This window comes from Legionella quateirensis, from assembly GCF_001467955.1.
In the GTDB taxonomy this organism is placed as follows: domain Bacteria; phylum Pseudomonadota; class Gammaproteobacteria; order Legionellales; family Legionellaceae; genus Legionella; species Legionella quateirensis.
Genome location: NZ_LNYR01000006.1, coordinates 378,076 through 435,746, shown reverse-complemented (window position 1 = coordinate 435,746; position 57,671 = coordinate 378,076). Strand labels below are relative to the sequence as shown.

Sequence of the window (57,671 nt, the reverse complement as noted above, 5' to 3'; positions counted from 1 at the left end):
AGTAAAGAATAGGAAGCGCGGGGGGTGTTGTAGAAATTTCATCGGTTTGCCTCCCTGTTTCAATAACCACTGCTGGAGCAGCCACTGAATGATTTCAATATTTGATTAGAGCGCTTACTTAATAGTTGTTCATAAAAACCAGCGCTTTCGTAACCAAAATGCAACATTCACAAGTAAAATAAGAACTGGTACTTCAACAAGTGGCCCAATGACCGTTGTAAAAGCAATGGCAGAATTAAGTCCAAAAGTGGCAATTGCAACAGCAATAGCCAATTCAAAATTATTACTGGCTGCAGTAAAGGACGCTGCTGTTGTCTTTTCATAACTGGCACCAATGAGCTTCCCCATCGCAAAACTGACAAAAAACATCACCACAAAATAAATGACCAATGGAATGGCAATACGTAGGACATCGAGTGGAAGTTGCAACACCATAGCGCCTTTCAAAGAAAACATCGCAAGAATTGTAAAAAGCAGAGCAATCAGGGTAATGGGAGAAATTTTTGGTAAAAAAATAGTTTCATACCAGGTTAACCCTTTTCTTTTTATCAATACAAAACGAGTAAGAAATCCTGCAAAAAATGGAATGCCCAGATAAATAAAGACGCTTTGGGCAATCGTCATAAAATTGATGTGAACTATTTGCCCACTCATTCCAACATTAGGTGGCAAGACTGTTAGAAAAAACCAGGCATAGACACTGAAGAACAGCAGTTGAAAAATACTGTTAAATGCCACTAAGGCTGCAACGTACTGATTGTCTCCTTCTGCCAACTGATTCCAGACAATTACCATGGCAATACAGCGAGCTAGCCCAATAAGAATAAGCCCAGTCATGTATTCAGGATACCCATGTAAAAACAAAATGGCGAGACCAAACATGAGAAATGGTCCGATGAGCCAGTTTTGAATCAATGACAACAGGAGAATTCGCCAGTCTTTGAATATCAGTGGTAGTTCTTCATATTTTACCCGGGCTAATGGTGGATACATCATTAAAATCAGACCAATCGCAATTGGAATATTGGTAGAGCCAATTGACAGGGAGTTTAAAAATTGTGGTGCGCTGGTAAAGAGTGAGCCGATAACGACACCAGAAGCCATCGTCATGAAAATCCATAAGGTTAAATATCTATCTAAAAATGAAAGGCGACGAGTGCTACATGTGGTCATGATAACAACTCCTGTTCTATTCGTAGCTTAAGTTGATTAAATACCGCCTCAAATGCTGCGTTGATTTCAATTTCGGATCCTTTTATTTTAGCAGGATCAGGGATACTCCAGTGGAGTTTCTTGGGTTGTCCTGGAAAAATGGGGCAGCTCTCGCTAGCTGCCTGATCACAGACTGTAATAACTAAGTCAATTGATTGTGATTCAAATTCATTCCATGATTTACTGCGTCCTGCGTTACATTTGATTTCATGACGTGCAAGAGTTTCAATCGCTTTTGGATGCACGTTTCCAGTCGGAGCGCTACCTGCGCTAAAAGCCAGATAACGCTCATTGGAATAATGGTTGGTTATCGCCTCTGCCATAATTGACCGACATGAGTTTCCGGTGCAAAGAAATAGTAACTTAATAGGCTTAGTATTCATTACCCACAACAGTCAGTTTTTTTTGGTTTCGTATCACAACAAGCAGTCGAGGTATTTTGACTGGGTATTGAGCAAGAACCCTCTGATATCTTTTCGCCAGAAAAAAACTGAGCGTCCTCCATAGTATGATAAGCTTCCCATGCAATTCCTGAAGGATCATTTACCCAAGACTTCTCCGATTTGGCATAACAACAAGTCGTCTCGCCATCACTATGAGTTGAAATATTGGCTTGAGAAAACTGCTTTCTCAAGGCATCTAATTCAGTAGCATCATCTACTTGTATACCTAAGTGTTCCACACCATTTTTGGCTGTGCGAGTTGAAATAGCAAAGTTAATACGAGGATCTTCCAGCATCCATTTAGCATAATCTGATTTCACTTTTACCGGTTCGGCTCCAAACAGGGCATTATAGAAACGAATGCTATCAGCAAGATTGTTAACACCAATGTGAATATGAAAACGTTTCATGATTTACTCCATTTTAGAATTACAGCAATCAGTTAATTCAATAACCAGACAATCACTTGTCCCTGGTTGTTGAATTTGAACTTGTTGTTTACTGCAACAGTCTTGAACCATGAATGCGATAAAATCACGCATTAACTCAAAATTTGCAGAATAAAATACATAACGCCCTTGGCGATAGGACGTGACAATTCCGGCATTGGATAAATGGCTTAAGTGAAATGATAAGGTATTATGTAAAATACCTAACTCATCGCCAATTGCGCCTGCAGATAACCCTTTCGGTCCCGCTTGAACAAGTAGTCGGAACACTTGTAAACGAGTTTCTTGAGAAAGGGTATCAAAGATTTTTAGTGAATTTTTTATGTCCATATGTCTAGAGTAGTAGACCTATATGCTTTAGTCAAATAGGCCTAGTGCTCCGGAACTTGCACCCTGATGCAAAACTCAAAAATATTGTTTAACCCATCGAACAATATCTTGAGCACTCATCACACCGGAGTGTCGAGCCTGTTCTTGTCCATGAGAAAAAATCATTAGAGTAGGAATACTTTGAATCTGGTAGCGAGCAGCTAATGCTTGTTGTGATTCCGTATTGATTTTAATAAACCTAACTCCGGGCTCAAGGAGCTTTGCAGCTGCTTCAAAATAAGGTGCCATCATTTTACAAGGACCACACCATTCGGCCCAAAAATCAACCAACAAGGGTATATCGTTCTTTTGGAGATGAAGATCGAACTGCGCTGCGTCTAAAGCAACAGGCTTTCCACCGAAGAGTGCTTTTTGACACTTCCCACATTTTGGGTTCTCGGCCAATCGCGTTGAAAACAAACGATTTGTTGTATGGCAGTGAGGACATACAACATGGATTGAATCACTCATAACATTAGTTCCTATTTATTTTACTTCATTAGTTTTTTATATACGAATGCTAACTCTCACCAATAAACTTCTTTAAAATCATCTCAAGAGGACTAAACCCTGTAAGAAAAAGATTGGCCCCCACAAATACAGTAAACCATAAAAAATTAAAGTTGATAAATTTTGGGCTCGTCGATACGCCTAGAGCAAGTGATATCAGAACAAAGCCACCCGCCACAATACGAATATTCCGTTCAATAGTCATCTTCTATTCTCCTAATACTGATTTAATGGGTACGCTTCCACCAAATTAAATAGCTTATTGGAATTAAAAACAAGGTAAGTACTGTTGAAGCAAAGGAGCCAAATATCAAAGAAATGGCTAGGCCGCCAAAGACAGGATCAGATAACATCACAGCGGTTCCCAGAATAATAGCAAGCGCCGTTAAAACAATTGATAGAATTCTCTCTCCACCGGACTCAATAAAGGCTTCTGTTATAGAAGAACCTCGGTGTTGGTGCTCTAAGATAAAATCAATGAGTAGCAGTGAGTTTCGAACAACGATTCCTGCTAAAGCAATTAGCTTAAATTTAAAGTTTCCATCAGAAGATTTAAGAGGTGGAGTTACAAAAACATCATGATAAAAGGAAATAAATGAGGAGGCTTAAAAATATCAAGAAGGACGTCGAAATCGGAATTGTCAACACAATATGTTCATATTTTTAACAAAACCCAATTGCATTGTGTTATAATATGCGCCAAATGGATAAATTAAACACAAAAAGAGTCCTCGATAATTAGGGAATATCATCGTTTAAAGGATATATAACAAATTCATAAAGAGATTAACCTAATCGTTGAGTATGCATAATGAATACATTAATTGACTTTTACAAGAAAAAAATTCAAGAACTTATAAATAAAAATTACTCTCTAACTCCCTTTGAACTTCTTATAAAATTTCTTAATTATATTAATGAGCATGATGTGTCACCTGGCTTCTTTAAATCAAGTCTAAGTGCGGAAAGTAAAAATTTAATTCAACGAATGTCAAATGCTCAGTTTAGTCCTGAAGACGTTATTCCCGTCCTAGAGCAATTTTTTTGTGATACTACACAAGTTAGATCTCATTGTATGATATATCCCTTGGCAGCCTATTTTTATTATTTTGAAGCCAGTTATCCTCGAGCTCGAGTTGAAGGTGTACAGCAATTTACTTTTATCTATACAAGCGAAGAAACTCTTCATCAAGCCACCCATTTGAGTAGAAAAGTACTCTTAACATTACGCAGATATACCTGCGAAATTGAGTACCAATATGAGGCACAGGCGAAGACATGCCGTAATTGGAGAGCACTTTCACAAATGGTTTTACATGACAAAACCAAATATGAAATGGGAGCCCTCTTAATAAACATTTTTAGCAGTGAAGTTGAAGTGAAGAAACTTGGAATGGGTTTATATATGAAGGAGCCGGACTATCCACTGTACTTACTTAATATAAACTATAATGATGAAACCAAGATTGCGATCATTAGAAAAATTCTGACCATGTTGTCTACCCCAGATGTGGATGAGAGTGCTAAATCTATGGCATTCAAGACCCTTCAGCACATTGATATACCATTAGAAATGCAAGGTAACGTAAATGACCTATTAGTATCAGAGTTTTTTAGATCCGGTCGATACAGCGCAGAGATTACCTTCCGATCACCACTATCAGACAAGACATGGGATTTTGTTCTGGAGAAAGTACGCCGTAACCCAGACATACGGACTCTACTAAAAGTGCTAGTTCTTTGCAAAAAGGCAATGTCTACTCCCAAAAGCGTGCTTAATGAGGCCTTAAATCAATTCTATAGGCAGAGGCAAATAACTGATTTACTGGCTTTGGCCAATATTGCTCTCTTACTCGATCCTGAAATGGCAGATAATCGGCATAAAAAACTCTTATTCGGGAATAAACTTATAAGTTTAATAGAAACAGACAGCAGAGATCCTACCAAAGCAGGTGATTTGCTCATTCGTATCATGCATCCACTACCATTAACTCAAGAACAATGCAAACAACTTGAACAATTATTACTTCTTAAAACCAGTGAACAAGACAAACTCGCAATATTATCTATATTATGTAAAGCATTAGAAAAAAAATTACTTCCCTCTGTATTTAAAGAAGCACTTCTAAAACACATCCAAAAATTCTGCTTTGAAGAATACCCCTCTAGTTTTAGTCCGCTCCTCTACAGTACTTTAGACAGTCTACTTTCACCTCAGCAACGTTGCGATTTATTTTCGCGCTTAACATTCTCTGGTCACCCACCCTTAGCCAGGGTATGCCTGTACATACTTCCCCCGCCCGAAATGTTTGATGTCTATCAGACTATGTTAGCAAAGCCTTGGGATTTAAATTTTTTAAATTCGACTATTAGAGATTTAGACCATCGACCAAATACAAAAATCCTGTCTATTATAGCATTGCCCCTACTTGAAATAGGTCGGGAAATGTTCACAAATAAAGCATTGCCATCGACCACAAGACAACACGCACAATCTTTAATACAGAAAATAAAACAAATGGTTAAGACACCAGAAGTACATGAATATTGTTTTACTCTCTTTATGGATTTACTTCGCTCAGGAAAGGAACATCATGGATTTCAAGAACAAATTATACACCTTGCTCATCAAATATGGCCAACAAATGAAAATGTTCAGCACGATGCGGTTCACGCTTATTTTTCTTTTTTAAATCAAAACATTAACCGTTTTGATCATAATGATTTCAGAACAATAGTAGCCTCTTTGAACCGAATACTTATCAAAATTGAACAACCCGAAGTGCGGTCTATCATCCTGGTCAATCTGGATAATATATTACTTAACATACATGATAACTTTACATCGACAGCGCTACAACAAGGCATCGAACAGTTAAGAAGTACTCATGAATTAAAGAGTATTGTTGATAATCTTATCTCTGAAGACCTAAAAACATATGTTTATGATGATTCTGATGCATCACAAGATATTGATTTATATAAAATTTAAAACTGGAGCATCAGGCTTCGAACCAAGGCGTCAGGGGTTCGAGACCCTCCGCGCGCACCATTTCATTATTTATTTTGAGATTTAAACAGCTGCTTGGGAACTCATTTGATGCTCCCGAGCGGTAACATTTCTATTTTAATATGTGAAAAATATCAATTTATTACCGATCGGGAATATTTTATGGAATTTTCTTCAAATAGGGTATAAAATTACCGTACGGGAATATTGGAAGAAAAATGATGATTCAATCTCCGGAAAATATAGGACAATATATTCGCAAAGTTCGTAAAGAACTTACAGTTACCCAAAAAGATTTGGCTTTAACTGCCGGCACAGGATTGCGTTTTATTATTGATTTGGAAAATGGAAAGCCCACTTGCCAAATTGGAAAAATGCTGCAAGTACTGCAAGTACTTGGGATTCAACTCAACCTATCTCATACTGAATTCGATAATGAAAAATCATAAATTAGATGTCTATCTTAACCAAGTACTAACAGGCCAATTAAGTATAGATGCACATGGTGACATGTCTTTTGTATATGATAACTATTATCTCGAAAACAAGAACAATTCCCCCCTGTCACACTCACTTCCTCTTCAAAACACCATTTACTCGATGAAGCAATGCCGACCATTTTTTAGTGGACTCTTGCCTGAAGCCCATATGCGCAGTGCTATTGCTCGTCAATTAAGTATCAGTGAAAAAAATGATTTTGCCTTATTAGCTGCTATTGGTGGTGAGTGCGCCGGAGCTGTGATGATATTACCTCAAAATACATCCTTAGCTCAGCTAAAGCCGGACTATAAAATTATCAAAAAAAAGGATGTATTAGAAATCCTGCAAACCATGCATCAAAGACCGATGATAGTCGGTGAGGATGGAATCCGTTTATCCCTTGCTGGAGCTCAGGATAAACTCCCAGTTGCCATTATTGAAGGAAATCTGGCAATACCAATGAATGGTGCACCCAGTACTCACATTTTAAAACCAATCAATCGAGACTTTCCCACCCTAATTGAAAATGAGTGTTTCTGCCTTAACCTGGCTCAAAGAGTTGGATTAAATGCTGTGGATGCAGCTATCCATTACGCTGATGATACTCCTTATCTGTTGGTTAAACGTTATGATCGGATTGAAACAGAGCAAGGAATCCAGCGCCTTCATCAAGAAGATTTTTGTCAGGCAATGGGCATAAGCCCTGAGATGAAATATCAGCGAGAAGGTGGCCCCCAAATGAGTGAATGCTTTGATTTGGTAAGAGAGATATCAAGTCTCCCTGTCTTTGACATAAAAGAATTATTGCACGGGATTCTGTTTAACGTAATTATTGGCAATAATGATGCACATAGTAAAAACTTCTCTTTGCTCTATCATGGTTCAAAAACGCGTTTAGCACCTTTCTACGATATGATTTCAACCGTGTATTATCCTAATCTTGCTACTAAAATGGCGATGAAAGTTGGTAGTAAATATGATTTTGATGGCCTATTCCCTCGTCACTTTACACAAATGGCAGAAGAGGCTCTTTTATCTAGTGCTCTGGTACGAAAAGAAGTCTTGAATTTAGTGAGCAAAATTCAAAAAAATATAACGCCTAGCCCCTTTACTAGCATCATTTTGCAACGTGCTGACACATTATTTCAAAGGTTTCAGAAGTCTTCAGGAGGATAATACCTCATCAGCTGAAGCTAAAATATCTTGCGAGAGATTGAAGTGTTTGAGTATGGGACTTAGATAATTTATACGAGATTTGTAGTGATATCTCTCTGAAAAATATAATATTACTAAGCAACCAGATTTATCAGATCTTGTCCAAAAATAATGGTGGTTACATTATAATTTCCAGTTTCCAATTTGGAAATCGAAAACTAGCATGCTTTAACCCCATTAAAATATACCGGGCACTTCCGGCTCTTCCCTAAATCAGGGAACACTTAACTCATCCACAACGCACTCTATCTCTTAAACTATAATTTTTTTAAAATTAAATACCCCCCTTATTTGGGGTAGAAGCGTATTTTTCTTCTTTCGTTTCATTGGAGTGCTTTGTACTCAGGGGCGTCGTGTTATTAGACACAAAAAAAGAATGCCGCGTGACCAGGTTAGCATTATTGGAGCTATTTTCCTTATCAGATAGTGCTGCTGCCGACGCATGGGTATTTAACTGTAAATCAACATCAAACCCCAACTTCAAATTTAATGTACGTATGCGTTCAATAAAATATAAACCACGCTCATTGTCAGGCGCCATCTTGATAAAAGTCAGCATATTTCTTTTGTAAGTATCGGAACACTTGAGAGAAGGAAGTTCGTCAAGTGCTGCAATAAAAGACTCATGAGTATCATAAGCAGGAACTATATAAAAGTCAGGATTAGTATGCAGGCTATCTAATAATTTTTGACTTAATTGAGTCAAAATATCGCTCAATTGATGTTTTTTAATATAAATTTGGCTATGTTTAAGTGAGTTTAAAATGTCTATCAGCTCTCTTAGAGAATTAATGCGAGTACAACATAACAAATCAGAAATCTTCTTTATGACATTTTTTCCCTGAAATGAAACTCCAGCCATTACTTGGCAAAACTCAGCTCCACTAACAGTCTTCTTTGCCTCCATCATTTTATCTATAAAGAAAGCAACACCTTGCACTATATGCTGCTCAGAAAGACCATTTTTTTTCGCTTCAGTCAAATAGCTAACAACATCAAAATTTCCATTAATGTATGGGAGGTTAGCTATTAATTGATGAACATGTACCACAACTTTGGGATGATCGAGCGATACATACAATTTTAAATGATTGAATGCTGGAAGATTATTACTAAATAATACTACCAGGTCAGCTAGTAAATCAGGATCTATTTTATTATGAAGTGACAGCAAATCGACAATTTTTTTAATGCGAAAACAAAGAGTTATTTTGCTTCCAAACCCAAGCTTCATAATTTTATCAATATTATTCTTTACATAACTATTTAATAGAGCAACAGTCATTTGCTCAAAATTCTCAAGTTTCTTGTTGTTCTTAATGATCTCAGAATAGTTTTTAAGATAATTGAGTATATTAAATAGTTCGTCAGCCTGGTTTGTTATTTTCTTTGCCAGGATTTGATCAAACAGATTGGTAAATTGATCTTTATAGAACACCTCTTGAGTCACATGCGACTCGATAGCGTTGACGATCATGCCGCGTAGATCTTTCGGTATTCTTTTCATTAATTTTAAAACATTCAATGCCATAGGAGAAAACAAAGACAAGGATTTATTTCTTAATTGTTCAACTACCCTATCTTTAGCCTTTTGAAGTTCCGTTTCAATTTCTGTATTAATGGATTCTCTTAGTTCATCAGGTAAATAAGTATCTGCAGCTTGTAGGAATTTTTTTTCACGACCAACCACAGCATATAGATCGCCATACATGCTGAATATTTTTATCTGCTCAACAGTCATCGTAAGAAATTCAGGAGAAGACGATGCCACTTGAGCATGAATAAAATCCCTGCACATAGTCCTAAATAAGGCTGCACTATCTGAGTTATTTATATCGGCTTGTTCTTTAGTAAAACGATGTATTCCTGAATACTCAAATAAAGTAAGTTTAATACCCGTTTGCTTTTCATATTCCTTTTGTAAATAGATTGCTTGTAATAATGGAGCATGTTTATGAAATGCTTCAGCAATGCCATCTGTAGTTCCTCTCAATTGTTTATTCGCAAATACAGCATCTTGAGTGAAATAGATTGCATCAAATTGATCAACATTATAAATAATTTCTGAGTGGGCTGATTTATTATTACCTCCACCTATTTGTAAGGAAGCGATCAAATCCAGCAATGCAGTTTCTTTTAGTTTTACATCATCTCTTGCACCGTCAACGCCAGCTATAGTCTTCTTTTTACCAAAGCCTGAAACAATATTAGTTTTTGCGATCGATTTAATATGTTGATGTTTTGGATCATTATCTACAATTAAAAATCCGGCCGCTGCAAAAGGTACAGCACCAAAGCCAACTAAAGCAACAGACCGATTAGGGTTTCCATGTTTCATTAAGCGATCCGCTTTTTGTGTTCTGGTTGGTTTCCCTTTTCGGCGTAGGGTTTTTCTTATTTCTAATTCAGCCTGAGTTTCTATATTTTTATTGTTTTTGTTCACCGTCGCGGATGGGTCTGCTATTCCACGTGCAAATACAATCCCTTGTTCCATTGCCGCATGCATATTGACTTCATCCAGGACGTGTTCAGGATCATATGCAACAGGTTTATTAATCAATTTCATCTGCTGCAATTGTTTTAAGGGTAAACTGTCAATGTCAGGAGTATATAAAGTTCTTAACACGTGATATTTGGATTGTTTTGCAGTAGAAGCAGCGATTTGAGTAACCGTTCTTTGATAACCTTTGACATGTTCATAATATTTTTTTACATTACTTTTTTGACGCAGAAACCCGTCGCCCTGATTTTCAATTAAGCTCCTGGCCTCATATATCAGCTCCGTCATTTCATCTTTCGCTTGTGTATTTTCCTTGGCAATATCCTGATAAAAATCCAGATATTGAGCGTTGTAACTGTTGGTTGATCTTGCCCGTAGAACGTCTATTGAATCCGAATCATGCAGAACTTTTTGATATATATTTTTTTTTCTTTGCTTAATTAATTTCCAACTTAACTCGCCGTGTTCATTACTCACAAGCTGATAATATTTACCCTCTTTCATATCTTTATTGGCAATAGCCTCAGCTAATAATTTTGCTTTAGCATCAGATACTTGCAAGACTTTGCTATAATAATAAAAGGCTAACAAGGCACTATCCTGATCCCAATAATCTATACCCTCACCTCGTTCTCTACCTGCATCATGAAATAGTGCTGCAATCTGAATGAGTTTTATGTCTTCGCTTGTCAATGCTTCCGCGTCTACATCCCCATATCTTCGATAAAGATTGACTAATACAGGTATGTAATAAGCAACACGATTAACATGCTGAAGACCATGGAGATCCCTGTTAATTTCAGTTACTTCAGTTACATCCAATATATGCGGTCTGGAGTATACCTTTTTGAATAGCAGTTTAGAGTGAACCGAAATATCGTCAGATAATCGAATGGTATCTTTTTGCGGATCAAATGGTTCTATGCCTTTCCTTTTTAAAATATCGGACACATCATCACAGGTGATTAACTGTTGATGTAACTCGCCTAATCTTTTATAGAATTTATTCAGAATTTTGTTGGTTTTTATTGAAGGTTTATGAAGATTCAATTGATCGGACAGAAACTCAGCTAAAGCAAATTGAGTGCTATTTTGATGTTGTTCTAATTCATTGAGTATGTTCCTGCAATGTATTATTTGTTTGATTTTTCCTTCTAAATTAAATACAACACCTTTAAAAGAAACCTTCTTTTCCAATGCTTTTAGAAGAGTTGTTAACTGGTTATGTATCTCAATATAGGTCAAAGCCATGAGCTGTCTCTGTAAAGCAAACTACATGCCCTTAATATACACATTATAGCGAATAAAAGCACACGGATAAGACGTGATGATCTTCATGCGATGTATATAAAATCCGCTATAATGAATAACAATGACATGAGTTCAAAGAAGTCAGACTCGAGTGTTTAAGGATTATCGTCAAAGGACAAATAACAAAATGAAATTGTTTCCCTTATACGACTAACTGTTATGAGATCCGACCTTAGCTTGATTGGTTCGCGACCCCGCAATTAATTACTCTCTTCATGAACATTCATAAAATCATGCCGATAAGCCCAATTTTCATGAACAGTACCTGTTCTTATCGAACAATAAATTCATGGTAAGTACAATCAACTTGCTCAACTAGAGCAGAAGCGCACTCCTGACCATCGTCATCAAAATCATCTAAAATTCTCACTAATTGTTCATGTAAGAGAGAGCCTCTTATAAACTCTCTCCAAATCTCTTTTTGAATTTTTTTACATTCTTCTCTAAATAGTAGAATGACGTCTTTTCTGGTCAAATCAGTTTTTTTTTCTAAAATTTTTATCATCGCCACAGCTGCATTACGGTGTCTTATAGAAATATCTGAATAACCACATGAAGTACATAAATATTCTCTCAACTTATCGATAGATCTTTTTAATAGGTCTGGAAACTCACTAGGCTTAGTATGCATCGCTTCAATTTCTGCTTCCCCGCAAGGCAAATCATTTTTATCTAACCTTCTGATAATGAGGGTTTGCTCTTCATATGTATGACATATCGCAAGCCATGCCTGTAAATCTGCGTGAGTGGCGATTTTTATATTCATTCGTTTCAAGCAAATTCTTCTTTCTCTATCCGGCATCAATGCAAGCGCTCTCCCACATTCTTCCGGTTGTGTAATTAAGTGAGCAACTGAGTCAAAATATTTCAATCGAATCGTGAAGGGAACCATTTCTAGAAAAGCTAATGCGTTTATGCTATCGGTAAGTAACTGAGGTAGTTGAGGCTTAATAATAGCTATTATATTTTCAAGGATACCCTCTTTGGCTTTCCAGAAATGTAGTGTGCTAAATAATGTTTCCTGATTGACTATTTTCTTAGCTATTAGTGAGGAAAAATATTTTGTTGCGAATGGTAGACAGTTGAGATTCCAAGAGTCTATGTGTTCTGCATTCGTCCATAATATGAGGTTGTCAAAACAAGCATCGATCACTAACTTTTGACTGTCGTGAGGAAGACTTACTAAAATGGCCAAAGTAGAATCCAAATTGATGAGCAATTTAGGCAATTTAGGGGAAAGAATACTCATCAGGTGTACTATGACAGGATGATAAACAGAATATTGCCTCGTAGAACGGAGCGGATTTATACAATAATGACTTTTGAGCGCATTTAAACAGACAACACAATCTTCTGGAGTATTAATGGTGTCAGCCAAGGCTTGTGCATACCTCTGAGTAAACTCTTGCTCTGCCTCACCCTTAAGAGATTGTATAGTCCGTGAGTAATCGAAGACATGATCGAGCGACGAAAGCAGCGCGAGCGGAGACAATAAGCTCATCACTGAGAGTTGTTGCTTCTCTGATAAATACCTTGAAATTCTTTGAAATACAAACCAGTCGCCTTCCGTTATAAACAGACCGAAGTGAGGTTGTATTAGCGCAATCATTTGAGCTATAAAAGCAACGATTTCCTCTTGAATGTCATATTTTTCAGCTGTAATAATCAGTTTTTTTAAATCACTATAAGAACTCACACAGTGTCTGAACGCATTAAAATTCTCTGGGCTGTAGGCATCAAGTTGCATTAAATGCTGACAAAAGATATTGAAATCAATCTCATCAGAAAATTGGTGATTCGCTAGCGCCTCTTTAATTGTCACTTTTATTTCATCTAACAGATACATAATAAATCACCACATCGCATAAAATGATAGAGCATATCATTTTATGCGCACAGAGAATATATATTATCCAAATGCATCATCAAAAATAACACTCAATTGTTTCGCTATAACTCCAATTTTTTATAAGCTACCGTAGTTGCTATGGTTCAATTAAATTAGAAGAGTTTACGAAGGAACACATGAGGACAATCCAGGCTAAAGCCTTTGAGCAACAATCATTTTGTATCATTTTGAATAATTTCAGTCCCGGACAGCCTCTTGTAATGGGACTATTTTGGGTACCATTTATTATAGGTAACTCGCTCAAGCGCAGTGATATTACACGAGCACTTTTACTTGCTATAATGTGTAGATAAGGATTATTTTAAAGAATGATCTCAGACGGCCATTTCAGCGATGTCATATTCTTATTATTCGTTTTATTCATTCGCACATTCGCCTCTTTGGTAGTCTCTGTCTAAACTGTATTGGGATTTTTTATACAACTACCAACAGGAGTTGATGCCGTGAGTCTCAAGCAATTCAATTGTCGCTATTTATTAAACGAAGATCGCATTATTTTTCGCTTTAACACGTTAGATCATAGTGAATATATCTTCTGGCTAACGCGTAGAATCACTCACTGTATTTTAATGTCAGCCAGTCAATTTATTCAAACTGAATATGAAAAACTCACACCTACGGTTGCTAATTTTATAACAGAAATAAATCAATCTGATAAACAGAAAGCAAACTATGCAACAGCCTATGAGCCGGGCAACAATTATCCACTGGGTGCTGATCCTGTATTGGTGATGGATGCTAAATGCAAAATGATGAAAATTGAAGAACAAGAAGTCTTCTCACTTGATTTTGTTCTTCCTGGCGGGGCGAATTTAAATCTCAAATTAGCGATACCCATAATGAAACCGTTGATCCTATTATTAGAAGAATTAAATGTTCAAGCGAATTGGGGTAGTCCGATGTGTTAGCATGCTTTGGTTGGGCAAACTATTACCCGACCAAAGCACCCTAAATTAAGGGGTAGTTTAGCAAGCGTAACTCGTATTTGACGAATGTGTAATCCAGTATCAACTTCATCCGATAATCACCTGTTCTATTTGAGTTGATCCACATCGTCCAACTCAAAGAAATTAGGTATTGAAAAAGTTTCAGTGCATTTGGAGTTGAGTCCTAAAGTCACGTTCTTCCTGTTGCGGCATATGATCTAATGTCGTTTGTGTTGTATTAATACGCTCCTTCAGGCTTTTTATTTCCTGACCGATTGATTCTTTTTTATCGTTTATTTCTTGATCACTATAGAGCTCCTCACCTAAATCCCATTCATCCTCGTCGGATTGATCAAAAGTTGAAAGTTCATGATCCAAGTCGCTCAATTTAACCTTCATGGTATTAAGACTATTCTGAAGAGTTTGAATCTGCTTCTTCATGTGCAAGTCACTCTTTCTAACACTGCCATTACATGTGGGGGCTGTTCATGAAATTTGTTTTTAATATCCGTCACATCAGAATTAACGCCTGGAATGCAGCCAAAAAACGTAATCGCATCACGAACACCAAACTCTGAAGTATCACATTTTTTACGCATTACTTCACAAATTTCATGTTTCATCGCTTCATTTAATGATTTACTCATAATACACCTCGAATAAACTGTATATTCATTTCTAAAGGCTGAAGATCAACAGAATGCCCTTGTATGATTTTTATTCTAAATGTTCTGAGTTAATGATTTATGATGAGTTAATATCAATTGCCGTATTATATATATGCAATTCGTGTATCAAACGAGCTAAAATAAAACTGGAATATTCTTTATAGAGACCCATCCCACTTTTTCATAATTTTTTCTTTAGGATTCTCCAAATGATTCGCCCATGCTTTTAATAGTAAAAATACAATTTACACTTACGTCATCGATCCATTGACCCTTTTGTAACTAGTTAAAACCAAGTGTGTACAACGCATATGATGCCGTAACAAATAAATCATAGCCCTGATAAATATATAATTATGTTTAAGATGCTGTATAAAAATTATATGATGGGATGCAGGATTTACCCTTAAAAGGATATAAAATGGATAAAAGATGTATCTTGATTAGTGCACTCTTGAGCTCAATGGTAGTTTATGCGGATCATTGTCCAGCACCCAATACACTTTTTATGAAGCAAGGTAATAAGTACATTACCCTAACACCACCTGGTTGGCGTTGGGCAGGATCCTGGGGTGGAAAACCCGAATTTAAATCGGATAATGTACGATTAAATTATGCTATGTGGGATTCTAAAAGAATAAATCCAGATGATGCAAATCGTGTTCACTGTGTGTATGGAAATCCAGTTTTTGATGGCAGTAAATCTGGTGGACTCTTACAAACTGAACGCATCATTGCTCGATCCAATATTGAAAATAAACCCAATTGGCGTCAATTTGGTGAGACTTATTTTAGATGCGATGGTCCAGACGTGTTTCAATGCCTGTTTGGCTAGATTGACTATTCCTGCCTCAGTATGTTGGCTTGAGCTTAGCCAAGCACAACTGAGGTTTGTTGAGGTAAAGGAGTCTTTGCCTGTTATTACCAGACTCTCAAATAATAACAACAAGAGTGTCCCTTCTCAAAATAAAGGCTAATACGTCCGCATTGCATCGTTACTAATGAAGTAGTCGGAGCCAGGTATGTGGTAGTTTGGTGGGTAAAAATTGCCTATAATAGACTCTATCTGTATAATTTTAATATTCTACGTCAGTTCACTATTATCAAGTTCAGGAATAAACACATGACACAATTTTATATTCCGCCATTGTTTGAGTTGATTCGTTCTAAAGATCTGAATGACCACGAATTAATTGCATCGATGCAATCAGCTTTGGATGAAGAAGTAGAAATATTTGATTTACAAGATTCTGATTATAATAATGCCTTACATTATTGTATCTATTACAATCGCAGTTTAGATGTTATCAAATGGTTGATTAACCTATCCCCATTCTCTGTATATGATCGCAATAATATGGGCAATCATGTTCTATTTGCTGCTGTAAGCTTTAGTAGTCTCGATGTTATTTCCTATTTATTACATCATTTTTCTGATTTGGTTCATCAAGTGAACAACAATGGAGGTACTATCGCACATGCTGCAGCAGTTGGACATTTTATACAGGAGGAACCTTTAGCAACGCAGTGTATTCCCTATATTAATCAGCCTGATTATTTTGGTGACTTGCCAATTCATGCAGCGGCACAAGCTGGAAATATAACTGCAATAAAATGGCTGGTAGCTCATGGAGCTGATTTGCATGCACGAACCGTAAAAGATGATCTTAGCGTATTAGAAATGGCAACAGTACGCGGCAATATTGAATTATTAGACTATCTGAATGATTACTTTAACTTGAGTACACCCACTAATAATGGCTTTTATCCTATTCAGTTTGCTGCTATGAATCATCCAAATTCGTTGCAGTGGTTTTTAGACCAAGGCTTTCCGGCGAATTGGAAAAATGATCTGAATATAAATTTGGTCCATAATGCAGCCAGCTACAACATTGTTGAGAATCTGGAATTATTAAAGTCAAAACAAGTCGATATTAACCTACCTACAGCAAATGGTTGGTATCCAATCCATTTTGCAGCCCAATCAGGTGCAGTTGAGGCAATTGATTGGTTTGTAAAAAATGGCGTTGACCTTCAATTAAAGTGCAAATCTGAGTTTGATAATACCCCTCTGGAAATTGCTGTGCTTAATAATCAAGTCGATGTTCTGGATTATTTGCTCGATAAAGATGTACCTATAAGTCAACCAGGAACTAATAATTGGTATCCCATACATTTAAGTATTCGTCAGGAGAGTTACAAAGCCTTTGTTTGGTTAATTGATAATGGTGCTGATATTAATGCAGAACAAGAGGATGAGGCGGGTGAAACTCCGGTTATCTGCGCCGTATACTCAGATGATTTAAGTTTCTTACGTACACTAGCTTTATGTGGCGCGGAGATTGATAAACCAAATCGTCTGGGTATTTATCCTATCCATATGGCTGCTTATACCAATACCAAAAGTCTGAAATGGTTATTGGATAAAGGGGTTTCTCCCAACAGAAAGCAAGCAACTAACGAGGAATATCAGCCCATTCACTTGACTGCTATTTATGGAAGCCCAATATTTCTAGACATTCTCCATAGCTATGGTGCCAATATCAACGATGAAGACCAAACTGGCCTACAACCTATTCACTATGCTGCAAAAAGAACAGATCTTGATGGTGTCGTTTTACAATGGTTTGTGGATCATGGTGCAGATGTTAATGCAGTTGCTCAAAAAGATTTTGGCAACAGGCCGGTGCATTATGCAGCCATTAGAGATTCAGTTGTAAATTTGGAAGTATTATTCGCAGCTAAAGCGGATATACATAAAGCTACAGGTGGAGGGCTGTATCCTCTGCATTTAGCGGCCTATCACAACAATCTGCGCACCGTTAAATGGTTACTGGCACATGGTGCTGTTGGTGATCAATGGGAAGATAACGAGAACGGAGAAACCCCGGCGCATTATGCAGTACAACGAGGCCACGTAGAAGTACTGGAATTATTATTTGAGCATGGTTTTGATGTCAATAAAATCAATAAGTACCAAGTTACCCCTTTTGAGCAAGCAGTGCATTTAGGTAACCAACACGTTATTGATTGGTATTTTAATAAAAAGATAATTTCCAAAAATTAGGTTGTGTTAACAATTCCGATTTCGACGTCCCGCGAACACGTCGCGGAACGTTGGGAATAAATTGATGAATTGTCACCATATCCGAGTTAAATACTGCTCGAACAGCTTCATACAAACTGTAAGAAAATTCGGTACAATCTGACTTTTCTCTACAAGAAGATAAACAATCTTCGTTTTGAAAAAAAGATTGAAACAAAACGTTCACAACCAGGTCTTGCCTTTTACTTCATAATCTTGCTTCCTTCACAGAAGAAGCGGATAATTCAGATGTTGTATCATGAGTCTCATCTGATCGTGCTTTTTGTAGTTGCTCTTTAAAGTGCTGCACGACTGATCTTGTCTGATACGCTTTTTCTTGTAATTCTGGCATAAGAATTTTGGGATTCATCCCATGAAAATCAGTTCCATCTAACTCGTCCACAGTACGTGCAAAGCCATAGGTTGGAAAAAAATAATTAAGTGCAGGTGCTAAGGTCTTGGGTAAAACATGTTCAGCGAGTATATGTCCATTATGTGAGTTGGCACAATAAACGGTAGTTGATATACAACGTCTCGTTTCTGGATCTATTTGTGCGCCAAATCCTGCCCTCCATTCATTCATATCCCCTGTATGATAAGCTCCAATGACCTCTCCTTGATCATTCGTTACAAGTCCGATGCCCAACCCCCAACTTACGTGCTCGCTATCACTGGCTATAACCCGTACCTCGTCAACGAGCTTATCCTTTGACTGCGGGAAATAGTCTTCTTTCATCGAATACACTGGCTTAACCAGTTTGAACGCATCATTCAACTTATCGTCATTGATCCAGGATGTAATAAACCGGGCATAATCTGAGGCTGTTGTCTTCAAACTATTCGCGGCTACTGGCTCAGGACCATAAGTAGTGTGGGGCATATTTAATGCATGAGGTCCAAATACATTGGCCCAGGCTAATGTTTCCAAATCAGAATCGGTTACGGTCTTGATGGCCCCTTGCAAGCAATCAATGCCAGGCCCAGAATAGGCATAATGTGTACCCGGATCGAACTGAAATGAATACGGTTCTCGAGCCACAATATGCAAGCCAGTTCTATGAGACAGAACCATTTCAGCATTTAACTTTTTTGCCCATTCACGATACTCAGGAACAAATTTTTTAAGAAAAGGATTTTCATCATCAGGTACTGTTGCTCCATTACCATCTCGATACACTTGATATAAAGGCGTTTTTAAATTAAACCCACTGTTGAATTTAGTGAATTTTCCAAACCCCGGTATGGCTTCATCCGCTTTATTGGATGCCATCAATTTTAAGACCAGATAAGCAAAGATCGGTTTACTGAGTGAGGCAGCGCCAAACACTGTCTCTGCGTCAACAGGACTTGAAGTAGTATCTTTACCACTTTGAGTCGTTCCAATGGACATAGTCGAAATTGCCTCATTTCCATATGAAGCAATAGTCACTCCTGGAATTTTGGCTGAGGTCATTAATTGTTGTGTTGATTCTCGAGTTACCCCATTCAGTTCATCAACTTCAGTAGCTTCAAGCGGGTCATCCTTCAAAAATGATGGTCCAGGATGTATTTGCGGTAAAAATTCGGCAAGACCGGTTGACCAAGGTTCTGCAGCATGCCCTCCATTATGAAGTTTGCATCCAATACCTGACTTTTTGGCTAATAGCATGGTGGCTTGAACCAAAGGTTCATCACCTAATCCACGATCACCTGTTTCTAGAATTCCGGCCTGTAGTTTAACATTGACCTCACCTTTCGGCACTTCCCTTTTGGAAAGCTCATCATAACCAGTCTCTAGCATGTGTAATAAATAGTTTTGCTCCTCTTTACTTGCCAGAGGCGCACGCCAGGTTCTATCTTCCTCATAACGCACAGGCTCCTCAACTGCCTCACCATTTAATCTTGAAGCGGATGGTCCCCACCAAACAGCAGGAGATTGAGCAATCACTTGCCCATAAATATCGGGATGCATTTTAGCAGTGTACAGTGCTTGAAGACCGCCCATACTTTGTCCACATAACCCTATTTTCTGAGGATCACTTGTGACAGGTATACCTGCTTGTCTTAACGCATCTGGAATACGGGCAAGTATCGCATCGGTTTGTAAATCACAACTGTATTCTTTAAGCCTTGGCATTGATACCCATTTCCCCTGCTCCATAGTAGGTTGTGCAGGTGTTACAAATACCGCGATGATTGGTTCCATTGTTCCTTCAGCAATTAAATTATCCAGAATAATTTTTGTATCCATACTATTTCCAAAGGCATCCTGCCCTAAGTGCATGTCACCATCCAACATGACTTGCATAGGGTATTTTTTCGGTTCTAAAGACTTATAACCTGCTGGAAAATAGACTTCAACCAACTGCTCCTCCGTTGCCAATTGATAGTGCTCATCCACCAGTTCGCTTAAATTACCGTCCGCATTAAGCACACGTCGTTCTATATGGCCTTTGTGTTCCACAGCCAATTCTGGATTTTCATATACGGAAGTGACAAGTGTTCCATTAGATAAGGCTATTTTGTTGATAATATTAGGTTTTTGAGCCAACTCTCTGGGCTTCACATCGGGATGCATAAAAAAATCACTGCTCTCATTAGATGCCATAGACCGGCTTAAAATCCATTGACCATTGTTCTCTTTGGTCATGGAAAGCATATGCTCTGCTCCAGATGCATCATGATAGCCAAATAACATTTCTTTGGGGGTTGGAGTCGCAGGATTAGGTGTATAAATAAATGTTGCTGTAATCTCTGATGAAACCGTATCAATAACTACTTCAACGATCCCTGCACTTTCACCAGTTACAGCTAATTTAATAGATTCTGACATCTGAATTTAATCTCAGTAAATTCATAGTATAGTTTAAAGCACTAAAGGCGTTGTGTTCTTGTGGATTTAATTTACGCATTATTTTCAGTAAATTTTCCATAAATCCTGGAACGCCGTCTGTTTTTAGTTTTTAAAATGATGCAATTAGATATAAATTAGAATCAATGCTAGTCAAATTGAATAAAAACCCAAAAATAGCCCAAAAAAACCATTTTAATCTAAAATTAAATTATCCTGGATGTTTATATAAAAAAAGAAGTTCGATAATCCTATTAAGAGGAACTAGCTATGAAAAAATTATTATTAGTTACACTGATGATATTTTGTGGTGTTGCCTTTTCTGCTAATGAAAGCTTTTTGTTTTTCCAAACAGCTACAGAAGGAAACCTTAAAAAAGTGAATAATAATCATTACCTTTTAACGATACAACATGCGCCCAAATATGTGAATTATTTTTCAGATCGGCCAGTTAGAAAATCAGGCATAATGAAACTTGCAAAATTTAATTCATTCTGGACGAACGATGAAATAAAAAATAATTTTAAAACAAATCCACCGAATGTGGCCATTGTTTTAGTTGATGCACAAGGTAAACGCCAAGACCTGGTAGCCATAGCGTCAAACCCCAAACTATCTAAAGAACAATTAACTTACGAGCTTCAACCCATAAAGACACAAAACGTATACATCGGACCATTCAAATATATGCTTATGATTACTGATGATATTAGCTGGAATCCAGGAGGATTTTAAATCGTCTTAGGGAGTTCAATCACTATCGATAGCACGAGAAAGACCGTGATTTTTACTGGATCTTCGCGCGCGTCGCTTTTTTTGACGTTTAATCTGTTCCATGCGTTGTTGTTTTTTTGTTTTTTCATTACTGAAGGCAGCTTGAAATTGTTCACAAAGCCTCACTCTTGCAAAATATCGGTTATCCTCTCGACTTCTGGATTCCTGACATTTTATTTCCAAGCCAGTTGGGAGATGCTTTAAATAAACGGTTGATGCAGTTTTCTGGAGTTTTTGTCCACCACTGCCGCTACCCAGTATAAATTTTTCAATAAGATCCTTTTCATCAATATGCAAGGCACTCATTTGTTCCGTCAATTTATCTTTTTTTTCTTTGTTAATCATGGAATTCTGTATAATTTAAATGATTTTGAGTGGTTCGGAGAACTAAAGTGCTGATCCAGGTGGGTATTTGAGCACCAACTCAGGAGCTTTTGATCGCCTCAACACCTAACTCATTGAGTTATCATTAAACCTGTTAGTCTGGAAAAACGTTCTCTTTATTACATGACCACCATCGTCAGTTTATGCACTCGGTGAAACGCTATTTGATTGTTCCAGTTTAACATAAAGAGCATGTTCATATAGACGTTGATAGCATTTTTCAAAATCTTTTATAGGAACGTGTGTCTCAAAATCCAGAATTTTCAGAAAGTTTATTTCTAATAGATTCAGTTCTGATAATGAGACTCCCGCAACCCTTGAGACAAAAAGATTATCAAATCTTAAGTCCATAAGTTGTTTATAAGCCAAAAGTAACGAACAGGCAGTTAATCGGTGTACATTCATTTCGTTTAATGACGCATCAGGAACCTTCTCTAAATATTTATTTAAATAAATCACTAATAGTATATAGATACTCGGCTCATTAATAAGATAGGTACAAAACCGGAGTAGATAGTGCTCAATAGTAATTGGAGGTTTGCTTTTACCCGTATATTCATCTTCTCTATACGATTCAGCATGATGTGTAATAACACTGTTCATTAATAAAGAAGCAATTGTTTCAATAAGAAATGAGGTACTGATATCACTTATTTTTGGGATCTCAGTGGCTGGTACTGTTTGAATCTTCTTGTCTTTTGAAAAGAAGAATTTCATGGTTACTCCTTTATAAACCAAAACAAGCCTTTATCGTGTATAAAGTCTCAAAGCAATTCGTATACTCTTTTAGATCATGATTAATGCAGAGATTTATTAAGTAGCAAACTAACCGAGATGCTATTCAATGAAGTACTTGCTGCATGCATTTGACTGTTCACCAATACTTTAAAAAGTGATCGGTGTATTTCGGAACAATTTCAGGCGCAAGTTTAAAATATTTTATTCGTTGTGTCGATAATTTGAGATGTTGGACTAAAAAACAGGCTCACGCAGTTCATCCATCATTCATTGAATTTTAAGAGTTGATGATGCTTAAGAAACTCAAAAGTGTTTTCAATGTTCTGATACGATTCATCCCAAAAAACCACACTACAGGAGCTGTCTAAAAGACTATTGGCTTGTTTCAAGGTTTCTCCGGATGTAACAAAGTAAGTGGTATTATTTTTAATATTAATCTGTGGTTTATTGATATCTACCAGTGTTCCTTTAATCTGAGGAAACGTTATCCAACCCGCGTGATATGGTGTTGGATGAATACCTAAAACACGTATTGAATTCATTTGAGCAACATAATGCAGTTTCTCAAGATTTTGATCGAACATCATTTCATACATTTCAGGAACTAAAGCGCCAGGAGTTCGGGCTGCGGCCTCAAGAAAGATTAACTCACCCGTTTTTTTGTCCTGAAAAATTTCAATATGAAAGGCCGATGAAAACATCCCTAAACATTTTAAAATGCTGTGGCTAAACGCTTTTAGATCTTCAAACAATGATTCGTCCTTAACAGGAATACTTCCCATTGGACTTCCTTTAGAAAATTTAGCTAAAGGATTTGCGTATCGCCCTGCCATAAAAAACTCAATGTCATTATCATGCACCACTGCATCACAATGAAATAAATCACCATCAATAAACTGATCGATTTCAAAAGTCCAAGGTTCTTGATGTATGCATTCCAAAACCTTACGAAAGGTCAGTTCATCAGGGATATAATAAGTTCCTATGCTACTCACTAAATCCACGGGTTTAATGAACATGGGAAAGCCAATTTGATCTATGACGCTTTGAATATAACGCTCATTATTCTCTTGATATGCTTGTTTATCGAATAAGACAAATTCTGGCGATTTAATATGCCCTAGCAATTTATTTTTTGAAACCGCTTTATTAACATAGGGTAGAACCTGCTCTGTAGTGCTACCTGGTATCCGGTATTTTTCTCTTAACTGAGCGCAAACAAGTTGAGTGCTGTCCTCATTTGTTAACAATCGAATTGAGCCAGCTTCATGATCTTTAAGATAACTCAGTAGAATTGTTTCAACTTCATGAAAATCAATTTGATGAAAATTTCGCGTTACCTGATGAGTTTTATGAAAAAAAGATTTATTGGTTTCTGAGAGTTTATCAAGACAATATTCACTGCCAATTAATATAAATTGTGAATCTGCATCATATGCAATTTGAGACAGGGTGGCTTTAATGGCTACAACATTATACAAAAATAGATACACAGTCATCTTTACACACCTCCCTATCACTGAAGGCCGATACTATACCATAGTTTTTCTATTTTGAACATAATGTATTTTTTATGATCCAATATCACTCTGCTCCAATCCTAAAAAAGGCATTCGCTCACTGGCAAGTCACCCGTTTAAAGCAAGGTAACACGATTCCCTCAATGCGAAAGAGGGATAAATTAAAGTTGATTTGCAGTGTTGCCAGTGTAGAATGATGCCTCCAGGACTTATGAAAAACACCAATCTATTCGTTAAACTCAATTTTTGATTCAGTCATTTAGTTAATCTACACTCCCTCATCAAAAATTGAGTTTTGCTTTGACCTTAGGGTTTTTCATAAGTCCTGTTTACTTCTTATCACTCTCTTTAAATTGAGTAGAAAGTAAGGTTATATCAATAAAAAAAATATGGATTTTTCATCATGAGACTTATCAACTTATTAATTGTAATGCTATTTTGTTTGAATGCAGCACGCGCAGACGGAATAGAAGGGATTCAATCAAAGCAGAGGTTTTCATTTGATGTCAGTTGGTTGTATTGGCGCCCATCAGGGGCTACCAGTGATTATGCATCCATCACCGCGCTACAAGGAACACATGCCAGTGTTACTCCACTTTCAGTTCAATCGGACTATTCGTCAGGTTTTAGTATCGATACGTCCTATCTATTCACTAATGATACAAATGATATTGCGTTCTCATATGTAAATTTTAATCAAAATTATACCGATGGGCCTCATCATGCGGTTGGTAGAATTACCACTGTCGAAGTAGCGCAGCCTATATTAAAAGCCAATATTTACGATCAGACACATGCAACCCTTAATTATAATTATGATGCATATGAATTAAACACAGGTTATTTAATTCAATGGCAGCAGTTATCATTAAAGTTACTGGCGGGGTTACGTTACGCCGAACTCGCATCGGAGATCAAATCCTTCTATGGCATGAATAATGGAACTAGCCTCACACATTTAATTGAATCTGATACCAAGGCCCTTGGTCCAACCATTGGGATAAAAGTTACTTACCCTCTTTTCAAAGATATTAAACTCAATGCTATGGGTGAAACCGGGTTATTAGTTGGTACAACAGATGTACAAGCTTCAGCAATTAATACCTCTGGTTTTCCTTTTTTAACTGCTGTAGACGGAACAAATAATCGACATACAACGATTCCTTTCTATGATATAAAATTTGCTTTAGAAAAAGCTTTTACCATGAATAGAGACAAGCAGTTTGTATTACGAGCCGGATTTTTTGGCACCTATTATGAAAACGCATACATCCGCCGAGATTTGACCAGCTCTGCACAAGAAAAATCTATTTCTTTTTATGGACCATTTGCAAGCATAGGCTTAACTGTTTAATCGTATTAGAACTTATAGCGAAGCAGCATTCTTCGTGACACACAAGCATGATACAGAGCACTCAGAGAGCCTGGTGGATCGTTTCTCCAGGCACTCATTACCATTCATACGCCTAGAGAGGCCATACCCTTCCTCCATGACTTCTAGTCACAGTGCTTCTGTGTCACGAGAAATCCCATTTAAAAGCGTGCCTGGAGATCATCAATCAGGCACGTTCAAACAGTAAGGGACGATATTAAAGAATTTACTCAAAGAATTTTTTTATCCCAATCATTACTGGAACAGATATGATTCCACCCGAGTTACTGATACTTGCTCTTTGAATAGGACGAATGGCCACCATCTTTTCAATTAGGTTGTTTCCTAATAAACCATCACTGGCCATGATACCCACTTTTACAAAAGCAGAAAGACTGTCCTGAATATTCATCAATAAGCCCATATACAATCCACCGGAGATACTGGAACTGGTTTTATAAAATATAGTGGTGGTTTCACTACCGAAGGTAACTGGCACACCATTTAAGCGATCATTCGAGGCAATTATTTCTGGTCGATAGCTGCCGCCAACTTTAGCCCCTACAAACGGGTAAATGGTCTTATTGGCCAACGTAAAGTTAGAATCAAAGTAAAAGGTGCTTAGTAAATACCCGGAAAATGATTGATATTTACTATAAGTTTGGTCCAAAAATCCAACAGCAGTATTACGTTGATATCGTTGGCTTCCTGCAAAGCTTCCTTCAAACTCTAAACCCCACTCCAAATTATTAGTGTACGCATAATTGATACTAGCACCATAGAAATAGTGGGTATCAAATAACCTATTAAAATAATAATCATTGCCTACACCTAGAACTCCAGAGATATTGGGATTCCCTTGGAGATTGATACCACCAAGTCGAAGGACTTTTGAGGGGTCAGAAAATCGCGTATAGCCAGCACCACCATCTAAAGACAAATTCCATTTCCCAGCAGTTAAGGGATGATGAGTCTCCCCCATAGTTCCGGCGTAAAGAGAATGAATAAAACACATACCCAGGGATAATAAGAAATGTTGTAACTTGAGAAATCTCATAAAAGTCCTTGTAAATAAGTAAATACAAACGGTGATAAATTAATCTGAACGCCATAACCATTTTGGACTAACCAGGTCGAGGATAATAATCGTGAATGGTTGGATCAAAAGCAAAAAGATACAACATACTGACACCTAAATCTATGACTTTTATATAGCATCAATCAGCATGTTGCCAATACCATTTTTCTGGTATGCCTGGATAGCTGGTTTAAAGCAACCGTATACGGTTCAAAAGCTTTAGGAATCTGCTATCAGCCAGGCTGTTTCTACAGGTCCCCTGATTAGCAGGTTGTTGAATAATAAACTAAGCTAATTAAATAAGTATGGGAAAATAAAGCACATGAAATCACCCAAAACCATTGCCGATAACTCCGATATTATTGAACTGTTATTTAATAGCATGCCCTTTTCATATGTTTACTGGAAAAATACTGAAGGGGTCTACATGGGCGCCAGCACGAATCAAATCAAATTATTTGATCACGACGGTACCGGTTTTGTGGGAAAAACTATTTATCAAGTTCTTAACGATCAGGCTACGGCAAAGGCTATTGATGATACAGATAATAAAATCATGCGAACGGGTATTCCTGAAATCCTTGAGGAACCCGTTATTACCCCGCAAGGAGAAAAAAGAATATTTCTTTCCCAAAAGCAACCCATAAAAAACAGCAAAAATGAAACTGTTGGCTTAATCGGATTTTCTTTAGACATTACAGATCGCAAGAAAATTGAAGAGGAATTAACGTTAGCTAAAGAAGCAGCTGAGGCAGCAAATAAGGTAAAAACAGAATTTCTGGAAAACATGCGCCATGATATCCGAACACCTCTTTCAGGAATTGTAGGTTTTTCTGAAATTATAAAATCAGAATCAACTGAACCAAAAATTAAGGAGTATGCAGTTAATCTGGTAGCTTCCAGTCATGCTCTACTTAATTTAATGGATGAAGTTTTGGAAGCAGTCAAGGTTAGCTCCGGGGAAATCCCGATGCTAAAACGCAAATTTAATCTGAAACGAACACTGGAACAAGTGGTTGCCCTTTACCAGGCTAAAGCTTATGAAAAGCATTTAAAACTATCTCTCACCCTAGATCCCAATCTTCCCTGCTTTGTTATCGGTGATAAAATCCGCTTGCATCGTATAGCTCTCGAATTAATTGGTAATGCCCTGAACTTCACTGATGTGGGTCATGTATTAGTCCATGTATCCTTGGCTAAGAAAGAAAGCCAGCAATTAGTAATTAAACTGACTGTGACTGATTCGGGTATAGGCATACCTAAAGAAAAACAACAGGAAATTTATCTGCAATTCAAAAGGTTAACTCCATCATATCAAGGAATTTATAAAGGAACCGGTCTAGGACTGTATGTAGTTAAGCAATTTGTTGATGAGTTAGGTGGTGAAATTTATGTTAAAAGTGAACCCATGAAAGGAACCTGTTTTACGTGTTTATTTCCTTTTCAAGCGCCACTGTTGGATGATGATTCTGGGATTGATGAGACAGATGAATCCAAAATGGATCGCCCTTTCATGCAACCACTACCCCACCCTTTATCTCGAACACCAAAACCAACTGAACAGACAACACCTCAATTGATGACTGATGTACTGGTGGTTGAAGACAACTTTATTGCTCAAACCGTTGCTCGCGCTCTTTTAACCCAACTATCCTGTAAGGTTGATATTGCATCTAATGGCAACCAGGCTCTTCAATTATGTAAGAAAAATCAATACGACCTGATTTTTATGGATATAGGATTAGGAAATGGAATAGATGGTTATGAAGTGACACGTCATATTAGAACGATGCCTAGTGATAAAAAACACACCCCTATTATTGCCCTGACAGCACATGGTGGTGATGAAAGCAGAAAACGATGTATCGAATCAGGAATGGATGCCGTACTCACTAAACCACTTACTCAAGCCCATGCAATGGATGTGATTAAAACCTTCACTCACAAAAGACGCAATCTACCAGAGATAAAATCTACCAAAGCAAGACACGACCTGCCTGACAGTAATGACGAGCTGTTTCAATTAAACCAATTCCCTATCCTGGATATTGAAGTAGCATTGAAAAACTGTGGCCAGAAAAACATGGTAAACGATCTCCTGTCCTTAATGATTAAAGATCTCCCTACTGATTTAGCTCAAATGCATCAAGCATATAAAACCCATAAATACGATGAAGTTGAAAAACTGGCACATAAAATTAAAGGTGGAGCACTTTATTTGGGTACAACACGAATGAAATATGCCTGCCAGTATGTCGAACGATATTGGAAATCAGGACAACATGAATTATTTAATCCACTCGTCGAACAGGCAGTTAATACTATTGATGAGACTATCAAATATATTGAGGGTTGGCTCAGGTCTGACACGTAGTGAGGTAAGCTGGGCCGAATACGACCCAACATGGATTCACCTAAGTGTTCTTGGGTTTAAGGGCTATTTACAAGAAATGTTGCATTCTATTTTTATTCTCCCTCAAGTAAAATCCCAGATGTGAATAGTGATGAAAAGAATTACGTTTTTGCAATGAGGTTTGATCTTCCCAAAGATGAAAAGTTTCATAAAAACTCTCGTCACAATTATCACGTTGACTTACTACCAATGTGTCTGTCTTAACATCACCATTCGCAGGAAAAGTAACGAAAGATGCTCCTTCAATACCCATAATAGTTGGCTTGTCACCTTTGAAAACAGGAATGCGAGTTGGATAAAAATAGTCTGTAACTTCATCATATAAATAGATGTAATAATGACCTGTTTTTGCTTTGGCTCTTAATTTGATGCCATTGGTGCAGCCATAATAATCGTATGAAATAGTTTTTTCGTCTATTGCGTATAAATAAGCAATAATCTCTCCTCCATCGTTCTGGTGTAACCTTGCTTTAAATGGTGAATTTAGAATCTGCTTTTTCATTTGTGCAATTACCGTATAATGTTCCGCATCAGGACTGACACTACCATCCAGGCAAGTGGTAGGAGACGAAACTTCAGCGGGGCGAATTGTAATATGAGTTTTAGCTTTATCACTAAATCCAACGTTGACTTTAAAATCACTCTCCTCATCGACTAACGCGTAAGGAAATGATGAGTTGGCTTCCAATATTTCAGAGTAAGCTTTTTTAGAATATTCATCGAGTTGCGTGCTTAGCGGGTAGATTTTAAATTTCACATGAAAAGTAGGACATTTACTATCTTGTGAATAAACCACCTTTTCTAATGAGATGTTATGTTTTTGTAAAACAGGTAAAACCGGATGGCTCACTTCTTTAGGCTCATCAGCTTGAATGTCTTTTGATGAAACAGATAATTTTAAATTCTTGAGAAGCAAAATCCTGTCTTGATATTTATTCAGTAAACAGTGCTCCAAATTTAGCGAGGAAATGCAATAATCTCGCTCTTTTAACCACATTTTTTGTCGATTCACAAAAGCAGAGGGCTGTTTATCCTCAAGTTGATAATAAAGTTTTGAAAGTACGCGATCTGCATCTGCGAGTTTTTTAGAGTGACAAATAGCATGTTCTATATTCGTTCTGGCTTTATCACAATTGAAACTTGTTTTATATGTTTGAGGTTTATTATCAGGAGAGTATTCATTAACAGATACAGCCAAGCAATTCGTTGTATGCATCAAATTGAACAGAATTAAAAGACTAAGAATAGTGTGTCGCTTTAACATATTATATTCCTTGATTATGAACTTGATTTTATAAGTCAGATGATGATCCGACGATTCCATTTTTTATCTAATTTTGATTGAGCAGATCAGCAGGAGAGTGTTTAAAATTCAAGTAAAAAGTCAGACTTGTTCTATCTCTAGATAAAGGAAATTCAAATAAAGAAAGATCGTATTGATGAATGACTTTTAGAATGGGATTGAGCCATTTTTTATATCGAGGGATTAAAAACTCTGAGGCTGAATGTGCTGCGTTTAAAGTGCTAGACAATAATAAGAAAGCACATAAAATTCTTATTTCAATTTCCATATTTTTTCCAGTTCCATCTGAGGTTAGTTCTTTAAAACAGGCGAAGGATATCAAATAATTCAAAAATATCAAAGAAAAAAGTGCCATGTAAGGAACTATGAATACAAAAATAGCTCCCTAATCTGTGCCTAGAAACAGGCCCATACCTTAATATAAGCAAGAAAAGCAAACCAACTCTCCTTTATGACTAAGGGCCAAATGTAGCTCAAATCCCCCCAAAATTACCAACAGAATTATGGCCTCACTGAGGACATACCCTGAATCTTGAAATTCAAATTGAACTATGCGGTTGAAATTGACTTTTGTTTATAAAAATGAGAACGCATATATTATTGTGTACCGTCAGCGTTACTCCCCCAGACGAATAAATTATTCATTGAAAATCATATACTTCTCTCATCAGAGTGGTTGGCATTGAATTATTTTTTTTAACATATTACGATGCTCAACAAAAAAAATTACAGGATTTTTCATGTTCAAACTCAAGGATTGGATTTATTGTTTTTTTCTTTTCGCCTCACCTTCTTTATTCGCCTTAACAACACTCATTGTTACAGACAACACAGATAATGACCCGGGTGGTTTCGGATTAAATGGGGAGCTGAGATATTTTCTGAATACAATGAATCAAAATTTAAATACGGCACCTGATGATTACGCCATTGTTTTTGATCATCCTATGACGATACAACTCAATGGAATTCTGCCGATTATTAATAACTCCTCAAATCCTGTAAACATTACAATTGGCAATCCTACCCCCAACTTTACGGTCACAATTGACGGTAACAACGGCGCTTACAGCGGGTTTTTTATTCCTACAGGAACTGTAACGATCCAAAATATGATCTTTCAAAACCTGACCGCAAAAGGAGGCGATGGCGGAAACGGAATTTCTGGCGGTGGTGGTGGTATGGGTGCCGGAGGAGCTATTTACGCACCTCGAACATTTTTAAATGGTTCAAATCCTGCAATTACCTTGTTGAATGTATTGATACGCAACTGCTCTGCGGTTGGCGGAAATGGAGGAAACTATTTTACCCTGATGTCTACAGGTGATGAAGGAGGAGGCGGCGGCGGTGGCTTCAGTGGAAATGGAGGCTCTATTACAACCACAGGAACTACTGGTGGTGCAGGAGGTGGCGGTTTTGGTGGTAATGGAGGTGATGTCACACTTTCGACATCCGATCCATCTGGCGCCGGCGGTGGGGGTGGCGGTGGTGGTGGCATAGGTTCTCGCGCTACCCTGGGATTATTAACCAATCTCGGAGATGGAGGAGCGGATAACAACCCCGGGCTCGATGGGAACGGCTATGGTCTCAACATTCCTGCAGGTTCTGGAGGAGGAGGTAATTCTGGCGGAATTAATGCAGGCGGCGGCGGTGGAGGGAGTGGCACACCTTCAGGAGGAGGCGGAGGCGGAGGAAACGCAGGAATGAATGGCCTCAATCCTCAAGGCTCGACCCCCCCCTTACGCAGACAGAATATCGATCCTTCCGGAGGCAATGGAAGTGATGGTGCGGGAAGCGGCGGTGGTGGAGTCGTCATATTTAATCCCGTACAAAATGACATTGATGGGCACTCGGGGACTGCTGGTTATGCCGGTGGCGGTGGTGGTGGCGCTGGTACTGGAGCTTATGATAACTCACCCTATTCCTATACTGTACAAGGTGGTTCGGGAGGTATTGGCGGTGGTGGAGGTGGTGGCGGAGTCAACCAATCGGGAATGACGTCCGCGGAAGGCGGCAACTCTTCCGGCGGAGGGGGAGGAGGTGGAGGTGGCCCCTCTAATGGTCCAACTGCTTTCGGTGGAGTGGATACAGGTAATCTCGGTGGAGGAGCCGGAGGATTGGGAGCCAGTTCCTATGGATCGGGCTTCGGTGGCGGAGGAGGTGGAGGAGGAAGCGGTCTCGGCGCTGCTATCTTTGTGGACAGCAATCTAAATTTCACAGTACAAGCACTATCGGGAGTTCCAACCACCTTCAATACTCCAAACAACACGGTACAAGCAGGAATTCATGGAACTGGTGGACCAGGAGGTTCGGACGGCTTCGATGGCTCAGCTATGGGAACTAGTATTTTTCTGCGCACGGGTTCTTCTCTCACATTCCTGGCACAAGATGCTGGAGATCTATTGACACTTGGAGATCAGGTCGCATTTACCGATGATACTGTTTTTGGCACTGGAGGAACCGGTGTCTTTATTAGAGGAAATGGAACCGTTGTTTACAACGGAGCATCCGATTATCCAGGGACGGTTAAAATCGATAATGCGAATTTCAAAGTCAATGGACAGATCAATCAAGCATCAATTTCTGTCTGTAGAAACAGCAACCTCAGTTCGCAAAGAGGTACTCTTAGTGGCAGTGGAACCTTGACAGGAGCCGTCAATGCCAACTCCGGAACGATTTCACCAGACACAGGGGCAACGCTCACCCTAGGCAGCTTGTCTCTAAACTCCTCAGCATCAGGAGGTGGCATTGGAAGCCTTGTTCATATCGACATCAACACCAATGGCACTTCTTTGGTCGCCGTTAATGGACCCGCATCGCTAGCAGGCACTTTAGAAATCAATCTGGCTCCAAACACTCAGCCTGGCCTTTACACTATTCTCACTTCATCGGGAATTACAGGTACCTTTGATTCCGTCACATTTACAGACAATCCCGCCACATTTATGGGAACAACTCCACTTTATACCCTTTCCTATTTACCAGTCGGAGCCCCTACTTATGTGCAATTTAATTTCCTAGGCTATCCTGCGCCCCCCCCACCCTCTCCTTCCTCCGTTGACATACCGGCTACAGTAAATGGATCACCTATAGTGAATCCTGCTGTTGTTTGTTGTGGCAGACCTGTTATCCTTGGACCGTTGCCAGTGCCAGGATCTGGACCTACCATTTATACCATTATCAACCAGACAGGTAATGTCACATGTCACATTGGACAAACCTCAACTCAAACTTATCTGAAAATGAATGGTAAAAATGGTTCCTGTACCATCATTGGCAAAAAGAATGGTATCGTCTCTAATCCTTTGAAGGTAATAGCCCCATGAATAAATATTTGAAATTGATTAAGGGGGTTATACTAGTAAGTGTCCTAATTGACCTGGCTTATGCAAATCATCCTTCATCTTCTAACTCTTTGTTAAATAATTGGACCGGATTTTATCTAGGAGTAAATGAAGGATTTGTTTTTAGCAACGTTCAATTAAAAGCACAACAGTTAGGTTTTACTAATCCGGATGGAATTTGTAATACCAATGCAGAGTTCACGACCTACTCTCCTGGAATACAATTGGGATTCACGCACCAATTCCCCAACTATCTTGTATCCGGTATAGAAGCAAATCTCTTCTTTAACACGAGAAAAGATAACACTTTAGATTGCAACTGCCCTAATAATCCCGAAGTATCTGATCGCTTCATACTTAAGAATCAAATGCACTATTCGATAAAGGGCCGACTGGGTCCTGCCCTGAATTGGAATAAAAACCAACTTCTCCCGTATGTAACAGCTGGAGCCAGCTTTGCAAACGTACGCTTGACCTACACCAATGAAGGAGAAGATTATTACTCCAAACATAAGAACACAGCAGGCTCGCTAATAGGCGCAGGTATCGAATGGGCTTTTATGAACAATTGGACATTACGCACAGAATATAATTATGTACATTATGGAAATTCTATTAACCTCCCAATACCCAGTATTTATGGCTTGATAGATACTGACGGAAATGCTCGTATTAATCAAAATACCAATAACATCATGATCGCAGTTAGTTATTGGATTTGATTAGGAATGCACTGTTTGTTAGTGGAAACTGGGTACCCCTCCCATATTTAGTGGCATCCTAAATTAGAGCTCATTAACTGATTTTTCTAACAGAACAATTGCCTGGCTTAATTACAGGATTTTGGGTCATAGACCCATTATTGAGAAGTTAGAATCGGAGTTTACTATGACTTATTCGAGCTAAAAAAGCCCATCATGCTTGATATAAAAGCATCTGTATGTATAATCGCCAAAATCATGATTACCAGCTCTAAGGATTTAACGTTAAATGAGTGCGCGAGCAGATACTCTTTTTAAACCTCAACGAATTAATAAATCAATTTTATCTGATGACGATGTCAAAGAAGTTTTAATTAATGTTTATCCCAGTATATTCTCTGCAGAACAATTTGCTGATGGTTCAGCATGTTTACTCTGCTGTGGTGTTAACGACACCTATAAAATATCAATTGCTGATAATAATTATATATATCGAATTTATACGCATCAATGGAAAACAAAAGAAGCAATTCTGGCCGAAATCGGTGTTATTAATGATTTAAAAGAAGAATTGGATATGGCTCATTATCCAATCAATACCGAGAGCGGTAAATGGATTACGGGAATTGAGATGCCAGAAGGAACACGCTATGGCGTTCTGTTAAGTTATGTGGCAGGTAATATGACTGCTTGCACTTTAGAAACATCCTATCTAATAGGGCAACAGCTTGCACTATTACACGATGCGTTCGATGAGCAAACCTATAGGGATGATCTCCATATTTATAATGAGGGTAGTTTAATCAAAAAACCTTTTGCTACCATACTTAAAGCAATGCAAACCAGCAGAAACGGTTCCATTGAGCAGCTGAAAAAATGTACTAGCGCTATTTCTGCTTTACCAATGCCCCGATTGTCCAGAACTGCATATGGCCTATGTCATGGCGATGCACATTTCAATAATACTGTGATTAGTACTGGCGGCAAGATCGAGTTTATTGATTTTGATTTATGTGGCTATGGAGCAAGAACTTATGATCTTGCTACTTTGATGTGGAAGATAGAATTAAGAACTGATACTCGTGCCCAAAAATCCAGAATGCAATTAGCTTTATTAAGAGGTTATGAACATGTACGTGAATTAACTGATGAAGAAAAAAAATCCATACCCACTTTTGTGGCCTGGCGTCATATATTTTGGATGGGTGCCCAAGCTAAATTATTACCCAATCTGTACGGCTATTTATTATTATCCAATGATTACTATAAAACTCACTTAGGCTGGCTTGAGAATTGGATTGCTCAGGGGCATAGTGATTGCACAAAAATGATACTTTCTGGCGATCTGCAATTGCAACCTAACGATACTGTGTCAATTACCGATCTCCAAATTGAGTGGTGGCAAAAACAACGAACAGGCTTAATTACGCGATTAATCCGAGAAGCCTCTCTTCAGAGAGATGTAATGCACTTTGCGCATCTGCATTCAGAGGATAATTTAGTCCAAGCGGTTAACATTGCTGAGTCATCAGCTCATTTGACGAATGCCATATGATAAACACTATACTAAGCACCAATGGGAGTTTAAAAGCGTATCGAAGCCGTGCTGATTATTGGGAAAAGTTAGCTACAGTAAGGCATAATCCGCGCAGGGTTATTTCAGCAAATCATGCATGTCAGTATTACCCTATTTCAAAACAAGCCCTGGTCATTCACCCCAAGATAACTGAACGGGGTTTTGAAGCCATTCGTTTTATACTGGTACAATCGATGTATAAATTTATGAATGAAGTGGCTTATATCGAAACTGAACTCGTTAATTCAGTTGCCGAAAATATTTTAAAAGATAAATTACCCTTTCTTTATTGTCATGAGTTAAAGCAAGATATGCTCACCATTATTATTGATGAAGCTTATCATGCTTATGTTGCCAAAGATTATGTGCAACAGGTTAGTTCATTATTACAAATACCTCCCATTTATACCCCTCGCCATACGGAGCTTGCGAAAGCAATTGCCGTTTCAAAATTATTATTACCCCCTTATCTTCATGATGTATTTTCAGTAATCGCAGTGTGTATTAGTGAAAATACGTTAACAAAAGAATTAATTTCTTTTATAAGTGAGCCCGAATTAGATCCCTCGTTCATCCAGCTGATGAAAGATCATTTAAGTGATGAAGGCAGGCATGCGGGGATATTTTCTGATACCCTAAATATAACCTGGCAGTATATTTCAGAAGACGATAGAAAATTAATTGCAGAGGTTTTGCCCACTTTTATTGAATATTATTTATCCCAACAAGGTGAACAAGAGTTTGCACGTCTTTTACTAAAGGAGCTCAATTTTTCTGAAGAGGACAGTGAATTAATTATTGCAGATACCTACCCAGTTCGATCAGTTCAACAACTCAATCAAAGTAATCCAATTATTAAAAATATTATTTCATTAATGAGTAGAAATCATTTATTAGATGATAAATGGGTCCGTCATCATCTAACTCGCCATGGTTTTGACCTTGAGCTAAAAAATAAGCTCAAGCCAGCCGTAAAACCAATAGACGACAATAATCTTATCAAGGAATTAAATAAAGCAATCAGACAATATAGAGACAAGATTGCACTTAACTATAAAAACGAGACACTTACTTATTCGGAGCTTGATAAAGCCATTGAATCAATGGCAGCTCATATCCAGTCCAAAATTGAACATACACAAGCACAGCAACTCATTGCAATTTGTTTGCCTCGAGGTATTGAGGTCATTATTGCTATTCTTGCCATACTTAAAACCGGGCATGCCTACTTACCCATAGCACCAGATACTTCCGCTCAAAGATTAAAAAATATTTGTGAAACGGCACAAATTAATACAGTGCTTACTAATAATAACTATGCAACTAAATTCCCTCATTTGAGCATTATTAATATTGATCAGAAAGTAGAAGAGCTTGATACCACGCCTCCCTATCGTATGGCATACGGACACGATTTAGCCTATGTGATCTTTACCTCAGGTTCAACCGGTACTCCCAAAGGCGTCATGATCACCCAGCATTCCGTTCTTAATCTAATTAATGCGGTACGGAACAAATGTTCAATCAATGAACAAGATAAAATAGTACAATTTTTTGAAACCACTTTTGATGTATCAGTGGCTGAATTATTTATGACTTTATTTTCAGGAGCCACATTAGTCATTGCGGATAACGACGAGCGAACTGACCCTGAACGACTCCTGGATTTATTAAAAAACCAACAAGTAACAGTACTTACCTTGCCGCCACCATTCTTAAATTTAATGCCCGTAACTAAACTTCCATCATTACGAATGCTGATTGTTACCGGAGATGTGGCCAATCAAGCTTTAATTGATAAATGGCTAGCAGTAACTGAAGTGCTCAACGCTTATGGTCCTACCGAAACTACTGTTTGGGCAAGCATCGGTTATTTCAATCAAACAAACGAGTTTAATAATCTAGGATCTGCGCTGGATAATGTGCAGTTTTATGTTTTAAATGAACACATGGATTCAATTAAACCTGGCGAAACAGGGGAATTATTTATCGCAGGTCAATGTTTGGCAACCGGTTATCTGCACGATCATATAAAAACCAACTCTGTTTTTATCAATAATCCCTTTAAACCGGATACATTAATGTACCGAACAGGCGATTACGTTAAGTTATTACCAGGTGAGCAATTATTATATCTGGGAAGGGTAGATAGGCAAATTAAAGTTCGCGGATATCGGATAGAACTAACAGAGATTGAAGCTGCCTTACTCACTTTGTCTGAAATATCTCAGGTTGCCTTGGTGATTCACGGAGATAGCCTGGATAAACAAATAGTATGTTTTTACCGTTCAGTACACTCCGAATTAAAGGCTGAAAAAATTCGCCAGGAGTTATTGATATTATTACCGGAATATATGATCCCCTCACGTTTTATTCCAATCAACTCCTTTCCAGTTACTTCTAGTGGAAAAATTGATTATAAATTTTTATCACAAGAATATTTAAATAATTTCTCGTCTATTGAGCCCATAACCAATAAACAATTATCACTATTAGACTGCTTTAAACACATATTGAAGTTAGAGCATATTGAAGGGGATGACAATTTCTATTATCTCGGAGGCGACTCCTTACAAGCAGTTCGCTTAGTTAGCTTGATAAACCAGAATTACAATTGCAAATTAACCATAAAAACCTTTGCCCAAGCAGCCACTATTAATGACATTGAGCGCCATATTAATGGTTCACAATGTGCAACCACCCTAACTTTAGCTATTGAAGAATTTTAAAGCGGATAACATGATGAATCATTCCATTGAACAATTAATCCAAGAAATACATCAGATTGGATTTATTATTTCAACATCCGGCAATAATATAAAATGTATTCCTATTATGAATAATGTACTGCCTGATGAGTTCAAACAAAAAATAAGAGATAACAAAAAGCAAATTATCGACCAGCTGAATATAAAAAAAAATTGTTTATCCGATGGTCAGCGGAGAATGTTTTATATTAATCAAATCAATCCGGATAGTTGTGCTTATAGCGTTCCTTTTTTATTAAGTATTCATGGTAAAATTGATGAACAAAAACTTGAAAACGCCATAAATTCGATCGTTTTAAAACATTCAGTACTCCACACTAATTATTCTGCTGACTCAACTCAGAATGCTTCAAAAATAAAGCTATCAACCCAATTTGTATCATCAGAACAATTAGAGCGGGCTATAAATACTGAAATCAGTAAGCCTTTTGCATTAGAGTTAGAGGCGCCTATTCGATGTTCTTTATATCAAACATCTGAAGATAAATTGTTCCTATTAATTAATCTGCATCATATCTGTCATGACGGATGGTCAATAGACATTTTCTTTGAGGAATTATGTGGGCATTATAATAATACCTGCTCCGTACACGCTTTAGATTTTCAATATCATGATTATGCTTATTTTCTAGAAAGTTATAAATTAAGTGAGCAATATTCTCAAAGCCTGGATTTTTGGCGTGCTAGTCTAGAGGGAGCTATTCCTACAACTTTACCCAGCGATATCAACGGTCTAATTACAGATAAACCACTGTGCGAACGTGTAACGTTCTCTTTGACAACAGTACAGTCACAATTTGTGACCTTATTTGCTAAAGAATGCCATACGACCCCATTCATTGTCTTACTCAGTTTTTTTAACATTCTTCTGTCACGGTATACAAACTCGAATGACGTTGTTATAGCAACACCTATCCATAATAGAGCACTGTCCTATTTAGATAAACTGATTGGTTATGTATCTAATACCTTATTAGTAAAACAGGAGTTAGCCTCTAATCAGACAATTAAAGGCAATATTATTGCAATGGATAAGCAATTTACCTCCTGTCTTGAGCATAGTTTGGTGGATATCAGTGAAATCCCATGTCTGCAACAATTGACCAATCAAATACCCGTTTTATTTTCCTATCAAAAATTTAACTTTCTCACTGAAGACTTAACTTTGGGAGAGACTAAATCATCTGTTTCCTTAATTTTTACAGGTTATAACAAAGCCGATTTATTAATTAATTTTATAGATAATAAAAGTAATTTGTCCGGATACATTGAATACAATACTGAGCTTTATTCCAAAGATCTGATTAATCGCTTCATTGAACATTTCATGGAAATTATTAATCAAGTAGACCATAACAATCACCTGAACATTAATGAATTAAGTTTTTTAAATACTTCTGAGCAGCAGAAACTCAATGAAATTAATATCAACGATTTCCCTGACAACACAACAGATATTATCCAATACTTCAATAAGCATGTTCAGCAACAGCCTGAAACAATTGCTATAGAATTTCTAGATAAAACATTATCATATCGTGATGTTGAAAAAAAAACAGATGCAATTGCCCTGTTTATTCAGGAGAAAGTTCGGCCTGGAGATATCATTGGCATCAGTATAGTTGACCCTTTTTTATTCGTTATTACTTCCTTGGCAGTATTAAAACTTCGTTGTATTTACATGCCAATAGATCTGAAACAGCCATCAAACTATCTGCATAATCAATTGGAACAGACCAAGCCCTCTTTGCTAATCTCAGACAGCCATGATGCTTTTTTTTCTATTACCTGGCCATGTAACATAGTAACTTATGATGAAATAGAGCAGCTTGAGGTAAATGAAGAACAAACATTTATTAGTGATATGTACCAGGCAGAGGAATCTGCTTATATTATGTTTACATCGGGTACAACAAGTACTCCGAAAGGTGTTATTGTATCAAGAAAGAATATTGTTGATTTAGTCTGTCAGAACAAATATTTTAAGCCAGAAGCTACCGATAAAGTAGCTCAAATATCAAATCTTGCCTTTGATGGAGCAACATTTGAACTTTGGGGGGCTTTACTGAATGGCTTAACTCTGGTTATTGTTCCGAAGGATTTATTAAATGACCCATTTAAACTGGGAGAATTTTTAAAAGAATCGCAGGTTAGTATTTCATTTATTACTACAGCCTATTTTATCCAAAGTTTATCCGTTAATAATAAGACTTATTCCAGCCTCCGCTGTATTTATGTTGGTGGAGAGTCTATACCTGCTCATATTTATGATACTCTGATTACTGCAGGCCTTGATAAGAAAACTATTTTTAATGTTTATGGCCCGACTGAAGCAGTCAGCTTTTCAACCTTCTACTCTTATTTTCCTTGCACCACCAGACCCTCCATAATACCCATTGGTAAACCAATATCTCATCGCGTTTGTCTTGTCATGAATGACGAAGAGCAAATAGTGCCTTTTGGTGGGATAGGCGAATTGCATATTGCGGGTAGCATTGCAAAAGGATATTTTGGCCAACCCGATTTAACCCATAAAAAATTCATTAAAATTAACTACTTAAATCACACTATTTTTTATAAGACAGGGGATTTGGTAAAATTCTCAGCATCTGGCGATTTGATATTTTTAGGTCGTAAGGATGGGCAGGTAAAACATCGGGGCTACCGAATAGAACTGGAGGCTATTAATCAAACAGTTATGATGCTACCTGAGGTGAAACAATCATACATCCATCTGGTGAAAAAGGATAACGAGCCAACCCAATTAATTGCTTTTTTAGTACTTACCAATCATTTAAAAACAGCTAATGAAACCGAACACATTAAAGCCACTCTTCAACAGCAATTACCTGCTTACATGCAACCGGATAGATTTTTTATTGTTGATGAAATTCCCTTAAATAAAAATAAAAAAATTAATGTGCATGCCTTAATGGAGTTATATGAAAAGCAATTGGTAATGCCTGTAGTGATGGCTAAATCGAATACTAGTGAAGCAAAGCTTGCAACACTTTGGATAGACGCTTTAGGGCATCAAAAATTTGATAAGAACAGTGGTTTTTTCCAATCAGGTGGCGACTCTCTCAGTTTATTAAAATTACTCGTCTCGATTCAAAGTAATTTTGACTTACAAATCTCATTACGAGAACTGTTTACAGCCAACACTTTTGAGGAAATGCTTCAATACATTGAGTCTTCCAATCATAGTGTAATTAAAGAAGAATTAGTTAGTACCAATCAAACCTGTTTACTCAACAAAGCCCAGCAAAATCTCTTGTTTCTTGAGGCGTTTACTCAGGTTAACGGGTTATATCATATTCCATTAGCGCTCAATATTATTGGGCCTTTAAATAAAGAAAAACTAAGAAAAGCAATTAAATTATTTACCCAAAGGCACCCTTTATGTCATTCAGTAATTACTACATTAAATGGCAAACCTCATCATACACCAGGTGAGTATTCGGATAATTTTAGCATTATTGATTTAAGCAATTCGAATAATACTAAAGAGGAAATAGATTTATTGATCTTAAATGAATCAAACAAAGCATTTAAATATGATAAGGAACCCTTATTCCGAAGTTGCCTGATTACTAAAAAACCTCAGGAACATATTTTATTACTCACTTTTCATCATGCTATTGCTGATGGCTGGAGTCTTTCGATTGCTTTAAATGAAATTGCCCTACTCTATTGCAATAGTGACTGTCAATTGCCTCACTTGACCTATAACTATTTTAATTACAGCGCATTCATGGAACAAATAGACCACTCTAATTATGGAAAAAATGCAAAATTATATTGGCAAAACCAGTTATCCGATATCCCTCTTTCTAATAATTTACCCTGTGTGGTTAAAAACGACCTATCAAAACCCCATTCCGGAGAACACTTTAAATTTACCCTCCATACTAGCCAGATCGAGATAATAGATAAAATAGCTGCAGTAAATAACACAACAAGAATTATAGTTCTTTTTAGTTTTTATCAATTATTACTTTTTAAATTAACTAAAAATAAAACCATGGTGACTGGAACACCCATTGCTAATCGTAAAATTAAAGGAACAGAACATATAGTCGGTTATTTTGCAAATACTACGCCCATCCGATCGCATATTGATTCAGAAATGAGCTTGTTTGCGTTCATTAATAATTTACAAAATACTTTTTTGGAAGCAGAAGAACATACACTCCCATTTGAAAAAATTATTGAATCAATAAATCTCAATCATAAACCATCTGAGCAGCCACTGTTTCAAACCTGGATGTATTCCTATAACCTCGATGAATTACAATTTAAAACAGAGACGTTGAAATCCAGCGCGATGTCATTTGCACTGCCTTCCGCTAAATACGATCTTTCTATGGCCTTGATTTTTATGAAAGGCTCTATTTCAGTTCAGTTCGAATACGCGACTGCACGATTTAATTCAGCAATGATTCGTAATTATGCGGGAATATTTATTGAATTAATTGAGCAATTTGAAGGACAAGACACTTCCCTGGAGCACTATTTACAATTGAATCGCCCTCAGAGCAAGTCGGATAATCTCTATGATTCATTTGTCGAAATGGTGCAACTTTATCCTGAGCGGATTGCCATAACGTCAACAGCAACAGCTTATACCTATAGTATTTTTCATCAGCGAATAAAAAGACTAGCCTGTATCTTAATTGAAAAAGGCGTTTGTGCAGAAGATACTGTCGCGGTACTTTTGCCAAACTCAATCGATCAGATTTCGTGGTTTTATGCCTGCATGCAGATCGGGGCCATTTATGCACCCATCGATTCAGAACAGCCTGAAGATCGTAAATTAAACATCATTGAACAGCTAACGCCCAAGCTACTGATAAATAAAGAAATAAATACAAAATTTCTTGAAGAGATTGAAGAAAGAATCCTCAATAACGATCTGGTAATTGCTGAACAACAGATAACTAATTCAGCCCGATCTGATGTGGCTTATATAATCCATACCTCTGGATCAACAGGTATCCCAAAAGCGGTTGCTTGCTATCATCATAGTGTATTAAATCTTTTTGAAACAATAAATGAACTTGCTCCAGTTAAGAATATTGTTTCAGGAACAGTTTGGACACAGTGTACCTTTGACGTATCCATTTATGAAATATGCTACCCCTTAACTAATGGAGGCACTCTGCATGTATTAACTGATGAGATTCGTCTCGTCCCAGATAATTATTTTGAATACCTTAACTCACAACAGATAAACACAGCCTATATTCCTCCCTTTTTATTACCCTTATTTCTAAAATACCTGAATAAGATATCCAATCCGATTCATTTGCAACGCTTATTAATTGGAGTAGAGAAAATATCATTAGATTTAGCTTACGCCATACAAGAAAAGCTACCTAATACTATTATTGTAAATGGCTATGGCCCGACAGAAGCAACAATTTGCTGTACTTTATATCGTCTACCGCCAATACGAACATCCTCAACATTGAATAATGCCTATATACCTATCGGTAAAGTAGTAAACAACAGTGCCTGTTATTTACTCAATGAACATTATGAACCAGTCGAACAAGGTCAAGTTGGAGAACTGTTCATTGCTGGATCAGCCCTTGCAAAGGGATATCACAACGATGTGGAAGACAGCTCATTTACTTATATAGCCATACCTCATTTAGAAAGAGTATATCGTACGGGTGATATGGGAAAACAGGATCATAATAACGATCTTATTTTTATGCATCGGAATGATGATCAAGTTAAAATACGAGGATATCGCATTGAATTAATGGAAATACAAGCAGCATTAACAATGCACTATAAGGATTTGGAGTCCGCCATACTAGTTGCGGCTCATCCGGTTACTCAGACCCCATCAATTATTTTATTTATTGTTAATCAAGACAAAACACTTTGTGAAAAAAAAGTGAAATCAGACCTTGCTTTAAAATTACCAGCGTACATGCTTCCTGACCTGATTATCAATATTGAATACATTCCTATAACTTCTCATGGCAAAACAGATTATGCATCTCTTAAAAAAATAGCTGAAAACTATCACATACCTTCTGCAAAAACTTTGCCCCCAGTTACTACTGAAAATGATACGTCAACTCTCTTACTGTGTATTTGGAAAGAATTATTAATGAATGACTCATTAACTATTGATGATGATTTTTTTGACAATGGTGGAGATTCTATATTAGCAATGCAGATGATTGCTTATGCAAAAGAAAAAGGCATTCATTTGGAATTAAAAAAAGTATTTACACACACAACTGTTAAAGAGTTACTATCTACAACTGTTACAGCTAATCCTGCTATTAATATTATTTCTGAAACCTATCCTTTAACACCTATACAAACCTGGTTTTTTAATCAACCTTTTAAGGATCACCAGGCAGTCAAACAATCGATGCTTTTGTGTTTTCAAAACTCTTTAAATGTTAATGACCTAACAAAAGCCTTTAGAAACTTGTTAAATGAATACCCCATTTTAACAATGCGTTTTAAGAAAAATAATGACATATGGAGCATGCAACCGTCATCTATTTCAATTGATGTTTATTTAAACAATCATATCTCGTTTGAACAGTGCGCTAATTTTACAGAGCTACAGGATAGTTGTTATAGATTAAAAGAAACTATTAATTACCAGGAAGGAACCAATTTTGTTGCCAAAATGTTTTTTCAACGAGATACGAATAAATTTTATATTTATATAAGTGCACATCATTTAGTAATGGATGTAGTCTCCTGGAATATATTATGGCGAAAATTATTCTTTTTTTATAGTAACAAAAATTCGAATAAAAATGTTTCTGGTTCAATTAATTATACAGCCTGGTCTAGTCTATTAAAAAACTCCAATTTAATTGAACACGTGCAAAATGAAATTGCATTTTGGGAAAATCAAACGAATCATGCAAATGTACCTTTTAAATCATTAAATCCAGCAGAGCCACTAATTCGTGTGAAGTCACGCATTATTGAATGCGCCAACATCAAACAGGAAACCGTTTTGGCTTTGGTTGTAATGTCATTGGGTAAAGTCTTCAACCTGAAACAGGTTAAACTAATGCTTGAAAGCCATGGCAGGAGAGTGGAGCAAATCGATGCAGATCTATCAGAATCTATAGGTTGGTTTACTTGTCTATATCCCATGACGTTCGAGGTAAATGAACAACACAGTTTCATCAATCAGGCAAACCAAATTAAAGAAACATTAGGTTCTGTGGCTAATAGTGGACTTGGATATGGCATACTTAAATACGATCATCCAAATAAAAACTCCAGTTTACAGGACGATAAAGAACCTAATATCTTATTTAATTTTCTTGGCCGCTTAGAAGAGCAGCTTAAATTTGCAGAATTAACCGCTGATATTATTCATTTTAATCAAGAGTTCGATAGTGATATTAGTCAATTGCAATTTCCTTTAGAAATAGTCGGCTATCAAAAAAATAATCAACTCATCGTTAAGATGATTTATGATGAGCAAAGTGTAGCAACTGAACTAATTGACTCGTTACTTAATGAGATTGTAAAGCTTAGTGTTGAGAACACCTTGCTATCACAACCCGTACAATTACCTTGTAATAATGTGCATTTATTAAAAAAGGCCGGTTTAGTACCCATTTTTCTTATCCATCCTATCAATGGGAACCTGCATTGGTATGAACCTCTGTTGCAAAGATTAGATAATAATTATACAGTTTATGGCCTAAAATGCCCTCAGTTTTTAATAGATGGCTTAAAAAACATTTCTCTTGAAGTTTTAGCAATGCATTATGCTCAGCAAATCCTTGCGACAATAAATCTTAATCCCTGCATCATTATGGGATGGTCTTATGGTGGTACTTTAGGTTTTGAGATTGTTAAATATATAGAGCAACGAGGGAATCGTAACATTCGTTTTTATGCTATTGATCAACCTTTAATTGTTAATCGCGACAAGGCTTACTTTAGTTATTATGGTATCAAAATCGATGAAAATCGCTTGTTAAGCACAGGTGTGGCCTCTTATTTTCTTGAACTTATAACGGAGCACCCCCTAGACACATCGAAGCAATCTTTATTACTTGATTATTTAGTCCTCTTGGAAAGTCTGCTGGTATATCAACCTCATGGAACAATATCTCATGTGAATTTAATTATGTCGGAACATACAGCCAATAATACCAATTCTCAAGACTGTTATCATTGGTTATCTCATACTCAATTAATACCCAGAATTCAAATAATCAATGGGGATCACTTTTCTATTTTTAGTGAGCGCTACGTTGATAATTTAGCAAAAATTATTAATGAACATGTTAGGGCAATCCCTAGTCAACCTTATGAAACAATGAGTTAGGAATATACGTTATGCAAGATCTGTATTATTTAAAACCTAATGTTATTTCACAACCACTGGTTAATCAGTGGTATGCCTGGTCTTTTTTAGTTGCACCACAAACTGCAGCAATGCTTATCGTGTATGCACACTTGGCTATCATGAAATCTTACATTAATCATCCTGAAATGCATGAGCAGGCTCTATTGCATCCAGAATTAAAAGGTGGTCAATTCATTGATTTACCTGTTCGCGATACGGAATTTATTGCTCAATTATTAGCAAAGACAGAAGATAAATGTTCCGAGTTAATAAACTTGGCCCAATCCATAACAGAGCTGTTTGATTTATTAAATAAATATGAAAACGGTGCACCTTTAGAAGATTTATACTCTCAAATACCAGAACAACTTAGAGGCTATGTCGAATTAGTCTATGATTTACAGAATCAAAAATCATTTCGCTTTTTCGAGCGTATGCTCTATAGCAGTAAATATTCAACCAGAAACTTACAATCTGTTGTTTTATCAGAAATGACCAATGAGAATCGCCCATTCTTATTAAGCACGCCCTATCAAGAATCTACTGATAAACTGGAGGTTTCTTTACCATTCAATGATAGCTTTTATGATAAACTCTACCAAAGCAAAACAGTGGGAATTACTGAAACCGACTTATTGGCTTTACATTCACACATACCCAATGCTGAACATTATGAATTATTTAAATCTTTTTTTACGACACAACAATCTGAAAAGAAAATTGATTTATTGACTCATGATTCGACAATAAAAATAAAATATTTTGGTCATGCTTGTGTCTTGGTTATGACAAAGCACTGTTCTATCTTAATTGATCCTATTATTAGTTATGAAACTCCGTCTGAACTTGACCGTTTTTGTTATGCTGATTTACCTGAAACAATTGATTACCTTGTTTTTACTCATGCACATCAAGATCATGTCCTGATTGAGCATGTATTACAACTCAGATATAAAACAAAACAGGTCATTGTTCCAAAATCTGGCGGTGGTTTTCTTCAGGATCCTTCCCTTAAAATATTTTTCGAAGAGTTAGGTTTCACAAAGGTTATTGAAATTGATGATATGGAATCAATAGATATTCCTGATGGCTCGATAACCGGCATTCCATTCCTTGGGGAACATGGCGATCTGAATATCCAGACAAAAAAAGCGCATCTAATCACCTTGTTTAACAAAAAAATGCTGTTTGCGGCAGACTCGAATAATCTCAGCTCAGATTTATACAATATAATTTATCAATCTACTGGTACTATCGACCTCATTTTTATTGGTATGGAGTGTGAAGGGGCTCCTGTTTCCTGGGTCTATGGAACTTTATTCCCCAATAAACTGGCGCGAAAGCATGATCAAAAACGAAGATTAAATGGCTCCAATTGCGATCGTGCCTTGAAAATAATTGAGATATTTAAACCCAAGCAAGTGTTTGTATATGCAATGGCATTAGAGCCATGGCTAAGCTATATCCTTAACATTAATTATAATGAAGATTCCATTCAATTAATAGAATCCACAAAGTTTATTAAAAAATGTAATGATTTAGGAATATTTTCAGAACGCCTGTTTTCACACAAAGAAATTTTTATATAGATACGGAGTTTACTATGAATAACGAATCGATTAACTTTTATAATAAAAATGGATACATTATTTTATCAGATATCCTATCACCGGATATTGTTAATAATTTAGTGAGTACAACTGATCGTATTGCCAAAGATGAGAATACCATAGAGCGATTTAATCATTTATATGATTTTGAAAATAGTCATGATAAAAACAATTTAAAAGTATTGCGTCGCATTCAAACACCAGAACTAATTGATTCATTATATCGCGATGTTGGGCAGAATTCTGAGCTATTAGCTAATTTATCACAATTATTAGGACAGAATATTCGTCTTGAAGGGATTAAAATTAATTTTAAATCGGCAAAATGCGGCTCTGAAATATTATGGCATCAAGATTGGGCATATCAGCCTTATACGAATGATAATGTACTAACTATTGGTATATTATTAGATGATTGCAATGAGAGTAATTCCCCAATACATGTAATCCCTGAAAGCCATAAAGGTCCTACCTATCGACACGATAGGCTTGGTGTATTTTCTGGTGCAATCGATTTAACACAAGACTATTTACCCACTCATGAAGCAATACCCTTACTGGGTAAAGTAGGCGATATAACGGTACATCATTATCGTATATTACATTATTCTCCAAAAAACATTAGCAACCACCCTAGGAAAATGCTATTTATTCGTTATGCATCTGCTGATGCATGGCCTTTAATGGGTGTTTTGGATTATAAAGATGGGTTTAGTTTCGAAATAATGAAGTCGAGGATTGTATTAGGCGAACAAACTTTAGAGCCTAAACTAAAAGAGGTTCCTGTTAGAATGCCATTACCTTACCCAGACAGCTTTAGTAAATTAAACCCTGGTTTACGCAGCTATGGGATATTAGAATCATTTAGTAGTGAAAAATAATTATAGGTTTAGTAAGGTTTTTATAATCATGGTCTAGAGAGGGGTTGCCTGTAAAAGCGGCCATCCAGTCCTGGCATTACGTAGGGGCAACGGAATTTGAGCCCCTGTTTTTTTTTCCTTGATTATAAGTTTTTAAAGTAGCCAGTTGCTCTTCTTCTGAAATAACCCTTATTGTCAGGATGCTCTCCAACTAAAATTGTGACGAGCATTGCACGTGATTACAACATAAATGTGAAATTTAATACCGCGTGCACTTAGTATTAAAAAAATTTAGACAGGCTGATATCGTTCTTTAAAGAGGAGATTCTGACTCAATCAGTATAATTACCTAAAATTAGTTTCAGCTATTTCTTCAGTAGTTAATGTACTAAGTAATTGATCTAAAAATTTCATTACTCTCTCATTGTTATCTAAATAAATCCCATTTGGAGAGGCTGATTTTCCATTTATAAATCGAGTAGATAGTCCAATTCCCAATCTAATGACTTTCTTCGCCTGGATAATATAAAATGAAATCCCCCCAAAATAGTGTGAAAAAATACCTACTCGGGTGCTTTCTGTTATTAATTATTTTTAGTGTGCTTAGCTTTTGAATAAAGAGGTATATAGTCAAAAGATTGGGAGGCACTTTCAGACCCACATTCATCGTAGGTATTATCAGCACACAGAAAAAACTCCTCTGCTCCATATTCTGCTGCTTGAGACATCGCCTCGTCAATTGAGTTGAAACGCCATAACTCTTTTCCTTTATGAATAAATACATCTGATTTTTTATCGATAATTTCAACAATATATTCATGAAGCTCTATTGGTGAATAAATCAAAGCGATTGATTTAGAGCCACTCTTTGCCTGATTAATTAAACCCTCGCGCGTTTGATGTACCATGATTCAAATCCTCAAGAAAGGGTATTTACTAAATTATAGCCGCAATTTTGTTGATGTATTGAAAATGAGATATTTTTATAAAACATTTTGGAGTTTATTTTATAAGGCTCTCTGGAAAAAATGAGGGTAATTTTGATGTTTTTTGTAAAAGCAGGTATAACCTGTTTCTCAAACCAAGTTCATTCTATCCAACGAGCCAAAAATAACTTTGAATATGAAGAAATACCTCAAGGCATAAAACTTGATTCTGCAAATACAGGTTCATCAGTTTCAGTAGGTAGTTGCCTGTCTTTTATAGCATCAATTTCCATAAATGAAGTCCTGTGCTTAAACCCGCAGTATCGATCATCATAACCAAGCGCTATAATTTCCTCAGCTTGAATCGGAACTTTCGGTGGAGTAAAGAGATCTTCTTCAAGCGCAAAATCATTTTCTTTAATGTTATCCCCCCGCATGATGCGGCTAACATATTCAGAATAAGAACCAAGCATCGTAACAATAGCATCTTTACCTAATTCCAGCATAAAGGTCAGAGGAGACTTTTCCCCCGATGCATAAAGCGCTTCTATAATCTGTGATGCAGCATAAATCCTATCTACTAATAAATCAGCAACATCTGCATTTAAACTAAAAAATGTCTCTAATGGATCTGAATTTGAAAAACGTTGAAACAGCTCTAATAACTCAAATTTCGCATCGTGATGAGGTCCTGTTAATTTTTTACGTACCTGTGTATCTAATCTCATAAAAACAGAAAAAGGATCGGCATACCTCAAATTTTTTAAGCTTTTCATAATTAAAAAAGATTGAGGGTTATTAACCAGGCATGCTCTTTCTGCATCATTTAATGATAAAAATTTCATCCAGGGGTCGCTCACTCCTAACCCCAAAAATCCTCTCATTATTTGAATTGAAGTAATGTCGTCATTTACTAACAATTTTAATTTTTCAATATCCATTAAAAGAAAAATTTCCAGATAATTACCGTATCTAAACTCATGTTTCAATGCTCTTAAAATCGGTATTACATTATAAGGATTTGGAAGTATTACATTTAGATAAGTTAATTTAATTTTTTTAAAAGTATCTATCGGATTTTTTATACCTAAATCAACAAAACCTTTCATTAATAGTATTATATTTTCTATATTGTTTAGTAATAAATCGAAAGTACTATCTTCTGGATTAAATAGTGTTTTAAACCAGGCTCTACGGTATATTTTTAATTCTTTTAACGATTCTTTGAGACTAACCAAATTAGATGCATTATTAAGTATAGAAACGTGCCTGTCTTTGGGAATCCCAGTCAATTTAATTCTCGCTTTGACAAGTTGAGATTCCGCATAAGCTATATATATATATGAATCCTTCGCCTTATCAGAACAGACAGACCAAAATGTCGGTCGTATATCTTCTGACATAGAATTCACAGCATTACAATCATCCAATGAATAATCTTTGCCCTGTAATCTAATAGTACCTGCATTGTCATCATCGTTTAGGTAGTATACTCTGCCTTCTATTGGGGCACGACGTCCAAAATCACCCCGTATCAGTGCCATAATATCACTAGAATTCATCTTACGACTCCAATTTTAAAAAGCCCCGAAAAACTTAATCTCATCATTAGGCACATTATTATACACACAGATCATTAAAATTAAATGATACAGCTGTTCGGTGGTGTGCTAACCAGCATCATTTATACCTGTGAACTTGCAGGTACTAACCCATTTAACTATCTGGTGGCATTACAGGTTTACAAAGACCATATTGTTAAAGAACTAAGCCTGTGGCTTCCATGGAATTACCACCATACAAAACAATCACTTGATTCTGCAAATACAGGTTCATCAGTTTCAGTAGGTAGTTGCCTGCCTTTTATGGCATCAATTTCCATAAATGAAGTCCTGTGCTTAAACCCGCAGTATCGATCATCATAACCAAGCGCTATAATTTCCTCAGCTTGAATCGGCTTAAAGCCTAATCTTTTTTCATAAAGGCCTTTAGTTTCTGAATTAAATACACGAGTTAAAATATAAAACTCAGTGTCTGCTGGATATTGAGACAATACGCATTCCATGAGATGTCGACCAATTCCTGTTCCACGAAATTGAACTCCCGCTTTCGCGAGGATGGCGTATAAAAAGTAAGGACCATACAGGAACAAATCGCGGAACGTTAGGAATATATTAATGAATTGTCAAAACACTCAAGTAACTCGCAGATTCATCACGCTATGGAAAAAACCTTAACGCCTTCGCCCAAGACGCAAGTTGCCTCAACAGCTTTCATTTTTTCAATGTTAGTGACAGGGTCAAGGAAGCGATTGATTACCCTGAGCACATTATTGTTATCCAACATGTAGACGTAAGCCTGATTTACTGGTCCCAGCCATGGTGCTTGACGAATTTCGTGAGTATAGGTCATTCCTCGAGAGGCCAGCATGCCTTTTTTACTGATAATCACATTATCAGGCGTGTAACTGGAAGAAAACTCAGGGGGAACTTCGGGTAAAGAAGTAGTACACAGATCCCAGTCAACCACATAGCGAATACCGAAACCATTGTGTACCGCCTCCACAATTTGATCATAATTAGCAAGTTGCGCGGCTTGTGCATTAACCATAATGAACATACAGAATGCAATTAATTTTTTCATTTTAACATCCTTTGTTATTGAGCTTTATCTTAGCAACCGGATTATAAAGGATATGTATCTCTCAATCATTAACTATTTTTTTACCCCTACTTAACAAAAAAATCATCTATGTTTGTTGATTGATCAAAGCCAGTATTTCATTAACAAAAGCCATATACCCCTCTTCGTTAACAATATCCCAGGCACGTTGATATGCTGGACTCCACGTGTTATCCAACATAATTTTAATGTTTTCTTCAAACTCATTATTGCGATTCAAAGCTCGGTATACATATTTTTGTATAGCCAACAAATGCAAGTGTGCTTTCACAGTATTACTTTCAGATTCGTATTTCTTCAATAATCCTGTTTCTTCTGAAAGGCTTGGAATATCCTTGTGTATATAGCGGTGCAATAACTCATGATAGATCACCATAGTTAAATAATTGCCTGGTAATGGGTTATCATTTGAAGACTTTAAAAAATTACGAATTTTAATCAGAAGCGGGTAGCTCATTCCTGTAAAAAGGGTATCACACAGAATAAAGTTAACAGACAATTCCTTACGGGAAAAAGGGATATTAAATAATTGAGTAGTAGCATTTAACAAGGGTTCACCGTCCTGCTCCCATCTCTTTTGAATTCTGGGCAGGAAAGCATCCAATTCGTCGATCATTGCAACGGTTATTGGTTTGTTCTCGGTATTGCTGCATACGCCAACATCAAATAATGTTCCGTACTCAAAAAACAGTTTTGGAATGTTTGGTGTGTTAGCCGCAAAAATGGGGCTCCCTAATGTAATCATCAACACACATCCTATGATAACTGGTATTTTTTTGTGCATAAAGTATCATCCTGTGAATACGAGCATTTCAAATGCCTACTTTAAGCAAGAAAAACCATCAAATCAATGGATAATCAGCTGCGATCATCGAGGTGGGTATTCTTGTAGAGAGGCTTTAGGTAGAAATTTAGATGCGGCATAAATGCCGCCTCACTCCGAACGGTTCAGATGTGTTTCTTATACCAAAAACAGGTTAATCCCGAAGCTAAACGTCGGGACGAAGTCTAGAAAACGGGATTCTTACAGGTCAATGATACTAAAAAGTGAATCTAAAGCAGCTCTCCTCTTCATCTTCTTCACTTGACTCCAAGTACTGATGCTGAAGGCTAAAATCATGCACTAATTCATTGTTCTTGATAAAGTTTCGAATTGCTCCAAAAAATTTCTCTGGAACATCTGACTCCATTGAATGATCTGATTGTTCAAAAATTTTGAGGCTACTATTTGGAATAGCATTAGCCATTTGTATTGAATTAATAGGTGATGTAATCCAATCTTCTTCCCCTACTAAAACAAGAGTGGTACAAGTGATATCAGATAGTTTATCTAAATAATTAAACTCCCAAATATTAGACCGAAATCCTTCATTAAGCGCATCAAACGAATAAGGATAAATTGGTGCGGGGCGACTCACTGGTTCATTGTGTCGTATTTTCCAGGAATAAAAAGGTTTCATTACTTCAAAATAATGATCTGTTTCCTCCTGATTTGTAAATGAACCACTCCAAAGTGTTTCACATACTTTTATTTGTTCTTCCGTTCCTTTAGCTAAAACATTTGCCTTTGCTGTTTCCAGGAATGAATAACTTGGTGCTCCTGCTGCCAAAATTAAAGAGCTCACTTGTTTCGGATAACGTACAGTAAATCCAAGAGCTGTCATCGCGCCACAAGATTTGCCCAGCATAATAACCTGTTCAAGTTTTAATTCACCAATAATATAGTGAATGTCATCTATATTATTATCGAGCGTATAGGTAGTTGGTTCTCCCTTGGCACTCAGACCACACCCACGTGGATCATAGAAGATGACATTGGCTTCTTCTTGAATGCACTCGTAATCCTTATAATTGGAATGATTGGCTCCTGGGCCACCTGGAATCATGAATACATAGGGTTTCGTTTTAAGAGCCTCTTCATTTTCATAGACTATTTGAATATGGATGGTTGTTTCAGGCGCGTTTATTCGGCTGGGCACTTTTATATTAAATATTTTATTCATAGGAAACTCCATTTTTAAAAAAGACCTGAAAAACGCGAGTGTAACTTATTTGGCAAATCACTGCGATCAAGAGTTTTCACCTATAATTCTTTTGTTTCTCCATTGATTGTTACGTTTGTTACTCACATTACTTTTCAGATAAACTCAGCAAACGTATCTTGGGAGAAGGCCCCAAGGGCCGTATCCCAGGTTTTCATTTTACATTCCACATTTATTCACACTCCAAACGCTCCTTGAACTCCATCCTATTTTCCTATAAATGAAATTGAGTATATTGAATTACAATTCATAACTGTCAATAAATTCAAACTGAGCAAGTAATGTAAGTTAAATATATTTTCTTGGCTGATGGTCAGCGACAGTAACAAAGCACCAAGGGGTTAGTTCTAGCCTTTAACTTATCAATACAGAGCAAATGCAATGGGGGATTAAGGGCAACAAGTTGAGGCCAATCATTATTAATATGATCCAGAACAAAATCTCGAGTAGTTTCCATAGGTGGTCCCTCTAGGAAGGCTAGATACTTATGCTCACGGGCAACACTATCTACAGCGGACCAAAATCCATTTATATGGTGCTCTTTAATGGATACTATTTCATAATTCATAAACTCAGCCTAAAATAATTAATGTTCAAATAATTCTTCTATTGTTTCTTACACATTTAGAGTCTCCCATTTGTGTTGTAGCCCGCTACATACGATATGAAGCGGGAATGGAAAAGAAGTTTAAGAGCCTGCAACGTGAATAATGTCAATTTTATCCCAGCTGCGAGTAGAGTTTAAATCTGGCTCTATTGATTATTATCCAGTTGTTCTTATTAATTTATCATGCTTATTTTTTTTAATAAGTTCTTTTTCTGCTCAGCAGTGCCTTTGAATGAGCTCAATGCTGCGAGCACATCGTCTCGGGACGTTTGAATTTCATCCAAGCGCGCCTTATTGTTAATCATCCAGGAAAGCGCCCAGTAATAAGCTCTTACCGAGTGATCGAAGGCCATAATCGTAGACTCAATACTTAATAAATCGTCTGATTCCAACTTTAGTGTAGCTAAATCAATTTGAGGAAAAAAATAGGTTTTATCCTTGATTGTCAGTTGGGTATCGTGAAATATTGGAATTTCTGTTTTTAACGCAAAACCCGTGATTCGCATTTGCCAGAAAATTTCAGCATTGTCTGAAAAAGCCTGGACTAATTGTTCCTTTTCTTCATTTGAGCGATCGGGTTGTGTTGCAAGTTTTGTAATCTCGATTAATTTTGTCAATTGACGAGACATTTCCCCTTCCAGCTCCACTAATGATTGCAGCAAGGCATCTCTGTCTTCCTGGCGGAACAGTTGGATTTGAGCATCGTTTGTATCCGCGTTTCTCTCGCCATCTACCAAAAACCGGTGTAACGATTCACTCGTGATATTTGAAGGCAATCTTTCTTTGATTTCGTTTAAGAGTTCCGTTAAATAGCCCAGTGTCTCAGTAGCCTTTTCCGGGTTTGAAATATCACTTGAGAGCAGCTTCTCCGCACTGTCTTTAAGATTGGGTAAATAAATATGTAAATGAGCGTGATCACTATTATCATAGAGATCAATCGTGACATCATTATACCCCAATACATGCAGCTTCAATGGCTTTAAATAGTTGACCAGACTAAATTTTTTTGCTTGAAAGCGAGCATTAATGTGAGGGTCGTAAGTACCCATGGCTAAAACAGAGGCGGCTGAATTGAGCAAGCTTTTCATTTGCTGATCTATATGTATCACTGCTTTATTCGCTTTTTCAATAATATATAACCAATCTGGTGAAGCTAGTGTAATACGTGCCGTTGGTTTTGTTGCTGTATCCTCTGCATGAACGGGTATCCAGAATAGAAGACAAAGAAATAAGCAAAATACTGATTTAATAAAAGACATCATCACTCCCTGTTATGATTGAAAGCTTGATACAATGACATGGAAAGTGAAACAAGAACAGAGATTTTTGACTGCACCACATGACAGTTCCTTGCTGTTCACATAGAACTCATTTGGTTTTTTATTGGAGCCATATGCATGTTATGAGCCTTAAACGTTTTTCACGAAACGCATTATTCTACATCCAATTGCAAATCTAAATTTTGTTCATTCTTCGATACTCTGGCATAACCCACTCTCATTATTATCCCCAGTTATTCAGAATAATAAGGAGCGTTATATGCAGCAAAAAATTGAACGGTGTTCAGAAACATTAGGGACAGCAAGCAATGAGTACCGCCAGGCGTAAAATCTCTGCGAAAATAAACCATGATTGATTATGAGGTTGGATTTCCTGTGCTTGGAATTTTATACGGGTTGTTTGAGCTATGGAAGTTA

Annotated in this window: 43 protein-coding genes (1 of these 43 running past the window's edge); 16 read left to right on the top strand and 27 right to left on the bottom strand. The window is 36.9% G+C overall.

Features of this window, described 5'->3' with window-relative positions; translation table 11 throughout:
• The 8 genes from arsA to Lqua_RS17860 all read right to left on the bottom strand — a co-directional run.
• On the bottom strand, positions 1–42 hold the 5' portion of the coding sequence (gene arsA, locus Lqua_RS04290; protein WP_058473037.1) for an arsenical pump-driving ATPase. 1,713 nt of this gene lie to the left of the window's left edge; 42 of the gene's 1,755 nt are visible here — the first part of the coding sequence; it begins with the start codon at positions 40–42; its stop codon lies beyond the left edge, outside the window.
• Between the two features lie 87 nt (positions 43–129).
• Positions 130–1,173 carry an ACR3 family arsenite efflux transporter gene (gene arsB, locus Lqua_RS04285; RefSeq protein ID WP_058473036.1) on the bottom strand — a complete coding sequence of 348 codons (1,044 nt, stop codon included), beginning with the start codon at positions 1,171–1,173 and terminating at the stop codon, positions 130–132.
• A complete protein-coding gene (locus tag Lqua_RS04280; RefSeq protein ID WP_058473035.1) occupies positions 1,170–1,595 on the bottom strand; it encodes an arsenate reductase ArsC in 426 nt (141 codons plus the stop codon). The genes arsB and Lqua_RS04280 overlap by 4 nt, the downstream gene beginning before the upstream one ends.
• Positions 1,595–2,065, bottom strand: coding sequence for an ArsI/CadI family heavy metal resistance metalloenzyme (locus Lqua_RS04275; protein WP_058473034.1), 471 nt, complete (start codon positions 2,063–2,065; stop codon positions 1,595–1,597). The genes Lqua_RS04280 and Lqua_RS04275 overlap by 1 nt, the downstream gene beginning before the upstream one ends.
• Before the next feature lie 3 nt (positions 2,066–2,068).
• Positions 2,069–2,434 (bottom strand): ArsR/SmtB family transcription factor, encoded by a 366-nt coding sequence (locus Lqua_RS04270; protein ID WP_058473033.1) that lies wholly within the window; start codon positions 2,432–2,434, stop codon positions 2,069–2,071.
• Between the two features lie 75 nt (positions 2,435–2,509).
• Positions 2,510–2,944: a thioredoxin TrxC gene (gene trxC / locus Lqua_RS04265; protein WP_058473032.1), complete on the bottom strand. Its 435-nt coding sequence runs from the start codon at positions 2,942–2,944 to the stop codon at positions 2,510–2,512.
• Between the two features lie 49 nt (positions 2,945–2,993).
• Positions 2,994–3,188 carry a YgaP family membrane protein gene (locus Lqua_RS04260; protein WP_058473031.1) on the bottom strand — a complete coding sequence of 65 codons (195 nt, stop codon included), beginning with the start codon at positions 3,186–3,188 and terminating at the stop codon, positions 2,994–2,996.
• Between the two features lie 22 nt (positions 3,189–3,210).
• Positions 3,211–3,504, bottom strand: a complete 294-nt coding sequence (locus tag Lqua_RS17860) for an efflux RND transporter permease subunit (RefSeq protein WP_274519351.1) — start codon at positions 3,502–3,504, stop codon at positions 3,211–3,213.
• Positions 3,505–3,794: 290 nt separating this feature from the next.
• On the opposite strand from Lqua_RS17860, the gene Lqua_RS04250 reads away from it, so the two are divergent.
• The 3 genes from Lqua_RS04250 (at position 3,795) to Lqua_RS04240 (ending at position 7,649) form a co-directional block, all read left to right on the top strand.
• Positions 3,795–5,975 (top strand): hypothetical protein, encoded by a 2,181-nt coding sequence (locus tag Lqua_RS04250; protein ID WP_058473029.1) that lies wholly within the window; start codon positions 3,795–3,797, stop codon positions 5,973–5,975.
• A 236-nt stretch (positions 5,976–6,211) separates the two neighbouring features.
• A complete protein-coding gene (locus Lqua_RS04245) occupies positions 6,212–6,442 on the top strand; it encodes a helix-turn-helix transcriptional regulator (RefSeq protein WP_238585525.1) in 231 nt (76 codons plus the stop codon).
• Positions 6,429–7,649: a type II toxin-antitoxin system HipA family toxin gene (locus tag Lqua_RS04240; protein ID WP_058473028.1), complete on the top strand. Its 1,221-nt coding sequence runs from the start codon at positions 6,429–6,431 to the stop codon at positions 7,647–7,649. Before Lqua_RS04245 ends, Lqua_RS04240 begins: the two co-directional genes overlap by 14 nt.
• 313 nt (positions 7,650–7,962) lie before the next feature.
• Here Lqua_RS04240 and Lqua_RS04235 read toward each other — a convergent pair whose 3' ends face one another.
• Together Lqua_RS04235 and Lqua_RS04230 are read right to left on the bottom strand one after the other, a co-directional pair.
• Positions 7,963–11,439, bottom strand: coding sequence for a SidE phosphodiesterase domain-containing protein (locus Lqua_RS04235; RefSeq protein WP_058473027.1), 3,477 nt, complete (start codon positions 11,437–11,439; stop codon positions 7,963–7,965).
• Positions 11,440–11,770: 331 nt separating this feature from the next.
• Entirely contained in the window at positions 11,771–13,345 is a 1,575-nt protein-coding gene (locus tag Lqua_RS04230) for a hypothetical protein (RefSeq protein ID WP_058473026.1), read from the bottom strand.
• Between the two features lie 506 nt (positions 13,346–13,851).
• Between Lqua_RS04230 and Lqua_RS04225 the strand changes: the two genes are divergently transcribed.
• Positions 13,852–14,316, top strand: a complete 465-nt coding sequence (locus Lqua_RS04225; protein WP_058473025.1) for a hypothetical protein — start codon at positions 13,852–13,854, stop codon at positions 14,314–14,316.
• Positions 14,317–14,496: 180 nt separating this feature from the next.
• Here the strand turns inward: Lqua_RS04225 and Lqua_RS04220 are convergent, their stop codons facing one another.
• Both Lqua_RS04220 and Lqua_RS04215 read right to left on the bottom strand, forming a co-directional pair.
• A complete protein-coding gene (locus tag Lqua_RS04220) occupies positions 14,497–14,775 on the bottom strand; it encodes a hypothetical protein (protein WP_058473024.1) in 279 nt (92 codons plus the stop codon).
• Positions 14,772–14,981 (bottom strand): hypothetical protein, encoded by a 210-nt coding sequence (locus tag Lqua_RS04215; protein ID WP_058473023.1) that lies wholly within the window; start codon positions 14,979–14,981, stop codon positions 14,772–14,774. The genes Lqua_RS04220 and Lqua_RS04215 overlap by 4 nt, the downstream gene beginning before the upstream one ends.
• A 442-nt stretch (positions 14,982–15,423) precedes the next feature.
• Between Lqua_RS04215 and Lqua_RS04210 the strand changes: the two genes are divergently transcribed.
• Both Lqua_RS04210 and Lqua_RS04205 read left to right on the top strand, forming a co-directional pair.
• Positions 15,424–15,837, top strand: a complete 414-nt coding sequence (locus Lqua_RS04210) for a hypothetical protein (protein WP_058473022.1) — start codon at positions 15,424–15,426, stop codon at positions 15,835–15,837.
• A 288-nt stretch (positions 15,838–16,125) separates the two neighbouring features.
• Positions 16,126–18,069, top strand: a complete 1,944-nt coding sequence (locus Lqua_RS04205; protein WP_058473021.1) for an ankyrin repeat domain-containing protein — start codon at positions 16,126–16,128, stop codon at positions 18,067–18,069.
• Positions 18,070–18,295: 226 nt separating this feature from the next.
• Here the strand turns inward: Lqua_RS04205 and Lqua_RS04200 are convergent, their stop codons facing one another.
• On the bottom strand, positions 18,296–20,899 hold the full coding sequence (locus Lqua_RS04200) for a serine hydrolase (protein WP_058473020.1): 2,604 nt from the start codon (positions 20,897–20,899) through the stop codon (positions 18,296–18,298).
• Positions 20,900–21,187: 288 nt separating this feature from the next.
• Between Lqua_RS04200 and Lqua_RS04195 the strand changes: the two genes are divergently transcribed.
• Entirely contained in the window at positions 21,188–21,652 is a 465-nt protein-coding gene (locus Lqua_RS04195) for a hypothetical protein (RefSeq protein WP_058473019.1), read from the top strand.
• 15 nt (positions 21,653–21,667) lie between these two features.
• Here the strand turns inward: Lqua_RS04195 and Lqua_RS04190 are convergent, their stop codons facing one another.
• The 3 genes from Lqua_RS04190 to Lqua_RS04180 all read right to left on the bottom strand — a co-directional run bounded on the left by Lqua_RS04190 (position 21,668) and on the right by Lqua_RS04180 (position 24,312).
• Entirely contained in the window at positions 21,668–22,036 is a 369-nt protein-coding gene (locus Lqua_RS04190) for a peptide chain release factor family protein (RefSeq protein WP_058473018.1), read from the bottom strand.
• Positions 22,037–22,216: 180 nt separating this feature from the next.
• A complete protein-coding gene (locus Lqua_RS04185; RefSeq protein ID WP_058473017.1) occupies positions 22,217–22,792 on the bottom strand; it encodes a cyclin family putative virulence effector in 576 nt (191 codons plus the stop codon).
• A 284-nt stretch (positions 22,793–23,076) separates the two neighbouring features.
• A complete protein-coding gene (locus Lqua_RS04180; protein WP_058473016.1) occupies positions 23,077–24,312 on the bottom strand; it encodes an ATP-grasp domain-containing protein in 1,236 nt (411 codons plus the stop codon).
• Between the two features lie 424 nt (positions 24,313–24,736).
• Here Lqua_RS04180 and Lqua_RS04175 point away from each other — a divergent pair, with 424 nt between their 5' ends.
• Complete coding sequence (locus Lqua_RS04175; RefSeq protein ID WP_058473015.1) at positions 24,737–25,687, top strand: Lpg1974 family pore-forming outer membrane protein; 951 nt, start codon at positions 24,737–24,739, stop codon at positions 25,685–25,687.
• A 244-nt stretch (positions 25,688–25,931) separates the two neighbouring features.
• On the opposite strand, the gene Lqua_RS04170 is transcribed toward Lqua_RS04175, so the two are convergent.
• Positions 25,932–26,762, bottom strand: coding sequence for a hypothetical protein (locus Lqua_RS04170; protein WP_058473014.1), 831 nt, complete (start codon positions 26,760–26,762; stop codon positions 25,932–25,934).
• Positions 26,763–27,105: 343 nt separating this feature from the next.
• Between Lqua_RS04170 and Lqua_RS04165 the strand changes: the two genes are divergently transcribed.
• Positions 27,106–29,157, top strand: a complete 2,052-nt coding sequence (locus tag Lqua_RS04165) for a response regulator (RefSeq protein WP_058473013.1) — start codon at positions 27,106–27,108, stop codon at positions 29,155–29,157.
• Between the two features lie 67 nt (positions 29,158–29,224).
• On the opposite strand, the gene Lqua_RS04160 is transcribed toward Lqua_RS04165, so the two are convergent.
• Entirely contained in the window at positions 29,225–30,460 is a 1,236-nt protein-coding gene (locus Lqua_RS04160) for a lysozyme inhibitor LprI family protein (RefSeq protein WP_058473012.1), read from the bottom strand.
• Positions 30,461–30,527: 67 nt separating this feature from the next.
• A complete protein-coding gene (locus tag Lqua_RS04155) occupies positions 30,528–30,767 on the bottom strand; it encodes a hypothetical protein (RefSeq protein WP_133141097.1) in 240 nt (79 codons plus the stop codon).
• A 472-nt stretch (positions 30,768–31,239) separates the two neighbouring features.
• Between Lqua_RS04155 and Lqua_RS18865 the strand changes: the two genes are divergently transcribed.
• The 7 genes from Lqua_RS18865 (at position 31,240) to Lqua_RS04120 (ending at position 49,738) form a co-directional block, all read left to right on the top strand.
• Positions 31,240–33,825 (top strand): hypothetical protein, encoded by a 2,586-nt coding sequence (locus Lqua_RS18865; protein WP_058473010.1) that lies wholly within the window; start codon positions 31,240–31,242, stop codon positions 33,823–33,825.
• Positions 33,822–34,565, top strand: coding sequence for an outer membrane protein (locus tag Lqua_RS04145; RefSeq protein ID WP_058473009.1), 744 nt, complete (start codon positions 33,822–33,824; stop codon positions 34,563–34,565). The genes Lqua_RS18865 and Lqua_RS04145 overlap by 4 nt, the downstream gene beginning before the upstream one ends.
• Positions 34,566–34,833: 268 nt before the next feature.
• A complete protein-coding gene (locus Lqua_RS04140; protein ID WP_058473008.1) occupies positions 34,834–36,099 on the top strand; it encodes a phosphotransferase enzyme family protein in 1,266 nt (421 codons plus the stop codon).
• On the top strand, positions 36,096–38,849 hold the full coding sequence (locus tag Lqua_RS04135) for an amino acid adenylation domain-containing protein (RefSeq protein WP_058473007.1): 2,754 nt from the start codon (positions 36,096–36,098) through the stop codon (positions 38,847–38,849). The genes Lqua_RS04140 and Lqua_RS04135 overlap by 4 nt, the downstream gene beginning before the upstream one ends.
• A gap of 10 nt (positions 38,850–38,859) precedes the next feature.
• Entirely contained in the window at positions 38,860–47,226 is an 8,367-nt protein-coding gene (locus Lqua_RS04130; protein ID WP_133141100.1) for a non-ribosomal peptide synthetase, read from the top strand.
• Between the two features lie 11 nt (positions 47,227–47,237).
• A complete protein-coding gene (locus tag Lqua_RS04125; RefSeq protein ID WP_058473005.1) occupies positions 47,238–48,836 on the top strand; it encodes an MBL fold metallo-hydrolase in 1,599 nt (532 codons plus the stop codon).
• 14 nt (positions 48,837–48,850) lie between these two features.
• Positions 48,851–49,738: a phytanoyl-CoA dioxygenase family protein gene (locus Lqua_RS04120; protein ID WP_058473004.1), complete on the top strand. Its 888-nt coding sequence runs from the start codon at positions 48,851–48,853 to the stop codon at positions 49,736–49,738.
• 563 nt (positions 49,739–50,301) lie between these two features.
• On the opposite strand, the gene Lqua_RS04115 is transcribed toward Lqua_RS04120, so the two are convergent.
• The 8 genes from Lqua_RS04115 to Lqua_RS04080 all read right to left on the bottom strand — a co-directional run bounded on the left by Lqua_RS04115 (position 50,302) and on the right by Lqua_RS04080 (position 57,236).
• On the bottom strand, positions 50,302–50,625 hold the full coding sequence (locus Lqua_RS04115) for a hypothetical protein (protein WP_058473003.1): 324 nt from the start codon (positions 50,623–50,625) through the stop codon (positions 50,302–50,304).
• Positions 50,626–50,852: 227 nt separating this feature from the next.
• Positions 50,853–52,205, bottom strand: coding sequence for a hypothetical protein (locus Lqua_RS04110; RefSeq protein ID WP_058473002.1), 1,353 nt, complete (start codon positions 52,203–52,205; stop codon positions 50,853–50,855).
• A gap of 227 nt (positions 52,206–52,432) precedes the next feature.
• Positions 52,433–52,696: a hypothetical protein gene (locus tag Lqua_RS18140; RefSeq protein WP_157076124.1), complete on the bottom strand. Its 264-nt coding sequence runs from the start codon at positions 52,694–52,696 to the stop codon at positions 52,433–52,435.
• 161 nt (positions 52,697–52,857) lie between these two features.
• Complete coding sequence (locus tag Lqua_RS04100) at positions 52,858–53,286, bottom strand: hypothetical protein (protein WP_058473000.1); 429 nt, start codon at positions 53,284–53,286, stop codon at positions 52,858–52,860.
• 106 nt (positions 53,287–53,392) lie between these two features.
• A complete protein-coding gene (locus Lqua_RS04095; RefSeq protein WP_058472999.1) occupies positions 53,393–54,109 on the bottom strand; it encodes a hypothetical protein in 717 nt (238 codons plus the stop codon).
• 256 nt (positions 54,110–54,365) lie between these two features.
• Positions 54,366–55,328, bottom strand: a complete 963-nt coding sequence (locus Lqua_RS04090; RefSeq protein WP_058472998.1) for an alpha/beta fold hydrolase — start codon at positions 55,326–55,328, stop codon at positions 54,366–54,368.
• A gap of 352 nt (positions 55,329–55,680) precedes the next feature.
• Positions 55,681–55,935 (bottom strand): hypothetical protein, encoded by a 255-nt coding sequence (locus Lqua_RS04085; protein WP_058472997.1) that lies wholly within the window; start codon positions 55,933–55,935, stop codon positions 55,681–55,683.
• Between the two features lie 212 nt (positions 55,936–56,147).
• On the bottom strand, positions 56,148–57,236 hold the full coding sequence (locus Lqua_RS04080; protein WP_157076123.1) for a hypothetical protein: 1,089 nt from the start codon (positions 57,234–57,236) through the stop codon (positions 56,148–56,150).
• Positions 57,237–57,671: the final 435 nt, after the last annotated feature.

Coding starts and splice junctions, on each gene's coding strand:
- Lqua_RS04185 (WP_058473017.1), bottom strand. CDS start 22,792: ATGAAATTCTTCTTTTCAAAAGACAAGAAGATTCAAACAGTACCAGCC.
- Lqua_RS04195 (WP_058473019.1), top strand. CDS start 21,188: ATGAAAAAATTATTATTAGTTACACTGATGATATTTTGTGGTGTTGCC.
- Lqua_RS04110 (WP_058473002.1), bottom strand. CDS start 52,205: ATGAATTCTAGTGATATTATGGCACTGATACGGGGTGATTTTGGACGT.
- arsB (WP_058473036.1), bottom strand. CDS start 1,173: ATGACCACATGTAGCACTCGTCGCCTTTCATTTTTAGATAGATATTTA.
- trxC (WP_058473032.1), bottom strand. CDS start 2,944: ATGAGTGATTCAATCCATGTTGTATGTCCTCACTGCCATACAACAAAT.
- Lqua_RS04235 (WP_058473027.1), bottom strand. CDS start 11,439: ATGGCTTTGACCTATATTGAGATACATAACCAGTTAACAACTCTTCTA.
- Lqua_RS18865 (WP_058473010.1), top strand. CDS start 31,240: ATGTTCAAACTCAAGGATTGGATTTATTGTTTTTTTCTTTTCGCCTCA.
- Lqua_RS04140 (WP_058473008.1), top strand. CDS start 34,834: ATGAGTGCGCGAGCAGATACTCTTTTTAAACCTCAACGAATTAATAAA.
- Lqua_RS04170 (WP_058473014.1), bottom strand. CDS start 26,762: ATGAGATTTCTCAAGTTACAACATTTCTTATTATCCCTGGGTATGTGT.
- Lqua_RS04095 (WP_058472999.1), bottom strand. CDS start 54,109: ATGCACAAAAAAATACCAGTTATCATAGGATGTGTGTTGATGATTACA.
- Lqua_RS04165 (WP_058473013.1), top strand. CDS start 27,106: ATGAAATCACCCAAAACCATTGCCGATAACTCCGATATTATTGAACTG.
- Lqua_RS04130 (WP_133141100.1), top strand. CDS start 38,860: ATGATGAATCATTCCATTGAACAATTAATCCAAGAAATACATCAGATT.
- Lqua_RS04210 (WP_058473022.1), top strand. CDS start 15,424: ATGGATAAAAGATGTATCTTGATTAGTGCACTCTTGAGCTCAATGGTA.
- Lqua_RS04090 (WP_058472998.1), bottom strand. CDS start 55,328: ATGAATAAAATATTTAATATAAAAGTGCCCAGCCGAATAAACGCGCCT.
- Lqua_RS04200 (WP_058473020.1), bottom strand. CDS start 20,899: ATGTCAGAATCTATTAAATTAGCTGTAACTGGTGAAAGTGCAGGGATC.
- Lqua_RS04120 (WP_058473004.1), top strand. CDS start 48,851: ATGAATAACGAATCGATTAACTTTTATAATAAAAATGGATACATTATT.
- Lqua_RS04280 (WP_058473035.1), bottom strand. CDS start 1,595: ATGAATACTAAGCCTATTAAGTTACTATTTCTTTGCACCGGAAACTCA.
- Lqua_RS04220 (WP_058473024.1), bottom strand. CDS start 14,775: ATGAAGAAGCAGATTCAAACTCTTCAGAATAGTCTTAATACCATGAAG.
- Lqua_RS04205 (WP_058473021.1), top strand. CDS start 16,126: ATGACACAATTTTATATTCCGCCATTGTTTGAGTTGATTCGTTCTAAA.
- Lqua_RS04180 (WP_058473016.1), bottom strand. CDS start 24,312: ATGACTGTGTATCTATTTTTGTATAATGTTGTAGCCATTAAAGCCACC.
- Lqua_RS04115 (WP_058473003.1), bottom strand. CDS start 50,625: ATGGTACATCAAACGCGCGAGGGTTTAATTAATCAGGCAAAGAGTGGC.
- Lqua_RS04275 (WP_058473034.1), bottom strand. CDS start 2,065: ATGAAACGTTTTCATATTCACATTGGTGTTAACAATCTTGCTGATAGC.
- Lqua_RS04155 (WP_133141097.1), bottom strand. CDS start 30,767: ATGGAAATTGAAATAAGAATTTTATGTGCTTTCTTATTATTGTCTAGC.
- Lqua_RS04270 (WP_058473033.1), bottom strand. CDS start 2,434: ATGGACATAAAAAATTCACTAAAAATCTTTGATACCCTTTCTCAAGAA.
- Lqua_RS04245 (WP_238585525.1), top strand. CDS start 6,212: ATGATGATTCAATCTCCGGAAAATATAGGACAATATATTCGCAAAGTT.
- Lqua_RS04260 (WP_058473031.1), bottom strand. CDS start 3,188: ATGACTATTGAACGGAATATTCGTATTGTGGCGGGTGGCTTTGTTCTG.
- Lqua_RS04100 (WP_058473000.1), bottom strand. CDS start 53,286: ATGAAAAAATTAATTGCATTCTGTATGTTCATTATGGTTAATGCACAA.
- Lqua_RS04230 (WP_058473026.1), bottom strand. CDS start 13,345: ATGTATCTGTTAGATGAAATAAAAGTGACAATTAAAGAGGCGCTAGCG.
- Lqua_RS04085 (WP_058472997.1), bottom strand. CDS start 55,935: ATGAATTATGAAATAGTATCCATTAAAGAGCACCATATAAATGGATTT.
- Lqua_RS04215 (WP_058473023.1), bottom strand. CDS start 14,981: ATGAGTAAATCATTAAATGAAGCGATGAAACATGAAATTTGTGAAGTA.
- Lqua_RS04250 (WP_058473029.1), top strand. CDS start 3,795: ATGAATACATTAATTGACTTTTACAAGAAAAAAATTCAAGAACTTATA.
- Lqua_RS04145 (WP_058473009.1), top strand. CDS start 33,822: ATGAATAAATATTTGAAATTGATTAAGGGGGTTATACTAGTAAGTGTC.
- Lqua_RS04160 (WP_058473012.1), bottom strand. CDS start 30,460: ATGTTAAAGCGACACACTATTCTTAGTCTTTTAATTCTGTTCAATTTG.
- Lqua_RS04240 (WP_058473028.1), top strand. CDS start 6,429: ATGAAAAATCATAAATTAGATGTCTATCTTAACCAAGTACTAACAGGC.
- Lqua_RS04190 (WP_058473018.1), bottom strand. CDS start 22,036: ATGATTAACAAAGAAAAAAAAGATAAATTGACGGAACAAATGAGTGCC.
- Lqua_RS04135 (WP_058473007.1), top strand. CDS start 36,096: ATGATAAACACTATACTAAGCACCAATGGGAGTTTAAAAGCGTATCGA.
- Lqua_RS04080 (WP_157076123.1), bottom strand. CDS start 57,236: ATGATGTCTTTTATTAAATCAGTATTTTGCTTATTTCTTTGTCTTCTA.
- Lqua_RS04125 (WP_058473005.1), top strand. CDS start 47,238: ATGCAAGATCTGTATTATTTAAAACCTAATGTTATTTCACAACCACTG.
- Lqua_RS04175 (WP_058473015.1), top strand. CDS start 24,737: ATGAGACTTATCAACTTATTAATTGTAATGCTATTTTGTTTGAATGCA.